This window comes from Microcystis protocystis FBCC-A270 (assembly GCF_050500235.1).
GTDB lineage: Bacteria > Cyanobacteriota > Cyanobacteriia > Cyanobacteriales > Microcystaceae > Microcystis > Microcystis ichthyoblabe_A.
On sequence record NZ_CP191407.1, the window covers coordinates 4,786,483 to 4,844,153 of the forward strand.

The window sequence follows — 57,671 nt, forward strand, 5'->3', positions numbered from 1 at the left end:
TTTTCGCTGTTGGGGTTCCAATTGGCAATTTGATCAAAAATGGCAAAGAGGTCACAGTAACGCCGGTTTTCAGGCAGATGTGGACGATTTCGGCCATCGTTTTAACCCCAATAAAGTCCTCTTCGATCCCTACGCGCGAGAACTTTCCCACGACCTTGAAACCCCGGCCATGATCGCGGCCGGAGAAAATGCTGGAATCTATGCCACGGGAGGGAGGAACTACAAAGGAGTGATCCGGCGGCAATACGATACGGGTAAATGGTCGCCCAAAGGCATTGTGATCGCGCCGGATGGGACTTCTACCGGTACTCGTCCCCGTCTGGGGTCCGAAAAAGCGATCATTTACGAGGCCCATGTGCGCGGTTTAAGTCATCACCCCTCCGCTAGTCGTTTGGAAGATATTCTCAAGGGAATTACGGGTTTTGAGGAAGTGGCCAACGTTCCCGACCAGTACAGAGGAACTTATGCGGGGGCCGGCTATATGGCCAAATATCTGAAAGCGCTGGGATTTACCACGATCGAACTCTTACCGGTCCAGGAAACCGCTAACGATAATAACCCCGACGATCGCCCCGGCGGTAACTATTGGGGTTACATGACCTTTGGTTATTTCGCTCCCGATCGCCGTTATGCTTATGATCGCTCCCCTGGGGGACCCACCAGAGAGTTTAAGGCCATGGTCAAAGCTTTCCACGACCAAGGTATGGAAGTTTATCTCGATGTGGTCTATAATCACACCGGAGAAGGGGGCAATTGGGGCAGCAACGATGTCACCGGATTTGTTAGTTTTGGTGGTTTTGATGTGGTGGAATACTATCAACTCACCGACGAACATTATCTAGTCGATGGGGCCACTGGCTGCGGAAATCAATTAAACTTTTCCCATATTGTCACCTGTAATCTGGTTCTTGATTCCCTCACCTATTGGTTAGAAACCATGGGAGTTGATGGTTTTCGTTTTGATCTGGCCCCCGTCCTCGGTCGAACTCCTTCTAGTCATGAACGAGAAGATTGGGGCAAGCAAAAACAATTCTTTCCTAAACATCCTTTGCTAGAAAAGATCGAGCAATTAGGCAAGAAATACGATGCCGAAATGATCGCCGAAGCTTGGGATATCTGGGGTTACGAAGTAGGTAATTTCCCAACGGGTTGGGGCGAGTGGAATGGCCGTTATCGCGATGCAATCCGGCGTTTTTGCAAGGGAGATGGTAATACTTTTAAATTCATCGAACAGGTGAACGGAGATTATCACAATTTTCATGACCAAGGCGGACCACACAAATCGATCAGTTTTATTGTTGCCCACGATGGTTTTACCCTGATGGATTTGGTCAGTTATAACAATAAAAATAACCTCAATCCCTGGCCTTTTGGTCCTTCCGATGGCGGCAATAATAATAACGATTCTTGGGATTCTGGGGGTGATCAGGCCTTACGTCGCCAAAGATTACGCAACTTTTGGACGATTCAATTTTTATCTCGCGGTGTTCCCATGACTGTCTGGGGTGATGAATTTGGCCGCACTCAAAATGGTAATAATAATCCCTACAATATTGATAGTCTGGCCACTTGGAATAATTATGATATGATTGCCACCCGTTCACCCCATCTACTGCCCACCGGTTATCGGGAAGCTTATCACAATAATTTTGGCAGGGGAACTAATCAAGAAGAACGCAATCCTTTATTTATTTTTGCCGCTTATATTGCTCACTTAAGAAACAATCATATAGCACTAAAACAGCGCCGCTATGGCGATATGGTTCTCGATGCGGGCAATAGTGTCACCTATTTATTTAAAAAACCCGATGGGGTTAGCGATTTAACTGCCCATGCTCGCTCTATTTGGTTTTTAATTGATGGTAGTGCCGTCGGTGATCACGATTTTTTGGTGTTAATTAATATGTATCATCTGCCGGTGGATTTTCGTCTTCCCTCCCCAGGCAATAATTATCGTTGGGTAAGACTTATTGACACGGCAGCTTGGGCAGAAACCAATTATAATTGTTGGTCTGTGGAGCAAGGAGCAGTAATTGCCGATCGCTATAAAGTCAATGGTTTTTCGATCGTGGTTCTCGAGGAGATTAACTGAATTTTTGGCAATAGGGAAATATAAACCCCTATTGCATCTTATGTTTTATAACCCGCACTTAGCCCAAAATTACCGTTAAATGTCTAAAACTAAAAGTAGTGTTATTATCCTAACCATAATTTGTATTATCGCCACAGCGATGGGAGTTTATCTAATCGGTGGTATCGACTCCCAACAATTACAGATCTGGTTAAAACAAATGGGAATTATGGCCCCCATTTTGTATATTATTGTCTATACGATCGGGACAATTTTAATCCTACCTTCTACCCCCTTAAACCTCAGTGGTGGCGCGATCTTTGGGGTAGTTATGGGAACAGTTTGGACAACGATCGCCGCTTTGGTGGCCGCTATAGTTGCCTTTGCTTTTACCCGTACTATTGGCCGGGAATATACCGCCAAAAAATTTCAGGGAAAATGGCAAGCGATCGATGCAGAAATGCAGCAAGGCGGCCTATTTTATATGTTTGCTATCCGTCTATTACCGATTATTCCCTACGGTATCGTTAACTTTGTTGCGGGATTAACTTCTATCCGTTTTCGCGATTATTTCATCGGTACTTTATTAGGCACTGTCCCCGGAATTTTACCCTTTGTCATGATGGGTGCGGGTTTAAAATCTTTGGGAAAAGGCGATATATTGCCCCTAATGGTGGCTTTTACCCTCATTGCTCTGTTAGTAGGTGTGGGAACTTGGTATCGTCGTCGTCGGCAATTTCCCTTTCAGTGATCAGTTATCAGTTATCAGTTATCAGTTATCAGATTGGAGTTTTAAGTAGATAGTGTTAAGTGAAAACTTTGGCACTTTATTTTCACTGATCACCGGTTACTGGTTACTGTTCACCGATCACTGATCACTGATTCAAGCCTGACAACGATAAAATTAAGTTAGATTAGGAATATTCCGACTGAATCCCCATTGCTAAGGAGATAGCGTATCGATGCCTGCCGCAGATTATAAAGATTATTATGCCGTTCTGGGAGTAGGTAAAACTGCCAGCGCTGAAGAAATTAAAAAAGCTTTTCGCAAATTAGCTGTCAAATATCACCCCGATCGCAATCCTAACAATAAAAGCGCCGAAGAACGTTTTAAAGAAATTAGCGAAGCTTACGAAGTCCTCTCCGATAGCGAAAAACGCCAAAAATACGATCAATTTGGACAATATTGGCAACAGGCCGAGCGATCGAATTGGCCGGGTGGTAATGGGGGGGTTGACTTTGGTTCCGACGGTTTTGACTTTAGCCAGTACAGCACCTTTGATGATTTTATCAATGAACTGCTCGGTCGCATGGGGCGCTCCGGCGGTACTCGCCCCAGTTCCCATTCCTACGGGACTCCGGGGAGAGGATTTGGCGATTTTAGCAATTTTAACGACTTTGCCGGCGCTCGTACTCCACCGCAATCCGTCACTTCTGGTGTCTCCACCGCTAAACTGCGTCTGAGTTTTGGGGAAGCTTTACGAGGAGTACAAAAACGGGTTAATTTAGCCGGAGAAATGATCGATATCAAAATCCCCCCAGGAACCAAAACCGGTAATCGTCTCCGGGTACGGGGTAAAGGACTAATCGATCCCTTGAGTAAACAACGGGGAGATCTATTTCTCGATGTGGAATTAGAACCCCATCCTTTCTTTACTTTTGAAGGCGATAATTTAACCTGTGAAGTCCCGATTACCCCCGATGAGGCGGTTTTAGGCACAGCGATCGAAGTTCCTACCCCCGATGGCATGGTGACGGTAAAAGTTCCCGCCGGTATTCGTTCCGGTCAATCCCTGCGCTTACGCGGCAAAGGTTGGATCGATAATAAAGGACAACGCGGCGATCAATTAGTCAAAATTGTCATCGATACTCCCAAAGAATTAACGGCGATCGAACGGGAATTATACGAGAAAATTAAATCTCAGCGTACCACCGATCCCCGTCGTCATCTCAGACAGGTGCAAATTTAAGTCCCTAGCTAGGGTTTGCCAAAACAGTTTTTCTTGGTGCTGATTACTGTCTCTGGGGTTTATAAGTGGTTAGGTGTTAAAAATGGGTGCATCTCAATATTTCTGATTTTCTCTCACCTATAGGTGAGCAGCAGAAGTTGTTCAAAGAGGGCGAATGCAATTCGCCCCTACAATAATATTATTGCGCCAATGGTAGGGGCGCACTGCGTGCGCCCAAAATGTCATCTAGATATTTCGACCAAATTGAGATGCACCTGTTAAAAATCGTCAGTTCCCCCCCTTATCAAGGGGGGATTAAGGGGGGATCGGCACCCCCCTTATCAAGGGGGGATTAAGGGGGGATCGGCACCCCCCTTATCAAGGGGGGATTAAGGGGGGATCGGCACCCCCCTTATCAAGGGGGGATTAAGGGGGGATCGATCTAGAATTTAACCTTACTAGCCAACCAATTAGTAATTAATTTGGGGCTATTTTTTTTCACCCAATAGAGAGCATAAATTCTGAATATAGGCTTAGAAAAACGAGCGATCGCTTTCATAATAAAATTTAAGTAACGACTATGAAACTTTTTATTAATTAAATTTAACGAACCCACATCGTAAAGACAGTCGATGATAATCCTAAAAGTCGTTTCCTCTCTTTGGAATAAACTATCTATTAACAATAGCACTTCCTGAATGCGTTGCTGTTTAAGCAGTTCCTCTTCGGAAACAGCCGAGAGAATCCGCTGCTGCTTAGATAATTTACTATCCGATGGGGTTAACATGATATGGTAAGGAAAAAATTAACTTGTTTTGATTTTATCCCTATTTGCCGATTTTGCAAGACCAAACCCCCCATCTATCCCCATTTTTACGATAACACGGATCTTTCCTCTCCCATGCCGTCTTGACTGTGATTGTTGTGATTGTGTCATGGACTGTGACTGATTAAGAAAAATAGGGCAGAATAAAATTATGAAAGCTAAAATGAGGACTAAATCATGAATGCTCCCTTAACCACAAGTTTACTTTAGCAGTACAGGAATTTACCACTGAAGCAATCTCTAAAATCCCTATATTGTGGCAAAAAATCAAAACCCAATAATATAATAAACTCAACCCTCATCACCCCGATTTTATCTATGGACCCTCTTACAGGAGCAGCGATCGCAGTTGGTTCGATTATTGCCACTAAAGCGTTAGAGAAAACCGGTGAAAAAGTGGGAGAGAAAGTTTGGCAACAAACAGAAAAATTTCTCACTTCCCTGAAACAAGTTTCTCCAGATACTGTCACCGCAATTGAAAAAGCACCCGAACAACCTTTAGATTATGGACAGGCAATTCTAGAGGTGGAATCTGTTGCTAAAACCAGTCCCGAATTAAGCCAAATTATGACCGAGTTGGTTGACATTGTAGAATCCGAACCTTTACCTAATTTAAAGGATATTCTTAACAATATTGCTAAGGGTTTGCAATCTCAATCCTCTGGACAAAAAACCTATATCAAAACCATTGAAAAAATTGTTAATTTTTCTCAAAGGGACATTAATATTAATGAACAAAATATCACCATGTAATGTCTTGGGTGCGTGCAATACACCCCGACGGAACCGAAAAAAATGCCATTGTAGGGGCGAATTGCGTTCGCCCTTCCCCTTTTGATGTGTTAATATTGTATAAGTAAATATTTTTTTATCACAGCATTATGTTACCAATATGGATCAAAAAATAGTCAATTATGCTCAAGGCAATATCAATATTGACAAGCAAAATATTTATAATTATCCGCCTAACCAAGAGCCTCCTCAACCCAATCCTCACAATTTATCTAATAGTAATATCCCTAAATTTGTTGGTAGGGATCAGGAATTAATTGACTTAAAAAAGCAATTACAACAATCCCAAAAGCTTGCTATATCTACCTTAACGGGAATGGGAGGCATAGGTAAAACCGAACTAGCCAGACAGTTTGGCTGGCAAGAATGGCGGGAAAAAACCTATCCGGGGGGTATATGTTGGTTAAATGTGGCAGAGAGTGACGGCGGTTTTATCGGTACTTCTATTTTAGATTTTGCGCGGGTACATCTCAAATTAACTTTACCGGATGAGGGAGAATTAGACGTAAAAATTCGTTATTGTTGGCAAAACTGGTTAGCGGGAAATGTCCTAATTATCTTTGATGATGTGCGGGATTATCAGCAAATTAAGGATTATTTACCACCGCAAGAAGACAAACGCTTTCAGGTTTTAATTACCACTCGCAAGGAATATTTATCAGCGACAATTGCAACTTTTCGGGTAGAAGTATTAAAAGAAAAAGATGCACTTGATTTATTGCGTTCCTACCTTGAAGACAACAGAATTGACACACAAATCGAGGCAGCTAAATTATTATGTCAGGATTTAGGTTATTTACCCTTGGCGTTAGAATTGGTGGCAAGGTTGCTGGTACGACGACAGGATTGGAAAATCAGCAAAATACGGCAGAAATTAGCCGAAAAAGGCTTAGATGAGCCAATTTTAGACAAAAATCCCAAGTTTCATGGGGAAATGACTGCGGAAAGAGGGTTAAAAGCTGCCTTTAATCTCAGTTGGGAGGAGTTGCATAGCGAACCAGAAGCGCAAATTTTGGCACTTTACCTCAGTTTATTCGCTCTTGCGCCCTTTCCCAAGGAGATGATTCTGGATTTATTTCCCGATGAGTATGGGGATACAGTGGAGGAATGGTTAACCGATAGTTTAGTTCACCTGAGTTTAGTTCAGGATAATCGTGATGGTTGGTATGAAATTCATCCCCTGTTGCGTCGCTACTTTCGGGATAAGTTAGAAGCATCACCCCACGCAGAACCAGCAAAACGCCGTTATTGTGGGATTATGGCCAAAAAATCGGCAGAAATGCCACAGAATCCCACTGTAGAAATCGTTAAAGAATTTAAACCTTTCCTTCTCCATCTACAAGCATCTGTCGGGGAATATCCCCAATATATCGCTGATGAGGATTTAGGTTGGTCCCATACGGGTTTAGCTTTGTATTATGAAGGACAAGGATTGTATGCTATTGCTGAACCTTACTGTCAAGATTGTTTAACCGCAACTCGAACCCACTTAGGAGACAATCATCCCCATGTGGCAGCTTCCCTCAACAATTTAGCACACTTGTACGATTCCCAAGGCAGGTACACAGAAGCAGAACCTCGCTATCTAGAAGCATTAGATTTGACAAAACGACTCTTAGGAGACAATCATCCCCATGTGGCAACTTCCCTCAACAATTTAGCAGAATTGTACCGTTCCCAAGGCAGGTACACAGAAGCGGAACCTCTCTATCTAGAAGCATTAGATTTGAGAAAACGACTCTTAGGAGACAATCATCCCGATGTGGCAACTTCCCTCAACAATTTAGCACTATTGTACTGTTCCCAAGGCAGGTACACAGAAGCGGAACCTCTCTATCTAGAAGCTTTAGATTTGACAAAACGACTCTTAGGAGACAATCATCCCGATGTGGCACTTTCCCTCAACAATTTAGCAGAATTGTACCGTTCCCAAGGCAGGTACACAGAAGCAGAACCTCTCTATCTAGAAGCATTAGATTTGAGAAAACGACTCTTAGGAGACAATCATCCCCATGTGGCAAATTCCCTCAACAATTTAGCAGAATTGTACCGTTCCCAAGGCAGGTACACAGAAGCAGAACCTCTCCTTGTAGAAGCATTAGATTTGAGAAAACGACTCTTAGGAGACAATCATCCCCATGTGGCACAATCCCTCAACAATTTAGCACTATTGTACTATTCCCAAGGCAGGTACACAGAAGCGGAACCTCTCCTTGTAGAAGCTTTAGATTTGACAAAACGACTCTTAGGAGACAATCATCCCCATGTGGCAACTTCCCTCAACAATTTAGCAGAATTGTACCGTTCCCAAGGCAGGTACACAGAAGCGGAACCTCTCTATCTAGAAGCATTAGATTTGTATAAACGACTCTTAGGAGACAATCATCCCGATGTGGCAAATTCCCTCAACAATTTAGCACACTTGTACCAATCCCAAGGCAGGTACACAGAAGCGGAACCTCTCCATCTAGAAGCATTAGATTTGTATAAACGACTCTTAGGAGACAATCATCCCGATGTGGCACTTTCCCTCAACAATTTAGCAGGATTGTACTATTCCCAAGGCAGGTACACAGAAGCAGAACCTCTTTATTCTGAAGCATTACAAATTTGTGAACAATCATTAGGAATAGCGCATCCAACAACAATGACGGTTCGAGGAAATTATGCTATCTGCCTTCGTCGTGGGAGATAGCGTCTTAACTGTGATTTATGGGATTATGGGATAGACTATAATTGATCATTGATAAAGACTTGCCAAATGCAACACAATCATAGTATTCACTCAATCATTCAAATCACAGCTTAGACTTATTATAGGAATCTTCCAGACTCTGTGCGATAAGCTTAACCTACAACATAATCGATCTTTGTGTCCTTTGTGCCTTTGTGGTTCCTTCCATTCCCTCGCCAGTAGGACTGTATCTTAGAATACATTTTACCCACCAAATCCAAGAGAGCCTTGAATGAACCAATCATAGTTAAGAGCGTTGGAAAAGAGGGTCTGTAGGCGCACGGATTTTCCATTATGAATATAGTATCCTGTCAAGTCGCCTTTGTCAAGAGAAAATTTAACAACATCCAGATTTATTCGTAACGCATCACCTATCATTGACTATGATTGAATTAATCACTGATAACTGATTAGCAAGGAATAAAACCATGAATACTAAAGAGAGACTATTGCAAGAGATTGAACAAGCACCAGATTCTTTAATAGAAGAAACTTTGAACTTCCTCCTTTCAGCACAAGCTAGTTATGCTAAATCTGAAAGTAATGTAGGGGAGGCAATATTAAAGCTTCTGGAAGAGATGCCATTAGACAATGACGACTTAGAAAAGTTGCCTATAGATCTTGCTAATCAACATGATCATTATCTTTATGGAGTTCCCAAATCCTAAGCAAAGCCGAAACTAAAGTTTATAGTATCATAGCAATGAAAACCATCTTTGCAGACACATTTTATTGGGTTGCTCTCATTAACAATCGTGATGATTGGCATGAGAAAGCTATAGAAATGACAAGGAAACTCCAGCAGGTAACAATAGTTACAACCGATGAAGTCTTTATTGAAGTTTTCAACAATCTATCTGCTTATGGAATGTCAGTTAGACGAAAAACCTTACAAGTTATTAGAGGCTTACAAAATAATCCCCAAATCTTAGTTATACCTCAAACTCATGAGACGTTCCAATCAGGATTAGATTTATATCAAAATCGTCCAGATAAAGATTACAGCTTAACAGATTGTATATCCATGCAAACAATGCGCCAAATGAATATAAATGAAATTCTTACCCACGATAAGCATTTTACACAAGAAGGATTTTTCATTTTATTTCAAAATATAGAGTTACATTAGAATTGAGACAACAACTACTAGGAGACAATCATCCCCATGTGGCAACTTCCCTCAACAATTTAGCACACTTGTACTACTCCCAAGACAGGTACACAGAAGCGGAACCTCTCTATCTAGAAACGATTAATATTTTCAGGGAAAGATTAGGGGAAAATCATCCCCATACTCAAACGATTATGGAGAATATAAAACTATGTTGTCCCAACTCTGGCAAGTAGAATTAAGATAGAGTTTGAATGCTTTGGAAAAGAGGGTCTGTAGGCGCAAGGATTTTCCATTATGAATATAATATCATGTCAAGTCGCCTTTGTCAAGAGAAATTTTAACAACATCCAGAAAAACGGGGACATGAAGCTTAAATCAAGATGGGAATTACAGCAGACGAATAAATTCTTCTTGTGTCAGTTCAGCATCGCGTAAAATTTTTAGGAGTAATCCTTTCCCGACAGTTTTCCCCCGATGAACCGGTACGGTGACAACTCTTCCATCTTCATGTTTTAAGCGCAGATGACTTCCTTTTTGTCGGATAGATTGAAACCCTATTCTCGTTAAAGCTTTGATAACTTCATCACCGGTTAATATCGGTAATTTTGGCATCAGATAGACACCTTTTCAATTCCAACAAACTTCGACACATCTTCCGGATTGTCATCTTCCAAGCAAAGTTCAATCACTTCCCTGATATTCTTCATCAATTCATCAATCGTTTCCCCTTGACTGTAACAACCCCGAAGTTGAGGAACTTCCCCAACATAATATCCATCCTCATCTCGTTCAATGACAACATAAAACTCTCTTTGATAGTTCATGGTTCTCAATCCTTAAAAAAATTATCGCTATCTAAGCTTTTATTGGCGATTATTGAGACTTGAAAATAGGGTCTGTAGGCGCAAGGATTTTCCATTATGAATATAATATCATGTCAAGAGGCTTTTGTCAAGAGAAATTTTGACAACATCCAGATTTAGTCGTAACCCATCACCTATCATTGACTATGATTGAATTAACCACTGCTCACTGATAACTGATAAAGCTATGACACTCAAAGAACAACTAATTAAAGAAATCGAGCAGACACCTGACACCCTTTTGACTCAATTACTTGACTTTTTGCTCTTTATCAAAGAACGACATACTGAAATAGAAATTACAGAAGAAGAGCAAGCTAACATAATCGCTTCTGAATCAGCTTATCAAGCAGGAGACTATCTAACCCTCGAAGAATATGAGGCAACCCAAGCGTGAACTACAGAGTTATTATTCCGAAACCAGTTCAAAAACAACTAAACAACTTACCCAAACAACAACGCGAACGCTTAATTACTGCCATTAGACTACTTACCGATACACCTCGTCCTAACGGAGTCAAGAAACTCAAAGGATATGATGACACCTACCGAATTAGAATAGGGGATTATCGCATCATTTATAGAATTCAAGATAAGGAAATGCTTATTATCATATTGAGTAGTATTCATCGAAAAGATGCTTATTGAACCTCTGTAACATCTTCCTTCAACAATATTAGCATTATTATATTATTTTTAAGAAAGGTACAAATCAGCTAAAAATCTTAAGAAAGCGGGGTAATTTTTCTCTATTACCCCGCCCAAGCAAGTGAATAATTAATCGGGCAATTTATACTGTTCCACAATCTTTTTAGCATATTCAGGAACATGAGCTGCTAATTTTTCAGGATAATTACGTTTAACATAAAGGTAATTACGGGTAAAGTGAGAATCGATAGAAAAGCGAGCATATTCTAACCCTTTAGGCCCGATTTTTTCAATTACTACTCCCATCATTTTTGCCGCCCACATCGGCAAGGTTACACCTTTATCATAGGCAGGAATGCTATTTTGTACCGCCTGTTTTCTATCACCACTAGACATAACATCTTGGGTATTTAATTGATCTTTAACTAACTCTAACATTTCCTTGCCCGTATCATTACGAACGACAATCCATTGCCAGCCAAAAGGTGCGCCCATATAGCCCACAACTAAATCAGCAAGGGAGTTAACATAATCAAAACAAGTCATACAGGAAGGGGCAAAAACATCTTTTAACTTATTAGTCTTTAAGCCAAAAAAGGGAACCATTTCTATCGAGCCGTCTTCGTGTTGAAAGTGTACCCGAAAATCCTGCATAAATTCGTAATGAACCACAGTTTCTGGGGAACGACTGGTAGTTTCTAAAAACTTTTGTAGTCCTGAGCGGGTGACATTATCGACGCAGGGAGTTCCTAAGACATATAACTTTTCTAAGCCTAATTTTTTTTCTACTGCTCTTAGGGCTTGAATTTGACAACCAACTCCGATAACTAATAACCGTTTCATGCCCGATTTTTCAATTTCTTCTAGCACTGATAAATTGGGAGAAAGAGTCGGTTTATTGACTTTAGCGGCGAGAATTTCTTCCGTGGTACGGGCGAGAATCGGCTGCGGTTGAAAGCGATCCTCGGCGGTATTCTGCACACAAACCACCCCTTCTACTAAACCACGATCGAGCATTTCACAGGCAATTGTGCTGACGATTCCTGTCCATTGCGCCCCTGGAATAGCTTGTTTTTTCTTGGCAGCCATCATCTCTTGATGAACACCAAAATAGAGATCATTTTCCTGATTTAAGTCGCGACTTTTGCCGTGTGCTGCTGCTTCTAAATCGGCGATTTGTTGATTAAGAAAAGCACAAGCTTCTTTAACATAGTGAATGTAATAAGTGTCACAAAGTCCGCACTCGCTACACAATTCTTTGGCAGGACGACGACTATTGGGTTTGAGGGCTTTGGCTTTTAGGTGGGGCGCAAGGGAGTTCATAATCTTAAAAGGCAACTAGGTCAAGGGTTTTTTTCTATCGATCGTTTACCTTACCGCATTCCATCACTTTGTTAGCAATCTTTTTAAAGAAATGTAACGATTACCCGGAATAGGATCAGAGCAAAGCTTCTAAGGTGGCGACGACGGAAGCCGCTAAAGTTTCTAAATCATAACCACCTTCTAAGCCGAAAAGTAGCGGTTTATTGAGAGTTAAGAGGTATTTGGTTAAAATTCCATAATCCTGTGGGTGTAAACAAATTCCCGCCAGAGGATCCGCTTGATTGGCATCATATCCAGCACTAACAATCACTAAATCCGGTTGAAAATTTTTCAGAAAAGGTATGACTTGCCCCTCAAAATGTTCTTGATAATCTTTAATCGTACTTCCTGACGGTAAGGGAATATTCAAAACATTATTAAACTCCCCTTTTTCTCTCGCTTCTCCCGTGCCGGGATAAAACGGGAATTGATGGAGGGAACAATAGGCAATCTGGGGATGATTTTCGACTATATCCTGGGTGCCATTGCCGTGATGCACGTCCCAATCAAGAATCGCTACTTTTTGCACTCTTTTGTTTTCCAAAGCATAATAAGCGGCAATAGCAGCATTAGAAAACAGACAGAAACCCATGCCATAATTAGAAGTGGCATGATGTCCGGGGGGACGGGCTAAAATAAAGGCAGGATCGCCAGTAGATAAGACTCGATCGACTCCATCTAACCAGCCACTAACCGCTAGTAACGCCACATCGTAACTACGCGCAGAAACGGGAGTATCGGCATCCAATCTTCCCCCACCCCGTTGACAAATTCGCCGCAATCTATCAACATAATCTTGATTATGAACTTGTTTAATCAAAGGGATTACTTCGTCGCGAATTTCGATCGGTGTGGGTAAATGCCATGTTAGTTTTGACTGCCATTCTGTTTGTTTTAAAGCCTCGACAATTGCCGTTAAACGCGCCGCTTTTTCGGGATGGTAAATACCTGTATCGTGATCGAGAAATTCATCGGAATAGATAATCGAGATCATAATCAAATTACTGCTTAAGTAGCTGGTTATAATTAAATTGAAGATAGATTTTAGGTTCGATCCCCCCTGCCGATAGGCGGGGGGATCTGACAGTTTTTAACACCTAACTGCTTAACTCGTTGATTTTTGAACAACCCAATGGTTTTAATCTACCAGAAAAGCAGCGGCTTGAGGAGCTATAGTGAAAAAACTTTACTGATTGGGTCACTTTTGCCAGATGATGCAATTATCTCCCCCTAAGGTGACAGGAAGCAAAAATGATGACAAATTTTCGGAAATTTCAGCTAGAAGTTAATGGCATTACTATCAATGGTGTCAAAGGTGGGTGTGGTTTTCCGCTGCTTTTGCTCCATGGTTATCCCCAAACCCATCAAATGTGGCATAAAATCGCCCCCCGATTAGCGGCTAATTTTACGGTGATCGCCACGGATCTGCGCGGCTACGGGGATAGCGATAAACCCTTGCCCCTAGAGGATTCTAGCAATTATTGCAAGCGGGTGATGGCCCTCGATCAGGTGTTGCTGATGGAAAAATTGGGTTATCAGGAGTTTTATCTAATCGGCCATGATCGAGGGGCGCGAGTTTCCCACCGTCTCGCCCTTGATTTTCCCGAAAAGGTCAAAAAACTCGTTTTACTCGATATAGCCCCAACGCTGGCGATGTACGAGGCTACTGATCAAACTTTTGCCACTGCCTACTATCATTGGTTTTTCTTGATTCAGCCTTCCCCTTTTCCCGAAACCCTGATCGCCGCTAATCCCGATTATTATCTACAACATTGCTTGCAAAGTTGGGGGCGAGATTTTAGCGCTTTTACAGAGGAAGCTTTGGGGGAATATCGGCGTTGTTTTCGAGATTTAAGCACGATAACCGCCACCTGTGCCGATTATCGGGCTGCCGCTACCATCGATTTAGAGCATGATCGTCAGGATTTAGACCGGAAAATTTCCTCTCCCCTCTTGGTTCTTTGGGGAAAAAAAGGTTTTATTGCACGTCAATACGATGCGATCGCTCTTTGGCATCAGCGAGCTAATCAAGTGACGGGACAGGCGATCGCCAGTGGTCATTTTTTACCGGAAGAGGCACCGGAAGAGACAGCACAGGCGATCGAGGATTTTCTCGGCTAAGTAATACTAAATCCTGTTATTAAAAACTGATTATTTATTCTCCGTTTTGCATGAGTGCCTGTCCTGATATGTAGTCCATACTCAACGGATTTAGTATCAAAAAAAAATCGGGCTAGAAATATCTTCCAACCCCATAGGATCCATAACCTAATTAGTGATTAAATTCTCGACTTAGTAAGCGTCCTGTAGTTCGTAGAATTCGGGAGAAACGTAGTCTTTGCGTAGAGGCCAACCGACCCAATCTTCCGGCATTAAAATCCGTTTCAGGTGGGGATGTCCTTCATAAATAATGCCGAACATATCATAACTTTCTCGTTCTTGCCAGTCAGCAGCTTTCCAAATCCAGTAAACCGAAGCAACCCGGGGATTATCTCTAGGAAGAAAAACTTTTAAGCGCACTTCCACGGGACTATCGACATTATCGGTTACTTTGACCAGATGATAGAAACTAACTAATTCTTTCCCCGGTCCCAAATCGTAAGCGCCCTGACATTGGAGATAATTAAAGCCATAAGCGAATAAAGCAGTGGCCAGAGGAATTAAAAAGTCTGGTTCTACTTTAATCAATTCCACACCACTATGGTCAGCTTCTAAAGCTTGATGATCAAAACCATTTTCGCTTAACCAAATCGAAGTGGGGCCAGCTTGCACAATAGCTGTGGTTTCTTCAGTCATTTAGATTTCTTCCTTTTGTTTCGTGGTCAAAAGAGCGGGGGGAACAGGCATACCAGTGGCTTCTAGTAACTCTTTCGGAGGTGCTTGACGGGTGGCCGATTGCAGATATTTACCGGTCAGAATCGGTTCCGTGGCCTGCATTTTGTGGGTGGTGCTGTAATAACGATTGGTTTGCTGGAGAACAGTCCCGCGTTCTTGAATAGATTCGTTAGCGACTTTTTTCCGCAGTTTAATAATCGCGTCGATAATCGCTTCCGGACGGGGGGGACAACCGGGTATATAGACATCCACGGGGATAAGTTTATCTACCCCTCTGACTGCGGTAGTGGAGTCACTGCTGAACATTCCTCCCGTAATCGTACAGGCACCCATGGCGATAACGTATTTAGGTTCTGGCATTTCTTCGTACAGACGCACCAAAGCGGGGGCCATTTTCATGGTAACTGTACCGGCAGTGATGATTAAATCGGCTTGCCGGGGACTAGAACGGGGAACTAAACCAAAGCGATCGAAATCAAAACGGGAACCAATCAAGGCCGCGAACTCGATAAAACAGCAAGCTGTACCGTATAGCATCGGCCAAAGACTTGACAAACGCGCCCAGTTATACAGGTCATCAACGGTGGTAAGGATGACATTTTCCGATAAATCCTGGGTAACTTTGGTGCGTTCGATGGGATTGAGGATTTTTTCGCTTTGTTGTTCGATAATTTGCTTAAATTCGCTGGTAGGGTTGGGACTCATCGGGTTATCCTCTCATCAAAAGTCAAAAATCAGGAAAATTATGGCCATTATGACCATTCTAAGGCTCCTTTCCGCCAAGCATAGACGAGAGCAACCACAAGGATAGCAATAAAGATCAATGCTTCTACAAAAGCTAATAGGCCCAATTGATTGAAAGCTACTGCCCAAGGGTAGAGAAAGACGGTTTCCACGTCAAAAACCACGAAAACGAGGGCAAACATATAATAACGAATGTTAAACTGAATCCAAGCACCGCCGATCGGTTCCATCCCCGATTCATAGGTGGTGCGTCTTTCCGGACCGCCACCACTAGGCCGCAGGACTTTGGAGGCCGTTAGGGATAGGATTGGTACTAAACTGCAAGCGAGCAGAAATCCTAGAAAATACTCGTAACCTTTGAGGACAAACACTGGGTTTTTTTTCTCCTTATTCGCTATCGACAGGGGAAGTTGTCGGCATCTCTATGGCTACTTATTATAGAGGCTTTAGCAACCCCTCTCCTTCTCAAAAGCAGCATTGAAGATGTTTATCGATACCATTAGCTAATCATCGGGTTGAGCTTCGCTTCTGTCTCTGTTTTGCTCTTAACTCTGACGGGGTGACGAAAAAGCCTAAAATCCCCATGAGAAGCAAAGTGTAGCTAAATATGGTAAAAAAGAATTGGCTGCGATCAGCTGTTGACTATCTCAATGAGTACCAGAGTGGTAAGTTCGAGCATTTGTACTAAAATTTCCCCTAGGCAGTGTAAATTATCAGAAATGCTGTCCACCGGATTATAGTTTGTTTGTTAATGCACTGGCTCAAAGCCGCGATCGCTTAAGACAATATATCATTATGCAGTTACTAAAACTGACCCCCGGAAATTTTGCTAAATCTCTTAATAGCTTGTTTATGTCTTAAAATAAGACTGATTAGATTATAACGATTACAGTTTAAGTAAGTAGTTATTGCCTCTGATCCCCCCTGCCCCCCTTGATAAGGGGGGTGCCGATAGGCGGGGGGATCCCCCCTGCCCCCCTTGATAAGGGGGGTGTCTGACAACTTTTAACGCCTACCTACTTAAATAGTGACGAGTACAATTTCCAATCCCCAGCCAGATTAACTTTGTTAGCTATAGCATCCCTAAATAAAATGTGAAAAGTTATCGTATTTTTTAAGGTTAGGAAAATTCAATAATTGAAATTTACAAAAAATTCGAACAGTCGTTTAACCACAAGAAAACTTTTCGCCATCCCCTAAAATCTGCTCAAAAGACTTGTTAACTGTAGCCAAATCATTTCTACTAGATTTTCTTCGGTTTGGTGCGTTCTCAGTTGTCTGCTGACGCTCTTGGCACTATTTCTCCGAATCAACCCTTTTTAAGGCATTAGGGAAGGATAGGCTATGCCGACTTTTATTTTATGAGACTAGGCTATTGTATCAACTTTTAATTAAACAGCTAATCGGCTAAAGTGATAAGTAAATATTATTTTAAGTTTATTTAAGGCTGTCATTACTAATGCTAAGTTAAGCTGGGTAAATTTTCGCGTAGTATCAAAAAGGAAACTCATTCGACCCGTTCAGTCTAAACGGGGAGAAAAGGCATTTTGAGACTGAGGAACAACCTATGGCAAAGAAAATACAGACAACCACTTATAAAGTCACCCTGAAAACACCCAAGGGCGAGCATAAAATTGATGTTCCCGATAATGAATATATTCTCGATATAGCGGAAGAAAAAGGATTAGATTTACCTTCTTCTTGCCGTGCTGGTGCTTGTTCTGCTTGCGCTGGTCAAATCGAATCCGGTAGCGTTGATCAATCCGAGCAATCCTTCTTAGATGACGATCAAATTGAAGCGCGTTATGTCCTCACCTGTGTGGCCTATCCTACTTCTGACTGTGTGATCGTCACCCACAAAGAAGAAGATTTGTACTAATTTAACTCAATATTCGGGGGTTAGATACTCCAACAATACAACAATAATAGAGCGGGAACTGCAAGGGCGACAGTTCTCGCTTTATTTGTATTTTTGCCTCTTGACTCGAGAGTGAGATAAAGCCCAAAAATTAATCCTGCAGCGGCAGGGTGTGAGGTGTAGGGTTAATGGGCGCTGATCACCGATTATCGGCCCACTTCAGCGAAAATCTCGGCTAAAATCTCCCCAGCACCAGCCTCGCGCACTTTATGGGCTAAATCTCGTCCTAAGACTTCCCCATGGCTAGGATCACCGCTAACCGAGTCCTTAATCAGGCGCTTACCGTCGAGACTGGCCACCATACCCGTTAAAGTTAGGATACCATCCTCGATCGCCGTATTCACTCCGATGGGAACTTGACAACCCCCCTCCAACTCGCGTAAAAAAGCGCGTTCAGCATAGCATCTATCGCGACTAGGGGCGTGTTCCAACACTTTTAGGACTTCCAAAACCTCCGGATCAGCATCGCGGCATTCTATCCCTAAAGCCCCCTGTCCCACCGCATGGAGAGAAATCTCCGCCGGAATAACCTGATGAACTCGATCGCCTAATCCTAACCTTTCTAGTCCCGCTACTGCCAGAATAATCGCGTCGTATTCTCCCGCGTCCAGTTTTGCCAGACGGGTGTTGACATTGCCGCGCACATCCTTAAAAGTCAGATGGGGATAATGGTAACGCAACTGCGCTAATCGCCGCAGGGAAGAAGTCCCCACCACCGCACCTTCCGGTAAAGTGTCTAATTGATAGTCTTGGTTTTGGTTATTGACCACCAAAGCATCGGCCGGATTCACTCTTTCGGTGACGCAACCCAAGATTAAGCCTTCGGGCAAATTAGTGGGCAGATCCTTGAGAGAATGGACGGCAAGATCGATCGATCTATCCAACATTCCCACTTCTAATTCTTTGGTAAATAAACCCTTATCACCGATTTTCGCCAGGGCCACATCGAGAATTTTATCGCCTTGGGTACTCATCGTCTCCACCTCAAACTGTCGATGGGGGTGGTGTTTACTCAATTCTGCCTGTACCCAATAGGTTTGTACTAGGGCTAACTGACTTTTACGCGAACCGATACGCAGGGAACGAGGAGGACTAGAAACGGACATATCTGAAGTAGGAATTTAACTAAACATCTATCGGACTGCTCGATCTAGACTATCCTGATCTCACCCCTGTTGAGTAATCACTTTCTAGGTTAGGCATAAATAGTTACATCTCTTAATATTTTTAGGCAAATAGGGTGAGCATTATTCCCCACTGACAGCAAAGCTGAAAGCCTAGATTAAAATAGAGGGACAAACGTTGCAACAGGGTCTAACTAATGACATTACAACACCCTTGCTATAACAAAGAAAAATTTGTCCGACGTGGACACGAAATCTATCAGTCTCAGGTGCGTCAGCAAGTTGAGAAGGACAATCATGGGAAGATTGTAGCTATTGATATCAAAACAGGTGCTTTTGAATTAGCAAAAGATATCCTCACAGTTTCCAACGATTGACCGATACTCAAATTTGGTTCGTTAGAATCGGACATCGAGCATTTGATCGAGTCTGTTTGATTGGGGCGAATTTGCTGCAATGATTAGAGGTAATGTTAAATCGTGGAGTTATTATTATGCTAGACCAAATGATGAAGATGTTAGAAGGGCAACAAATAGGTCCTTATCGTCTTAATAAGTTTCTCGGTGCGGGTAGTTTTGGGGGTGTATTTCATGCTAGTGAAAGGGGGGATCCGCGCCCCCCTTATCAAGGGGGGATCAAGGGGGGATCTGCGCCCCCCTTATCAAGGGGGGATCAAGGGGGGATCAAAGGCACAATCTATCTTCAATTTAATAATTATAACCACTCACTTAATAGGATAGTTACACAACGTAAAAATTGTCTAATTCAGGAGTTATTATTATGCTAGACCAAATGATGAAGATGTTAGAAGGGCAACAAATAGGTCCCTATCGTCTTAATAAGTTTCTCGGTGCGGGTGGTTTTGGTGGTGTATTTCATGCTAGTGAAATGGTCAGAAATACATCGGTTCAAGAAGTTGCTATTAAAGTTATCCCCGAAAGTAGCGATGATAAATTAATTGAGTTAACAAATGCCAGAAAGTTAGAACATTCTAATTTAATTAAGGCTTATTCGGTGGGGGAATTTACTTTTCTCAATACGGAGATGCTTTATTTAGTGATGGAATTGGCACAGGGTAGCCTAGAAAATCACATCGCCAAAGGCGGTTTGTCATCGGGTGAGATTAAAAATATTACTGCTCAAGTCGCCCAAGGTTTAAATTATCTTCATGGACAAAATAAAGTGCATCGAGATTTAAAACCGGGTAATATCCTCAAGGTTAATCAACAATACAAGTTAGCAGATTTTGGCTTAATTAGAACTTTAAATAACAAAAGCCACACTCAAACCGTCCACAATAGCGGTACAATTATTTATATGCCTCCCGAAGCCTTTAGGGGGGATATTTCATCAGCTTGGGATCTGTGGTCATTAGGTATTATGTTAATCGAAATGACGACTAATCAACTTCCCTATAAGTTTAATAATGATATTAACCAGTTAATGGCGAAGGTGATGAATTGTGAGCTACAAATCCCCAGTTTACCGAAAGAGTTTAAACCGATTATTGAAGGGTGTTTGCAAAAAGATAGAAAACAAAGATGGACAGCACAACAGGTTTTAAATGCCTTACAACCTGTGGGATGGAATTCTCCCCCTTCACCTCCACCAGCACCGGCAGCAGTCAAAAAGCCTGTTTCACCTACTCCATTTACCGAAAAAATATCCAACCGAGTAACACTGGAGATGGTGAGCTTACCAGCAGGTCAATTTCTCATGGGATCTCCTGACAGTGATCCCGATGCTGCAAGTAATGAAAAACCTCCACACCAAGTTAAAGTCAACAGTTTTGCGATTGGGAAATATCCAGTGACTCAGGCACAATATGAAGCAGTAATGGGAACCAATCCCTCTCATTTTAAAAATTGGTTTAAAAACAATCCCCAAAATCCAGTAGAACAGGTTAGTTGGGACGATGCCCAAGCTTTTTGTCAGAAATTGAGTCAAATAACTGGCAAAACCTATCGCCTCCCCACAGAAGCGGAATGGGAATATGCCTGTCGTGGGGGGACTACTACTCGCTATTATTTTGGTGATGATGCCAATCAGCTAGGAGATTACGCTTGGTATAGCGCAAATTCTCAGGATAAAACTCATCCTGTGGGCCAGAAAAAGCCTAATGCTTGGGGACTCTATGACATGAGTGGCAATGTTTGGGAGTGGTGCGAAGACAATCGGCACGATAACTATATCGGAGCGCCAAAGGATGGCAGTGCTTGGCTGACAAATGATAATTATTCTCAAATAATGCGGGGCGGTTCTTGGTGCTTCAATCCATATTACTGCCGTTCCGCTTGCCGCCGCGGCAGCCCTCGCCGAGGCAGCAGCGGTTTTCGGGTGGTGTGCGGTGCTGGGAGGACTCTATAACCCTTTTTCCCTTTTTTTCCCTTTTTACCCTCATTCCCTATTTTTCAATTTTTCTCTTTTTCCCGCCCCTAGGCGGGTCGATTTTTTTTTTGAGAAAATTGAGGTAGCATGAGTAGAAAAGGGGTTTCTCGGAGAAACCGGTTTTCTGTGGGTTACTCAACGGATTTAGGATAATATTGGTGGAAGTCCTCGATTTACCTGATCAAATCATTCAACAGTCCCAAGGAGCTATGGATATTCGTCACCTAGGTTCTTTGGAGTCCTCCTGTCCCCCGTCTCCTATTGTAAAGTTTTGTGAATTTTTCTGGGAATAGGGCGTTTTGTAAAAATAGATACAGAATTGTATGTTATATATATTAGTGGGTGATTAAAAAAGTTCTAAACACTATTTGCAGCTCGGAGGAAATGATTATGTCCACAGAACAACAAGCTCGTGCCTTAATGATGCGTCACCACCACGCCGTCAAAAATCGTCAACAATCGATGTTAGGCAGAAGTGCTTCTGAAATCGGTATTGACAATGACAATGGCCACGGGGAAACCGTTCAACGTCGCTTCTCGGCCGACTTCTCTTCCTAAACTTATGATCGCTCTGGTGCTACTCTGAGTTAGGCTCTGAGATTTCGCCAAAGTGTACGCTTTCAATCTTAGAATTAAGTGAACAATCAGCCCACACAAACCGAGATCGGAAGGTGTGGGCTTTCGGTTTTTAGAGATAGGGGTCAGTCTTGGGCCGATTACGGGATTTCATCGGGATTTATGCCTAATTGCCGTAATTGTGCCGCTAAACGTTCCGCGCGTTGACGTTCGCTTTCGGCCTGTTGAGAGGCATCCCTGGCCCGTTGACGTTCGCTTTCGGCCTGTTGAGAGGCAGCCCTGGCCCGTTGACGTTCGATTTCAGCATTCCGACGTTCGATTTCAGCATTCTGACGTTCAATTTCAGCATTCCGACGTTCAATTTCAGCATTCTGACGTTCAATTTCAGCATTCTGACGTTCGATTTCGGCTAATTCCGCAGGTAGGAGGATTAAATTGCCATCTAGGTCATAAAAACGCAGCCAAGGAGCTTCTTCTCGTTGGATGCTGCCCATCCAGACTCCTAACCATAATCCCAAACGTTGACACCATAACCAACCGCGATGGTCGGGAATAATTTTTTGATAGCATTGATTTTGGTCTAAAGCCCAACCTTGCAGGGAAGTGGCATCAAAGGGATTATAAACAAAGTATTGGGAACAGCGAAAAGTCCGCTCATAGAGGTCTTTTTTGATAGTTAAATCGATTTTTGCGGTGCTTTCTGACATTAATTCCACGATCACATCGGGATAACGTCCGTTTTCGTTCCAAACCACCCATCCTTGTCGTTTATAACTACCATCGATATCGAGGACAACGAAAAAATCGGGGCCGCGAAAATCTTTATTAAAAACCCGCTCACGGCTAAAGTAAATAAACATATTACCGCCAACAAAAAAGTCCTCTCGATCCTGATAGGCTTGTTCGATAGAATCGATTAAGACATTCATGGCCTTGCGGTGACGGTAGGTTTCCAAAGGTTCTCCATCATCAAAAATCAAGTCTTCTGGGGGAATGGGAGGTTCTTCCCAATCGATAACTGGAGGAGTGAGGGGTTGAGTCATCGGGGTTACGTCCGGGATAGAGATGGTTTTATTTTATTTGCAAGACGAGGCGATATTTAGGTTGTCCGGTTCGCAATTTTTCCATGGCTTCATTCACCCGGGAGATAGGATAGGTTTCTGTGACTGGTTCAATGCCATGGCGAGAGGCAAATTCAATCATTTTACTGACGGTACTGGGACTACCCAAAGGACTGCCGGAAATCGATTTTTGACCCATAATCAAGGGAAAAGCGTAGGTAGCCATGGGTTCAAGAACAGCGCCAACAATATGCAGACGACCTTTGGGACGTAAACAGGCGATATAAAGACCCCAATCGAGATTAACGTTAACGGTGGAGATGATGAAATCAAAGTAATTTTGTACCGATTGCAAAGCCTCTGGGTCTCTGGAATTGATAAAATGAGTCGCTCCTAGTTCTTTTGCTTCCGTTTCTTTGTCGGGACTACTGGAAAAAGCGGTTACTTCGCAGCCCCAAGCTTTGAGGAATTTTAAGGCTATATGGCCCAATCCACCAATACCAATGACACCAACTCGGGCCGTGGGTTTAATATTAAATTGGACAATGGGATTAAAGACGGTAATGCCACCACAGAAAAGCGGGCCAGCTTTGGCAGCATCTAACTGGTTCGGCAAGGGAACTAACCAACTATGATGGGCCCGGACTCTTTCGGCAAAACCGCCATGGCGACCGACGATAGTTCCTTCGGCAGTGGCACAAAGGTTTTGATCCCCTGACATACAGGTTTCACAGGTGGAACAGGAACGGGAAAACCAACCCAGACCGACTCTTTGCCCTAATTTTAACTCTTTGACTTTAGCACCAAGAGCGGCGATCGTGCCGACCACTTCATGGCCAGGGACAAAGGGATAGGTGGTCAGTCCCCAATCGTTATCGAGCATACTTAGGTCACTGTGGCAGATGCCGCAATATTCCACCGCGATTTCTACATCTTCATCCGCTAATATGCCCGGATCGTAGTCAAAAGGCTCTAGTTTTCCCCCTTTTTCTCGGGCAGCATAGGCTCTAATCATGATTAAGTCCTCTAGGATCGGTTTATTGGTTATCTTATCCTAAGTTTATCTGAGTATGGCTTGTCCTCAATCCTGTTTACAAGGTATGGAAAAGTGGGAAGTGGGGAGAAGGGAACGGATTTGATCTGGTCAGCGATCGCCAAATAGTCAAAAGCGTGATTTTTTGATTCTACAAAGAATAGGAAGCGGAAGCATCAGCAAAATTACTGGTTTTGGGTTACTCTTGATATATAGTCCACTACACCAATCTGGTCAGGCTTGCGGACTTTACCGACGAGTTTTGTTAGCCTCGCAGGAAAACTACCAGCTTTCAACCGGGGCAAGATTAGACGAGGTAAAAAGCCCGCTTCTAATTTGGGGATAATTTTTGTCAGCGATTGTATCCTATTAACTATCATTATTATTAGAGCGTCATGGGAAAAGTCATCGGCATCGACTTAGGGACAACCAACAGTTGCATTGCCGTACTCGAGGGAGGTCAGCCGATTATAGTTCCTAACTCGGAAGGGGGAAGGACAACTCCTAGTATCGTGGGATTCGGCAAGGGCCAGCGCCTAGTAGGACAACTGGCCAAACGTCAGGCGGTCACTAATGCCGAAAATACCGTCTATAGCATCAAACGCTTTATCGGTAGGCGTTGGCAAGATACCGAGACCGAAAGGGGACGAGTTGCCTATCATTGCCAACGCGGTCGCGATGATACCGTCAATATCAAAATTCGCGATCGGGAATTTACCCCCCAAGAAATTTCGGCCATGATCCTGCAAAAATTAAAGGCCGATGCCGAGGCCTATCTGGGAGAAGCGATTAACGAGGCCGTGATTACGGTTCCCGCCTATTTTACCGATGCCCAACGTCAAGCCACTAAAGACGCGGGGATGATTGCAGGACTAGAAGTATTAAGAATTATTAACGAACCCACCGCCGCCGCCCTAGCTTACGGTTTAGATAAACAAAACGAAGATCAACATATCCTCGTTTTTGACCTAGGGGGAGGAACCTTCGACGTTTCCATCCTGCGACTGGGGAAGGGGGTCTTTGAAGTGAAAGCCACGGCCGGCAATAACCATCTTGGGGGGGACGATTTTGATAATCTCTTAGTGCGGTGGTTGGTGGAGAACTTTCAAAGTCAAGAAAACATCGATCTGTCCAGCGATCGCATGGCGATCCAAAGACTGCGAGAAGCCGCCGAAAAAGCCAAAATCGAGCTTTCTAGCATGATTAGCACCTCGATCAATCTCCCCTTCATCGCCGCCGACGAAACTAGCCCTAAACACCTAGAATTGGAACTAACTCGCGCTAAATTCGAGGAATTAACCAGAGAATTAGTGGAAAAAACCCTCGGACCCGTACAACAGTCCCTCAAAGATAGCGAACTGCAGCCTAGCGATATCGATCGTGTTGTTCTCGTTGGTGGTTCCACCAGAATGCCCGCCGTACAGCAATTAATCTCCCGTTTCTTTTCTACTGGCCAGATCGATCGCTCTGTTAACCCCGATGAGGCCGTTGCTTTGGGGGCAGCCATTCAAGCCGGAGTTTTAGGTGGAGAAGTAGAAGATATCCTCCTACTTGATGTCACCCCCCTTTCCCTCGGCATTGAAACCCTCGGCGAAGTCTTTACCAAAATTATCGATCGCAATACCACTATCCCCACCAGTAAATCTCAGGTTTTCTCCACCGCTGCCGATGGTCAAACTTCCGTGGAAATTCATGTTCTGCAAGGGGAAAGAACCATGGCCCGGGATAATAAAACCCTGGGTAAATTTCTCCTGACAGGAATTCCTCCCGCTCCTAGGGGGGTGCCACAAATCGAGGTGGCCTTTGAGATCGATGTTAACGGCATCTTGAAAGTGGCCGCCAGCGACCAAGGCACCGGCAAAGAACAAAGCATTTTAATTAGCCATACTGGAGGGCTGAAACCGAACGAAATTGAAAAAATGCGCCTAGAAGCCGAAAAATACGCCGAATCCGATCGCCGTCGTCTGCAAATGATCGATATTCGCCAGCAGTGCGATAGTCTTTTCTATAGCTACGAAGTCACCCTCAGGGAAAACAGCCAGTTAGTCGCCCCCGATATCCGGCAACTGGCCGACCAGAAGCGGCAACAGTTGGAAATCGCTCTGCGCGACCCCTCCCTATCCCCAGAAAAGCTAAAAACCACCTTGGCAGAATTTCGTCAGCTTGTCCTCGAAATCGGTACCCGCATCTACACGGGGAGACAAGAGCAAAACCAACCCCTTAACGGTGCTGGGTTTGAATCGATCGATGTCACCGAAAAACTGACTCGACCCACCCGGGCTACTTCCTCGAATACCTTCACCAATAGGCCAACCCTCTCCCGCACTAGAACCAGAACCTATAGTAATCTGGAAACTAAATCCACCGAATTGGACAGTGATGATGATCCCTACGATGGCGAAGAAATGAGCACCAGTGACTATGAGGCCGTAGATTAAAAAGTGATCAGTAATCAGTAATCAGCTTTTTTCTCCCCTTCTCCCCACACCCCACTTACCCACTTCCCACTTCCCACTTCCCACTTCCCAACCCCTAACCCCCAGCAAAAAGAAATAGTAGGGATAACCCAACTAAACTACTATGTATAGTTTGTTAAAGTAACAACTAGACTTAAACTTTATTTATAAATTGCCAGCAGAACCATAGCCCCCTATGCCCACTGATTACTACGAAATTCTAGGTGTCTCGCGAGATGCCGGCAAAGAAGACATCAAACGCGCCTATCGTCGTCTCGCCCGAAAATACCACCCCGATGTTAACAAAGAACCGGGAGCCGAAGAACACTTCAAAGAAATTAACCGCGCCTACGAAATTCTCTCGGAACCAGAAACCCGCAATCGTTATGACCGCTTTGGTGAGGCCGGGGTTTCTGGGGGCGCTGCCGGTTTTGATCCCGACAATATGGGCGGTTTCGCCGATATATTTGAGACAATCTTTAGTGGTTTTGGGGGTATGGGCGGCCAAACAACGGCCCGCCGACGCACAGGCCCTACCCGGGGCGAGGATCTACGTCTCGATTTTAAACTAAAATTCCGCGAGGCGGTCTTTGGCGGCGAAAAGGAAATCCGCATCCGTCATCTGGAAACCTGTCAAACCTGTAAAGGCAGTGGGGCCAGACCGGGGACTGGTTCTCGTACTTGTACTGCTTGCAATGGTACTGGTCAGGTGCGTCGCGCCACCCGTACTCCCTTCGGTACTTTTGCTCAGGTTTCGGTCTGTCCCACCTGTGACGGTGCGGGAGAAGTGATCGAGGAAAAATGCGATGTTTGCGGCGGCTCCGGACGTAAACAGGAAACCAAAAAACTGAAAATTACCATCCCCGCAGGGGTTGACAACGGCATGAAGTTGCGCGTTGCCCGGGAAGGTGACGCAGGACTGAAAGGCGGGCCGCCGGGGGATTTATTCGTTTATCTAACCGTGGAAACAGATGCAGAATTTCAACGGGAAGGCAATGATATTAAATCGAATATCTCGATTAGTTATATCCAAGCGATTTTAGGATGTACTATTAAAGTTAATACGGTAGATGGCCAAGAAGACCTGATTATCCCAGCCGGTACTCAACCGAACACCGTACTGATTTTAGAAAGTAAAGGGGTTCCCAAATTAGGTAATCCCGTCAGTCGCGGTGATCATCGTATTACCGTTAAAATCTCGATTCCTACCCGTGTCACTGGAGAAGAACGGGATTTACTGGAAAAATTGGCAAAAGTTCGCGGGGAAACCGTGGGGAAAGGCGGCATCGAGGGATTTTTAGGCAATATCTTCCATAAATAACTATGACTTTAGACCTGCGCGGCACTCCCTGCCCAATTAATTTTGTCCGGACAAAATTGCAATTAGAGAAAATGACCGCCGGGGAACGGTTGGAAGTCTGGTTAGATGCCGGGGAACCGATCGAACAGGTTCCCACTAGCCTGACCGTGGAGGGTTATCAGATAGAATCGATCGAGGACCGAGATAGCTTTTTTGTGCTCAAAGTCTATCGCCCCGATTCCTAAATGGTAGATGCACAATTAACCGATTTATACGGCACAGTGGTGGCTGTACAGGCGAATTTCTATCAGGTACGCTTGGATTCTGCCGTTATGGGCGAGAATCTTCTCTGTACCCGTCGCGCTCGCTTGCAAAAAATCGGTCAGTCGGTGATGGTTGGTGATCGGGTGCGCGTGGAGGAGGCCAATTTTGATGATCGGCAGGGTGCGATCGCAGAAGTTCTCCCCCGCAGTACCGAGATCGATCGGCCGGCCGTTGCCAATATCGAGCAGATTTTGCTAGTTTTTGCCCTTGCTGAACCCGTTCTCGATCCTTGGCTGATCAGTCGTTTTTTGGTGAAAGCGGAGTCCACAGGCTTAGAAATTGCCGTCTGTGTCAATAAAATCGATCTGGGGGAACCGGAACAAATAGAGATTTGGAGCGATCGCCTAGCTAGTTGGGGATACCGGCCCTTTTTTGTCAGTGTGGAGAAAAATCGGGGATTTGAGGCTTTATTGGCACAATTAAACCATAAAATCACTCTCTTGGCCGGTCCGTCCGGGGTGGGAAAATCGAGTTTAATTAATTGTCTAATTCCTGAGATTAATCAACGGGTGGGGGATGTGTCGGGAAAACTGCAAAAAGGTCGTCACACCACCCGTCATGTGGAGTTATTTGCTTTACCAAATCGGGGTTTATTGGCCGATAGTCCGGGTTTTAACCAACCGGATATTAACTGTTCACCGGAACAATTAACTTTTTATTTTCCGGAAGTGAGAGAGCGTTTAGCTTTGGGAAATTGTCAATTTAATGATTGTACTCACCGTCGGGAACCTAACTGTGTGGTTAGGGGAGATTGGGAACGTTACCAACATTATTTAGAGTTTTTAGAAGAAGCGATCGCACGAGAACAGACATTACAGAAAACTAGCACAAAAGAGTCAAGTTTAAAGTTAAAAATTAAAGAAGCAGGTCAAGAAACCTACGAACCCAAATTAGCTAATAAAAAATATCGTCGTCCTTCCCGTCGCGGCAAAAATCAAGATCAGGAACGCTACGAAAATAAAACTCTCCGAGATATTTATAATGATGATTCTGAATAGAATCGGTTAGGATACTTTTATCTTCAGGGTTAATTTATAAATACTGTCTAAAGATGAAAATTTAACAGCAATGATTGTGTATATATGGGTTTTTATCTGAACTATTTTTCATTTTTTTGTTTCTACTTTGTGATTAATTCAACTTATCTACGAACTAAATTTTTAAGAGTTCTAGAGTTAGCTATTTTCCATTTTCCCTCGTCATTTTCAAGATTATAGCGAACTAATAAGGTACTTAAACCACTATTTTTTTGATCAATTTTACCCTGACTGTTATAGAGGGTTCTTTCTTCAGTAACCACCACATCCACTGTAGCTTGATCGCCAGAGGTTGTAAAATTATTAACTGAATCTATTCTCTGAACTCCATAGATATAATAAGCACCATTATTAGCTAACCATTCGGAAGAACTTTCTTGACCATCAGAGCGCTTTATTTTGTCATTATAAGCTTTACCTGTAAGTAATTCTTCTCCTAAATAGGTTTGATAGGAGGGACCATAAATATCTCTTTTTGCCTTTAACCAGCGCTCGATTAAATTCACCGCTTCTGAACGAGAAATAGAGTTAACTGTCTGTTGAGGAACAGGTGAATAGAGGGGTTCAGGACTGGGGGAATAGACAGCTTCAGGACTAGGTGAGGTATCGATGACACCTTGGGTGATTTTAACTTGATTAAAGTATTTAATTAGTTGCCTTTGTAGCTCTTGAGCGCGATTTAAGTCCCTAAAAGTTGCCACCTGAATATTCCCATCATTAACAACAGCATCGCGACAAAAGTTATTTTTCACTCTCTCTAAACTATCCTCATCAGTTACTACAACTTTATAGTAAGTATCGGTGATATTCTCATCTCCACAGACAGGTTTAGGAAACTCATTATTAATGGTAATATCTGAGTCTTGATTCTCTGGGGAAGGTGACGGAGAAATTGATTTATCTCCAGAAGAATTTGAGAGATAATGACTTAAGACAAAACCACCTAAAATGCCAGTACCGATCATACTCCCTATAATTATCGCTTTCACCCATTCAGGTAAAGTGCGGGGATTAGAAACAGGTTTTGAAGTTACAGGAGAAATTACTTGAGTAGGAGCGGGAGTAGGAGCAGGAACAACGATATTTGTTGCTACAATTGATGGGGTATTTTGTAGCGCTTCTAACATCTCTTTTGCGGTTAAATAACGTTCGTTAGAGCGCAGTGAAATAGTTTTATCTAACACAGCTGCTAAACTGATATTAGTATTTAAAGCGAACTGCCGCCAATAAATTTTTCCTGTCATCGGATCGCTCTCTAACATTTCAGGAGTTTTGCCGGTTAGTAGATAAATAGCCGTCAATCCTAAAGCGTAGAGATCACTACTATAAACCGGACGACCGATCGCCTGTTCTGATGGCATAAAACCCGGAGTACCGATAACAATAGAATTAAGAGAATGGCCCGAATTAGAAACCACCGTTCCCATAGTTTCTTTAACCGCACCAAAATCAATTAGGATCGGTAAATTATCATAAATCCGTAGAATGATATTATCGGGTTTTATATCTCGATGGATAATTTTTTGTCCGTGAACATAAATTAAAACCTGTAGAATACTAACTAAAATCTCTTTGACTTGATCATCGCTAAAAACTCCTTTACTCTGTATTCTTTGGCTGAGAGTTTCCCCCTCGATAAATTCCTCGACTAAATAAAATTGATTATTTTCCTCAAAATAAGCGTACAGTTTGGGAATTTGAGGACTATTTTCGCTCAATTTTTCTAGGATAGCCGCTTCTCGCTCAAATCTTTCTTTGACAAGATTGTGAACCTGGGGATTATCATTAATCGGTTTTAGCTGTTTAATCAGACAGAGACGTTTTGAAGGCATTTGGCTATCTTCTGCCAAAAAAGTCTCTCCGAAACCACCATCGGCAATTAATCGCAGGACTTTGTAACGATTTTGTAGAATTAAATCCGTCATGGGGAAACATTACCGTTTACTTAACAATCTTCACCGATAACTAATAACTGAGGTGATGGTAGGGCAAATCAGATAAAGAGGGTATTTAATTGGCCATTTATTTTGATAATCTAAATCCATCTAGACCACAAATGTTGCATCCTGTAATAAAATTTAACATTTAGCGGTAGAAACATCCCATTTCGACAACATTTGTTAACATTTTATGACTTTATCTATCTAGTGTAAAAAGCTGATTTCTTGACACACATAAGCTAGAAGATAGCGCAGTTTATCAATGAACTTTTTCCCTAATTTTTGGCAACTTTTGCTAATTTAAGACTAGATAAGAACTCTTGTAAAAATCGGGTTAAAAGTTGATCGAAAGCTGTGAGGATATCTTTTGTTAATTCAAAAACACCTGTTTTGATATCGATGGCTACAATAGAATGAATGAATGGTTTAGTTTTTGGAAGTCCTTTATACCTTAATCGAACTAGGTTCATCGACGGCTGCGATAATGCGATGACAACCGGAAAAGGGTTGCGCCCATTGATACTGGTGTTCTAAAGGATTACCCCAACAGAGGCCGAGATATAATTCTGTACGCGCCACATCTAACTCCGCCCATTCGGACTGGGCGACTAATTCAGCTAGAGAATCGGCAGAAATGGGAGGACGGGAGTTAAGCGCCCACCAAAAATTCATATTAGGGGTGATACTGTTCCAAAACTCTAAAACGGAAGCTTTGGCAGCCATGAGAATTTCCTTGTCACCCGCGACGGGAACTAATTGATTATGAATTTCGGGATAACGAAGAGTGCGATCGCCCCATTGACAAACACGCCAGATAATGCCCGAAACCTGATATTTTTGTTGATAATCGTGAATTTGGCGGCGAAAATCCTGATAGGCGAAGACTTTGCCCACCTTTTCTAGATTGATCGCCTTGGCAATCACCGGATTATCAATGCGCTCCGCCGGGGAGAGTAACAGACGTTCCCCTTTGCAAGTGGCGTGCATTTCTCGATCGAGGATTTCAATTAACTGCTGTGTCGAGTAAGCCATACTACCGCTCTTACCTGAGAGAGGATTTCTTTTTATAATAAACTCGAATTTCCGTAGTGGAAAGGCTCGATCGCTAGAAAATTGTCATTCATCGGACATATCGGCAGCATACCCCTTAATACTTATGGGCGAAAAAACCCCTCAAAACACCTGTCAGGGAGAGAAGACAGTCTAACTGCTCGGTTTTACATCGGTTACTTTTTTTCTGGTCCAGATGGTGAGAATTGTCAGGAAAAGTCAACCCATCACTCCCCCTCAAGGATTTTTATCAATTCCAGTTAATCGATCATAAACAGTACAAGTGTATTTAATTAACTGGCCGACGTTTAATTTATCCTACTATTCTCCTGTTTTATTGTTCGCAGTGTTTTTAAAATTTCTGATTGATCTGGGTGATATCTAATTTTATCGATCTCTTCAGGACTCATAATATCAAATAATAACCATATTAATCTTTCTATCTTATCCTCGTCACTAAAATTTCCCCCGATGATAGCGTTTAATCTTCCTTGATATTTCTCTTGCGTTTCTTTCAGTGTAAATCCACCGATTAACTTTTGGGTGCATTTCTGAATAGTAACTATTTGAAAACTATCAAATTTAGGCTTGATAGAAGAATTATATAGGCTGGTTTTCTCGTTTACCAATTTCTTGTCTAAAGGACTAATAATAGATATTTGAGAGTCTTTGTACCGCTCTAAAATCTTTTTGATCCCACTGGAGACAGGATTAATTGTCGATAAGCTAAATCCACCCATTACTTGGTCGATTTGTTCTAAATTAGGGTTTAAGGAACCCATAATAAGACCGAAGACCAGAGCAATGATTAAACCAAAAAAAACATTATCCTCGATCAAGCTTAATAGAGAAAATATAAGTTGAATGAGAAGGTATAAAAGTATTGATACAAAAATTTTGACAATTAATAAACAAAGGAAAGTATTTAAAAAATCCTTTTTTAAATCGGGAAATAAATGACGAATCCTAAAAGCTGAGAAATAGCTACTTCCAGTTTCAACTGCTACTCCAATAATTATCGCAGTCACGACAAAAGGCCACCGATCTTCTCCCAGAAGTTTCCGTATTTCGCTGAAAAGATCGGTGGCAGCAGTTGTCTGAGAATCTACCAAAAATAGGTAATGGGTGAATGAACTGAAAAAAGGAAACTTGTCTAATTCCGTTAGAAACTGACTACAAAATACCATTTACCCTCAGCCGACGAGTTTTCCAAGTGGGAGTAAAGATTTTGTAGCTTTCTTCTTCATTGACTTTGATATAGCCTTTGTCCGCTAGTTTTTCTAATTTATCTTGTAAGTCAGCTTCTCCAATTCTATCTGTTTCAATTTCAAAGCTCAAGGCAGTGGCAGCCCTAACTTTGAGTAAATCAGATAAAAGAGACTTCTCCGCGGAGGTTAAATAATTGGTATCAGTTGTTTTAGCCATAAAATTCCAATAAATTTAGGAATGTTGCTGAGGGGTATAAACCAAATTAGATAAAACGTCAATCAAGTCAGATGGACAGGAGCCTAGTTTATGACTGTACTGATTATAGTATAGGATTATGCCCACCAGTTACTTTTTGGTGAAAAATGTTCACAATCTTACATTATGGGCGCAAGCAGTTCGATCAACTCACTGACCACGTTGCGCCCCTACATTGCACCCAGTGTAGGGGCGTATAGCGTACTATTAGCTTATTCCTCGAGTATTTTTAGAGCCTGCACAACAAGCTCTAAAATATCGATCATATTAGTTGATTTTGCTCGTTCAATTTCGAGATTATCTCCCGCAAAAAGCAATAGGGCGACAATAAGCCCTAAAGATAGATATTTTTTTAAAGAACCCATTTTGAATCCTCCATAAACACATTTTATATTTAAATCCATTACTCTCTGAGTTAATGACTGACACTCTACTGATTTTATAAGTATGGAATGACTGAGATAAGTCCAAATAGTTAAATCCATCACTCTCTGAGTTCATGACTGACACTCTCTAAGTTCATGTCTGAGATATGTCTGAGTTTTTTGTGATACGTTTGAGTAAATGTCTGAGATACGTTTGATTTATTTGAGATAAGATTAGGTTGTCATTCATTTTTCAATAATCTTGACGGTTATGGGGCGATCGCTTAAAGTAAAATCAGAATATATCCCTAGAGTCAAACAAGCAGTTAAACTCAATGGTTACGCAACTCAACAGCTGCTTGCTGAGGAGTTAGGGTTCGCAAAATCGACTATTAGCCTTTTTCTTAACGGTAAACCGATTAGTAATCTCAATTTTTTTGAAATTTGTCAAAAATTAGGCCTTGATTATCGAGAAATCGCTGACTGGGATGAGTTGGAGGAAACAGCTGCTGCCATGTCTGAGGATGAGGGAGAAAACCGGGCTGCGGATTTTTCCAAGTATGTTGAACGTCCTCCAGTGGAACAGCTTTGTCTGGAGACGGTGAGTCAAGCAGGTTCATTATTGCGGATTAAATCAGCCAAGGGGATGGGTAAAACCCTATTAGTCGATAGAATTTTGAGTCAAGTTGACAAAAGAGAGTATAAAACCGTCAGTTTCAGTTTTTTACAAGCAAGTAAAGGAATTCTCGGCGATTTAGACCGATTGCTCTCTTGGTTTGCTTTGATTATTTCCAAGAAATTAGGGTTAGCAGCTCTCTTTCAGGAAAAATGGCAAGAAGGATTAGGACTTTATAGCTGTACTGCCTATTTTGAAGACCATTTGCTCAAAAAGCTGGATAAACCCCTAATTTTAGTTTTAGAGGAGATAGATAGTCTCTTTACCTATACCAGCGTTGCTGACGATTTCCTTAGTTTATTTCGTCTTTGGCACGAGGAGGCAAAAAATAATAATACTTGGCAAAAGTTACACTTAATTATCACCTATTCCACAGAAAATTATGTTCCTGCTGACCTGAATAAATCTCCTGTGAATGTAGGAACAGAAATCCTGTTACCTGATTTTACTCTAGAACAGGTCTTGATTCTAGCCAATAAATATCAGGCTAACTTGGGAAAAGATGAACTGCAAAAAATAATTAATCTTGTCGGGGGACATCCCTATTTAATCCAAAAGGCGATTTATGGGATTACCCAAAAACAACTGTCTTTAGCAGATTTTTTAGAGACAGCAGCCGAGGAAGCGGGGATTTATGGGGATCATTTGCGAGGACATTTGCTAAACTTACAAGAACATCCAAACCTAGCAGCAGGAATGAAAAAGGTTGTAGAGTCGTCTTCTCCCGTTGATTTAGGTGCAACAATTAATTGGCAACTTCATAGTTTAGGATTAGTAACCTTTGTGCAGAATGCTGTTCAACCCCGTTATCCACTATACAGCGACTATTTTAGGTATCGCCTATCCTCCTAAAATCCGATATATTGAGTTAAACTGTTGTACATCTAAATCTAATATTCGTTTTCACCTGTTCCCCGTTCCCCCATCGAACCCAGAACCTTAAATGCGGACTAGCTTAGGGACAGATAACCTTTGATTAAATTATTCATCGAACTTAACCAATCAGACAAATTGCTAATTTTAATGCTATGGCGACCAATTTTTATCATGTTGGAGGCAGCGTTCCCCTAGATGCACCTAGTTATATCAAGCGGGAAGCAGATGATATATTTTATGACTATCTAAAAAATGGACAGTATTGCTATGTGTTAAATTCCCGTCAGATGGGAAAATCAAGTTTGTGGGTACAGACACAAAAACGACTGCAAGAGGATAATATTGATTGTGCTACCATTCATTTGAGTGGTATAGGAAAAAACATCTCCGAAGATATTTGGTATCGAGTATTATTTGAGCAACTGGTTAAACGCTTCAATCTTTCTATTCGGGGAAAAGAGCAAACTTGGTGGGATGAACGAGCCTATAAATCAGCTATTAATCGTCTTGATGAATTTGTTGAGGACATTCTCTTAAAGGAAGTATCCCAACCTATTGTTATCTGTTTCGATGAAATTGATAGCGTTCTGAGTTTAAAATTTTCCACAGATGATTTCTTTGCTTGGCTGCGTAGCTGTCATGAAAAACGTCCTCATAATAGGGATTACCAACGTCTAACCTTTTGTATGTTGGGGGTAGCGGCAGTTTCTAACTTTATTCTAGATAATTATCGTAGTCCTTTTAATATTGGTCAAGATATTCGATTATCTGGATTTACTATAAAGGATGCCAAAAAACTTGCCGAGGGATTGCAGGACAAAGTTATCGCACCGCAACGGGTTTTAGAGGATGTTATAGACTGGACAGGTGGACAACCATTTTTAACTCAAAAAATTTGTCATTTAATCTCCACATCTCGCCCTGGATTTGGCAAGGAATCCCCAGCAACCCCGATTAATGTCGGCGATTTTATCCAGTCGCAAGTAATTAGTAACTGGGTATCTGAAGATAGTCCAGAACACCTAAAAACTATTCGGAATCGTTTATTAAATAAGCGTGTCACGGGTAGAAGAATGCTGAAGCTTTACCTAGAAATTTTAAGAAATGGTGAAATTACCGATGATGGTAGTCTTGATCAAATAGAATTACGCTTAACGGGATTGGTAGTTGAAGACCGACAAAAGTTAAAAGTTTATAATAAGATTTATAGAAATGTTTTTAATGAAACTTGGGTGACAACGGAATTAAATAAAATCCCTCCATACATTGAAAAGTACGAAGTTTGGTTAAATTCAGGAGAAGATGACACTAAACTTCTTTATGATCAAGATTTAGAAGAAGCTTTAACTTGGAGTAAAAATCAAGACCTTAATGAGTCAGAAAAGCGTTTTTTAGAGTTAAGTGAAATCGCAGCCAAACGAAAAGCACAGATAGCACGTCAAAGACAAGCACGTCAACTGGCTGAAAAACAATTAACGCCCAAATTTGAGGAGAATCAAAGAGCAGCTTTAATTGAGGAAATTCTAGCTTGGACGGGTGGTAACTTGGAGTTAACGAAAATAGTTATCGGTTTGCTAATCGACAATAAAAATGAGTTGCGGGAAGGAGAAGAAAAACCAAAAATTGAACAATTGATTCAGAAAAATATTGTAGAAAATTGGTTAAAAAATAAAGCGGCAGCCCATCTCTGGAAAATACAAAACAGTCTCTTAACTCCTGATAAAAATGTTAGGTCAACATTAGAAATCTATCAAGAAATTTTGCAGCAGGGGGGAGTCTTTGCTGATAACAAAACGGAAAAATTGGCACTTCAGCAAGCAGAATTAGTGATTAAAAATGATGAGTATCTAGAAGTTACCAATCGAATTTATAAAGAAGTATTTAATGTTCAATGGGTTAGACAGGAATTAGAAAAATTGGTTAATGTGGAGAATTCTCCTGCTGGTTTAACTAAAATATTATCTCTCTTGGCACTATTAGGCTTTCTTGGATTTACTTTTTGGTCATTCAAGACTCCTAATGGCGTGGAGACACCCTCACCATCACCTAGTATTCCAGAAATTTGTGCTAAACGAGATTTTAATATTAGCTTAAACAGGACTATTCAACAACTGCAAGACTTGAAAAGGAAACAAGGTGATCAGTTTCCTGAAAAGTGTGGGACTCAATTAACTGAATTAAAGTTAATTCAGCAAGCAGTAGGACTAGCTAAAAATAATTTTGTGGCTAATGTGCCGGGTAGAGAAGGTGGTTTTGAAATTTTGTGCAAAATCCCCCCAACTTCTGATAACTTTAAAGAAGCTCAATATTGGGCAAAAAGTTGGCATAATGACAGATATTGGAAATCGCGCATCGATCGAGCTTTGCAAGATAATCTAGATTGCCAAAAACTTATTGAATAAACATTAATTTTTCAATCACTAAATACCCCATCGCTACCCGTTAATTCCTCGGATAATGATACTCGGATTCCTTCCCTTCCCCGTGACCAAAATAAAAAGAATAGGTCAGAAACATTGAAGGATTGACTCCTTCTAACATGAGAGTAATTAACCTGTGGGTTCTTTTGACGTAAAACAATTATTTGCATATAGTAGAGGAGATTGCCAATAATTAGCCAGAGAATTAAACTAAAAATAAAGGTAAATGCCATGACTACAATCCATCCAAAAAATTGAAAAGCGACTTGAGATATAGGACTATCCTGTGTTAATCCATTGGCAAATTCTCTCGCATCTTTATTACTAAATAACCCCACCGCTATTGTTCCCCAAAAACCACAAAAAAGATGTACTGGAATTGCTCCCACTGGATCATCAATTACTTTAGTTTTAATTAAAAATTCTTCTCCTAATAAGACAATAATGCCACTAATGCCACCAATGATAATAGCTGATCTGATATTAACATAACCTGATGATGCCGTGATCCCCACTAATCCCCCTAAAATGCCATTAATAATTGTGGATAAACTGGCTTTGCGACCGATTAAAGGATTAAGAATTAATGCCAAAACTCCCCCAGCAGCAGCGGCAATCATCGTGGTAGTAATTGCCATGGGGACATCATCCAAATTTACCGCCGAACCACCATTAAAACCAAACCATCCTAACCAAAGAATTAAGCAACCAAGGGTTGCAAATCCTAACTGATGGGGAGCAAAATTTCCTCTTTCTTTTTCTTCATAACAGTCAGTTTTGCGATTATAACCAAAACGTCCATCTCTCGGTTTTAGCAACCAAGCACCCACTAATCCGGCCATTCCTCCCACCGAATGCACCACCGTTGAACCAGCAAAATCTCGAAACTTAAATAAGTTATATAACCATCCTTCAGATGACCAAATCCAATGTCCTGTCAGAGAATAAGAAAAAGCAACTAAAAAGAAACTAAATAGCAAAAATGCCCAAAATTTAACCCTTTCTGCCACTGCTCCCGATACAATGGTCGCCGCAGTTCCCGCAAAAGTTAATTGAAAGAAAAATAAAGTGGCAATTGAACGACCTGGCCACAGTTCTTGGAATTGACTGTATTGATTATTAGGGGTTAAAATTTCCAAGAAAAATCCTGTATCACCAGAGAAACTATTTCCTAGTGCTGATGTATTACCAAACATGAAACCGAAACCAAACATCCAATAAGCCAAGGCAGAAACACAGAAGACAATTAGGTTTTTAGCCAAGACATTAGTGGCGTTATTAGTACGACAAAAACCCGTTTCCAGCATGGCAAAACCCGCATTCATAAAGAATACTAACGAGCCGGCTATTAACATCCAGAGATTAGCAACTAAATCCAGAGTAGAATTATTTAAATCTTGTGCTGTGACTTTGCCTACACCGATCAACAGCATGACGATAAGAGAGAAACAAAAAGATAGGATATTACGCAAACGCGGGCGATATTCTAGAAAAGATAATAATCGATTCATCGGCTATAACTCTCATGGGCAATTTCCCCTTTATCGTAATTGATTTAATCCCCTATCGTTCACTCAAAACTGCTTTTTTTCTGATCCAGATAGCGAGAATTGTCAGGAAAAGTAAACCCATCACTCCCGCTAAAGGATTTTTATCGATTCCAGTTAACCAATCGGGAACAGTACCAGTGTATTTAATTAACTGACCCACATTTAATATATAGTATGCCCAGACTAAACCCGCGTGCAGACCGATACTTTTACCCAAATTACCACCACAGGCGCGTTTGGCCCAACCGAGAATTAATCCTAGCAAGACTAAGGCAGGAAATTGGGGAAAAGTGCGGATAATTTCGGCTAAAGGTTTAATAAAGTGAGCAAGAGCGAAAATTAAGGCACTAATCACTAGAGCGATAGCGGGACGATAATCCTTTTCTAATTCTCCCAGTAACCAGCCCCGAAATAGTAATTCTTCCGCAAAACCCACCGCTAAAGCGACTAAAAACCCCTCCAGGATGATTTTGCTGATCTGGGGATTTGCGGGTAAGAAATTTAACCAACCTAGGAACCCTTGGGACAGAAAAAGCGAGAAAGTGAAAAATAGACCGATCGCTAACCCGTTAATTAACTTGATCAGCGTTTTTCTTCGCCAAATCAACCCATAATCGGCTAATCCCTCATCACCATAAATTGTCCGTCCCCACCAATGGGATAACCCCAAAAATTCCAGATAGAGAACAGAAAGGGTCAAAATTGAGACAAGATTGGCATTAGTGGCAAAAAAGTGATAGAGGGGAAGTGCGATCGGCAACCAGAGAAAAAGTAAGAGCAAAATAAAAATTCCCAGTCGCAGGGGGACTGGGTAAGTGGCAATTACCCGTAATCTTTTATTCATCGGGTTCGATGCTGCTGGTTAAACCTTTATTTTTCAAGGTTTCACAGTAAAACTCCGCGTGTTCTTGGATGCAGGTAATCACCAAGGCTGTACCATTCGTGTGCGCTTCCATCATGATATCAACTGCTTGGGGTTGCGTCATACCGGCGATCGTTTGCATTAAACTCTGAACCACATACTCCATCGAGTTAAAGTCGTCATTGTGGAGTAAAACGCGATAACGCGGTGCTGGTTTACGGATTGTCGCTGTGGAACGCTTTTCGATGACTTCTGTGGACACCGTTTCTCTCCTTTGAATCTATATCACGAATACAAGTCAATTACTTAATGATCATAATCAAAATTTCCAGATTGAGCTAGGCTTTTTCTGTGATCCGTGAGGGGGTTGGGTGTTGGGGAGTGGGGGACAGCCAAAGGAATGACATTTCTAGATGGATAGATCATAATTGAATTAATTGGCTAATTTAAGCTTATTTTCCCATGGCTACTGACGAATTACAAAATCTCGATAAAAATATTCAACGCTTAAAAGAACAATTAGCGGGAATCCGCGATGCGTGGACAGTTGCGCGTTCAGAAGATAAAGTTCTTTTGGAGCAACGCATAAACGATAAGCGCATAGAAATTAAAGAATTGGAACGAGAAAAATGGGATTTAATCGCCAGCGAGAGTCAAGAAGCATCTTTTCCTGATGCCGAGGTAATGGTAGCAGAAATTGTCACAGAATTGACGGCAATTACCAAAGAACCACCCCCTGAACTTGCTTCTGTACAAATCTTAGAATTATTAAATCAAATTCTGGCTAAACTCAATCAACCAGAGCGATCGGCAGCAGCCAAATTAAAAGCGGCCATATCTACTATACCCCCTTTTGTTTCCCTGACCTACGAAGCGGAATTAGATACTGAGTCAACTTTTAAGCGTTATTTTCCCACATTTAATCGTGTGATCGCAGGAGTGAAAAATCGTCTAAAAAAGTAAGTATTCCCTCTATACCTAGTAATGTGGGCAAAAGTACGGTTAATTTTGTCGGGAGGGAAGATGAGTTAACCTTAATTCATCAGAAATTGCAAACAGAACAAGGGGTGATTGTTTGCGCGGTGGAAGGGTTAGGGGGAATAGGAAAAACCGCTTTAGCTTTGGAATATGCGAAACGATACCAACAGGAATACGCGGCACAATATTGGTTATCCTTGCGACTATCGGGTTTAGCAGAAGAAATAGTTAAATTAGCCGGTCCCTATCTATCTTTACCAGAAATATTGAAAAAAGAATCTTTAGAAAAACAAGTGGACTGGTATTGGCAAAATTGGCTACCTCAGCAGGGAAAATTATTATTAATTCTCGATGATGTCCCCAATATCGACAGAATTCCCGATCGAATGTTACCAAAAGATTCTAGGATTAAGATATTAGTCACCACTAGAGAAAGGTGTCTTAGTACGGAATTTAAGTCTATAGCTTTAGATGTTTTACCCTTGGATAAATGTGTAGAATTATTAACCAAAATTGTTGGTACTGCTAAAGTTGAGCAAGAAAAAGCTTTAGTAGAACAGATTTGTCACGAAATTTTAGGACGCTTAACTTTAGCAGTGGAGTTAGTGGGGGAATATTTAGCAAAAAATCGTCATTTAAAGTTTAGCCATTTACGCGATAAATTAAATTTAGCTCATACTGCTTTAACTAAGGAAAGAAACCACAGAGATTATGGATATTTAGGGGTAGCAGCCGCAATTAAAATCAGTTGGGATGATTTAAGTTCTGCTGGTCAAAAAGTGGCAATGCTGTTGAGTTTATTCGCACCGGTGGCTATTGCTTGGACGTTGCTAGAAGATACGGCAAAATCCACGGAAATTACCGAAAGTGAACTAGAAGAAGCGCGGGGACAATTGGATAATTCTCATCTGATGCAACCCGTGGATGAGGACTATTCTTTTTATCGGATTCATCCCCTCGTGAGAGAATTTTTTCAACAGCAATTACAGGCAATTCCTCAGATAAATTCTCTTTATCGATGCGCTTTTGTGGAAACTTTGTTAACCATTGCCGAAAATATCCCGCAAACCCCCACAAGGGAGATTATTGCAGCAGTAACTCCCGCAATTCCCCATCTGCAACTTGTCAGTCAAACCATGTTAGATGATATTCCCAACCCGGAAGATAATTTAATTCAGGTGTTTCTTGGGGTAGCTTTGTTTTATAAGGGACAGGGAGAATATGATTTAGCAGCAGTTACCTTCACAAAATGTTGTGAAGAAATCCAATCTCGCTTAGGAGAAAACCATCCAATTGTTGCTGCCAGTCTCAATAATTTAGCAGGATTATACCGCTCCCAAGGCAGATACGCAGAAGCGGAACCCTTGTATAAGCGCTCCGTTTCTCTGATAAAACAGCTATTAGGAGAAAACCATCCCATTGTTGCTATCAGTGTCAATAATTTAGCACTATTATATCAATGCCAAGGCAGATACCCAGAAGCAGAATCGTTGTATAAGCACTCCCTTTCTCTAAGAGAACAACTATTAGGAGAAAACCATCCCGATGTTGCACAAAGTCTCAATAATTTAGTAGTGCTATACGAATACCAAGGCAGATACGCAGAAGCGGAACCCTTGTGTAAGAGATGCCTTTCTCTGATAGAACAGCTATTAGGAGAAAACCATCCCCATGTTGCTACCAGTCTCAATAATTTAGCAGGATTATACCACTCCCAAGGCAGATACGCAGAAGCGGAACCCTTGTATAAGCGCTCCCTTTCTCTGATAGAACAGCTATTAGGAGAAAACCATCCCAATGTTGCTACCAGGCTCAATAATTTAGCAGAATTATACCAATGCCAAGGCAGATACGAAGAAGCGGAACCGTTGCATAAGCGCTCCCTTTCTCTGCGGGAACAGCGATTAGGAGAAAATCATCCTAGTGTTGCTAAAAGTCTCAATAATTTAGCGGTATTATACGAATCCCAAGGCAGATACGCAGAAGCGGAACCGTTGTATGTGAGAGCTATTGCTATTTATCAAGAAAGATTAGGAGAAAATCATCCCGATACCCAAAAAGTAAGGCAAAATTTTATGATTCTGTTGTCGCGATTATCCGATAAATAATTACAGCAAAGATTCCCCGATGAGATAGTTAATCTCTTAAAAAGTATCAGGTAATTAAAAGATATATCCGTTAAATAGTGCTGGCTTAATATTAGTAAATTCTTGCTAGAAAGGAGTTTTAAACTGCCATTGAGGTTGATAGACTATCCCGCTTAACGCAATTTTTATTCAATCAGTTCACGCGATTGGTTTTCTGGGGTTTGATTGCCAGAAGGCATCTTTAGCAGAGGCGGTAAGCTGACTAATTTAACAGCAAATTTCAATATCTATCTTTATCTAAGCAAATTTTAGAAAGTTTTTTTGTCGATGTTAATGTTAATTATCAGTAGTCGGAGATAAAATCTTGAGAAATGTCAATTATCACTATTCTTAACGACCCTCAATAAATTAGAATCAGATCATAAATGCGATCGCTTGCTCAATTCTCGATGATTAATCTGGAGGCTAAAATCAGCAACTGAGGCAATTAACCTTTTTCAAGCTACCGAGTTTAGGTGGTAGTCACTGATAACTGATAACTGGTAACTGGTAACTGAAATGACTCGCTTTATTTGGGATAAATTTAGCAAAGACTTCTTAGAAACCCTTCTTTCTCCCTACGGTACAGTAGTTGTCAGCAAAGAAGTCACCTCAGAAATTAAAGAAATTGATGTGTATTTTAATCCTAATATCTCTGAAATTCCCTCTCAGTTAGGACTATTAGGCAAATTATGCCAAAATCCCTGTTTATTGGAACCCTATCGCAATGGGATTACCCTTGATGGTATCAATGATTGTCTGTCCAAGCGCTTTGCTATCCGTGAAATCTTCCAGAGAGAAGCAAAGAGAAATAAACAGAGAATATCAGAGGGGGAGATACCTAAGTTATGGATTCTCACTCCCACAGCTAGTGAGCGCATTTTATCCCTGTTTACGGCTCAATTACAACCCAATTGGGGAGAAGGGGTTTATTTTCTCCCGGAGGGTTTCGGTACAGCGATTGTCGTCATTCATCAGTTACCCGCAATCCCAGAGACATTATGGTTAAGATTATTGGGTAGAGGAGGAACAAGAGAGAGAGCTATCGATGAATTAACCAGATTATCACCGAATAATCCCATAAAATCGGCTTCCTTAAACTTATTGTATAATTTGAGTAGAAATTTAGAAGCGTTATCGAAAAAAACACAGGAGGATAGGGAGTTTATTATGCGTTTAGCTCCACTTTACCAACAGGATAGGGAACGAGCGGTTCAAGAAGGGGTACAGCAGGAAGCATTAAAGTTGGTTATTAGACTTCTTCAGCGACGTTTCGGTGAAATACCCCAGAATCTAGAAGAAATCATCCGTAAACTTCCTGTGGAGCGGTTAGAAGACTTAGGACTCGCTTTATTAGACTTTAACACTTTGACGGATTTAGATAACTGGTTGCACCCGTGACTCGCTTTATTTGGGATAAATTTAGCAAAGACTTCCTAGAAACCCTTCTTTCTCCCTACGGTACAGTAGTTGTCAGCAAAGAAGTCACCTCAGAAATTAAAGAAATTGATGTGTATTTTAGTCCTAATATCTCTGAAATTCCCTCTCAGCTAGGATTATTAGGCAAATTATGCCAAAATCCCTGTTTATTGGAACCCTATCGCAATGGGATTACCCTTGATGGTATCAATGATTGTCTGTCCAAGCGCTTTGCTATCCGTGAAATCTTCCACAGAGAAGCAAAGAGAAATAAACAGAGAATATCAGAGGAGGAGATACCTAGGTTATGGATTCTCACTCCCACAGCTAGTGAGCGCATTTTATCCCTGTTTACGGCTCAATTACAACCCAATTGGGGAGAAGGGGTTTATTTTCTCCCGGAGGGTTTCGGTACAGCGATTGTCGTCATTCATCAGTTACCCGCAATCCCAGAGACATTATGGTTAAGATTATTGGGTAGAGGAGGAACAAGAGAGAGAGCTATCGATGAATTAACCAGATTATCACCGAATAATCCCCTAAAATCGGCTTCCTTAAACTTATTGTATAATTTGAGTAGAAATTTAGAAGCGTTATCGAAAAAAACACAGGAGGATAGGGAGTTTATTATGCGTTTAGCTCCACTTTACCAACAGGATAGGGAACGAGCGGTTCAGCAAGGTATTCAACAAGGTGTACAGCAGGGTCTTGAACAGGGTAGAATTCAAGAGGCCAATCTTGTTATTAGACTTCTTCAGCGACGTTTCGGTGAAATACCGCAAAATCTTGAGGAAACCATCCGTAACCTTCCTGTGGAGCAATTAGAAGACTTAGGACTCGCCTTATTAGACTTTAACACTTTGACGGATTTAGATAACTGGTTGCACCCGTGAACAATAGCGATCTCGCGTAGCGAGCGCGTTGCGAGCGCATTATCCATCCCTGATTATTCTATCGTCAAGGGGTCCACATCGATCGCCATACTTACCTTGGGTAAAACTAAGCTTTTTAGGGGAAGAAAAAGACGACCGATATCAGCCTTTTCTCCCGATAATTTTAACAGAATTTGCCAGCGATAACGGTTAGCCACGCGCATAATTGTTGCGGGTGCAGGTCCCAAAATATCCCAATCGGAACCGAAATTATTAACACATTCCTCTGCGACATTTTCAGCACTTTTCTGCACTGCTTCCCCATCTAAACCACTAAAGCGAATTAAGACTAAACTGCCGTAGGGAGGATAATTTAAACCCTCTCTCTGCATTAATTCCGTCTCGACAAAACCCTCATAATCGTGGGTTTGCACTGCTCTAATCACGGGATGTTCGGGGGTATAGGTTTGGATAATTACCTTTCCTTCTGTTTCTCCCCTTCCTGCTCTCCCTGCTACTTGGGTGAGGGTTTGAAAAGCGCGTTCGGAGGAGCGATAATCGGAGTGATAAAGTAAACCATCGGCTGCCATTACTCCTACTAGGGTAACTCGCTCTATATCTAATCCTTTGGTGAGCATTTGGGTTCCGACTAAGACATCGAATTCACCATCAGTAAATAGTTTTAATAGTTCCCGGGGAGCATTTTTGTTGCGGGTGGTATCACTATCAAAACGCAAGCAGCGCAAATCAGGAAATTCTTTGCTTAATTCTTGGGTGACTCGCTGAGTGCCAGTACCGAAAAATTTTAGATAGGGAGAACCGCATTCAGGACATTGTTTCGGATGGATGCGACCATAGTTGCAGTAGTGACAGCGGAGTAATTCTTGCGCTCCCGGTTCGGTGTGATGGTAGGAGAGAGAGACATCACAGTGGGGACACTCCAGCACATAACCGCAACTTCGACAAGATACAAAGGTACTATGTCCCCGGCGGCTGACGAATAAAATTGCCTGTTCTCCCTTGTCGCGCAGGGTTTCCAGAGATGAACGCAGGGATTGACTAAAGAGGGAACGATTGCCTCGCTGCAATTCCCGTCGCATATCGACGATTTCCACCCGCGGTAAGGGGCGATTTTGGATGCGATCGGGCAAAGATAGGTAAAGACGGGGATTAGCTTGGGATTCTAGCCATGTTTCTAGGGATGGCGTGGCCGAGCCTAAAATTACGCGACAATGGTTTAATTGAGATCGCCATTTAGCCACGGTACGCGCGTGATAGGTGGGAAGTAATTGACTTTGTTTAAAGCTGCTATCGTGTTCTTCATCGAGGATAATCATGCCTAGATGGGGTAAAGGAGCAAAAATCGCCGATCTCGTCCCGATAATAACTTGCGGGGTTCCTGTCAACATCTGTCGCCAGGTATCGTATCTTTCTCCTTCCGAGAGGGCGCTATGATAAACATAGACTCGATCGCCAAAACGGGCCACAAAGCGATCGGTTAGTTGCGGTGTTAATCCAATTTCGGGGACTAAAACCAAGGCAGATTTACCCGCTGCTAGGACAGGTGCGATCGCCTGTAGATAGACTTCTGTTTTACCCGATCCCGTCACTCCATGTAAGAGAGCGCTTTCACCACCTTTTAGGGTTTGAATGGCTTCTAAAGCTTGTTTTTGACTAGAAGTGAGTGTTTTTGGTTGATCCCTGCTCATAATCGCCGAGGATAAGCGCAGAAATTCTCGATCCTCAATCACCACATAACCCTTGTCAATGAGCGGTTTAAAATGTTTTGTCCCCGCAAGTTTTACCAATTCTGGCAGCCACATTTCTCCTCCCTGGTGGCGTAAAATTTCGAGAATTTTGCGCTGATTTTCGGTTAAATCCCTAGGAAAGTCGGTTATTAGCAGGGTAATGGCTTTTTTTTGTTTAATATTGGTACTTTTGGGTGCTTCTAGATAACTTTCTACCCAACCGCGCTTAACTAAGTCTCGGATACCGTAATTGGCATTTTTTACTTTTTCTTGCAGGTATTTCGCCGAATAATCGCCTTCTTTTTGATTTTTGAGCAGGGATAAAATCTGACGGGAGAGGGGAGTACAAAAAACTTCGGCACCGGGGGGAATCGCTGCTGGTTTTAATCTGATGCGACGTTGGGAACTTCGCAGTAAACCCGTAGGTAAAGCGACGCGAACAACGGTGATTAAATCTGTTGCGTAGTATTGGGCGATTTTCGTCAATAACTGCCAATAATTATCGGGAAAAAACCCCTTAGCTATCACATCTTCCACGGGACGAATTTGATTTTCTTCCAGTCCTGCGGGCAAATTTTCGAGAAATCTAAGAGCAATTCCCCCAATTACCTGAGAACCGAAGGGAACGCTTAAAATATCGCCAATTTCTACCGTTAAATCCGGGGGAATACTATAGGTTAATATTTGCTGATCCTCTTGACTATCTCTAGGATAAGGCCGATCGACCAAAACTTCTAACCACGGTTGTCTAGTTGTGGTTAATTGGTAAGGTGTGCGAGGTTCCGCTACAGCTAGAGTAGCATGGCGATCGAGCATGGTTATCAGTTATCAGTTATCAGTTATCAGTTATCAGTGGCAAGTGGCAAGTGGGGAGAATGAGGTATTTAAATTATAGTTTAAAGCTTGAGGGCTCTCCCAGGTTTGGTGGGTAAAATGTATTCTAAGATACATTCCTCCTAGTGAGGGGGTGGAACGAACCACAAAGACACAAAGGACACAAAGATCGATCGATCCTATGTAAGTTAAACTTATCACACAGAACCTAGAAGAGCCGCTTGAGGGGAATAAAAATAGCTAATTTTCTCTAAAAACAGTTTAAATATTGCTTTTTTGTCCACAAATTCAGTTATCAGTGGCAAGTGGCAAGTGGGGCGAATGGGGTATTTAAATTATAGTTTAAAGCTTGAGGGGAATAAAAATAGCTAATTTTCTCTAAAAACAGTTTAAATATTGCTTTTTTGTCCACAAATTTTGATTTTTAGCTAGTGAAGTCTCCCCAAAATAATTTTTGGCCACCCTTAAGCATTGATAAAGTTAATGATAATCATTGACTATTAGCTATTGAATTAAAGCATAGTTAGTCAAAACTTGAGAATAGTTCTCAATAAAAAAAGCAAAGAATAGTCATAAAAAGCTGACTGCTATCTTGATTGTTAAGAAGCGTGATCTTTACCTAGTCAAATACTAAAAACCTTAGTTAGAGTGTATAAGTGGAAACCCTGAAAGTCTCCCCTATTCACCAGAAAATCTGATTATCTGGTTGAGCGATTTGTAACAATCCACACAGAAGCGCCTAATTATATCCCAGAAATGGCCGCCATTAATTAAGAAAACGTTTAAAAAATCTGCTCCCCGAAAATTCAATGTAACAATCAGCCCATTGGGAGAAACTAAGTTTTTCCCCCCTATTATAACCCCACTCCATCCATAACTGCTTATGAAAATCTCTAAACTAGCCGCTGATGATAATTTTAATCAAATCATTGCCCTGGAGACAAATCCTTTAGAACTGGACAGCGTGGATTTTAATGAAAGAACTGACGAGGATATGACTGAATCTTTACCGGAAACCCTAAAAAACACTCGTGGGAGTAGTGGAACGGGATACGATAAAGGCAGCAATGAAGATACTGTTGGCGCATTTTTTAAAGAAATGGCTCGTTATCCCCTGCTTAGTGCGGAAGAAGAAATTGAATTAGCCTACTCGGTTAAGTTTCTCATGGAAGCGGAAGAAGTACGCCAAAAACTGCAAGAAAATTTACATCGTCCCCCGACGAAAACAGAATGGGCGATCGCTTTAGAATTAGATAATGAACGTCAACTGGAAAACCGTCTTTATCGCGGACGAACAGCTAAACGGAAGATGATTCGTTCTAATTTGCGCTTGGTGGTTTCTATCGCTAAACGCTATTTAAATCGCGGGGTTCCTTTCTTAGATTTAATTCAAGAAGGTGCGATCGGACTCAACCGTGCGGCCGAAAAATTCGATCCTAATAAAGGTTATAAATTCTCTACCTATGCTTATTGGTGGATTCGACAAGCAATCACCCGCACCATTGCTAACGATGCGCGAACAATTCGTTTACCGATTCACATTGTCGAAAAACTCAATAAACTCAAAAAAGCGCAGCGCATTCTCAAGCAAGATTTACAGCGCAATCCCAATGAACGGGAACTCGCGGAAGCGTTAGAAATAACTCCCGAACAATTGCGGCAATTATTACAATTGCGTCGTCAATCTCTCTCTTTAAATCATCGTGTAGGGAAGGGAGAAGATACGGAATTAGTGGATCTTTTGGAAGATGATGATCTACAACTTCCCGAAGATAAAATGAATGAGATGATGATGCGTCAAGAAATTTTCGCAGTTTTAAGTGATGTTCTCACCGAACGGGAAAAAGATGTTATCTCCCTCCGTTATGGTTTAGCTACCAGTCAACCCTATACCCTAGAGGAAGTGGGGGGAATGTTCAATTTATCTCGCGAACGAGTACGTCAAATTCAAACTAAAGCGATGCGAAAATTACGTCGTCCTCAAGTCGCACGTCGTCTGAAAGGATGGTTACATTAATAACTTTTTCTAACTCGTTCTCTTCTCTCTCCTTTTTCTTGGAGAGCTTTTTTTGTCGATATTTAGCTTAAAATTAAGATCAAGCTGATTTTCTCAGTAGATAGTCATAATACCTATGAACCGACATCTCCAACAGAAAGTGAAAACGGGAAAATATCAATCTCCAGAAAATCATCCTCTCATGGATGGAGAAACTTTTGTCACTGAAATTGTCGATCATAAATATACTAGCTAGTTAAAAGCTGAATATAATAGGCAATTTTTCAGCTATTTTTTCTAGTTCTCAATAAAATCAAACTAATTCAATATGTCTAAAAACTCTTGGTTAATTCCCGATAATATTTATTTTCTCAACCATGGTTCCTATGGTGCAACCCCTAGAATAGTCTTGGATTATCAGCAACAATTGCGGGAACGAATGGAAAGGCAACCCTTAGCATTTTTGGGGAGAGAATTAGAGGGTTTATTAGATATTTCTAGGCAAAAATTAGCGGATTTAGTGGGAGTAAATAGCGATGATTTAGTCTTTGTTCCCAATGCAACCACAGCAGTGAATGCGGTGTTAAATTCCTTAACTTTTCAGGAAAATGAGGAAATTCTGATCACCGATCAGACCTATAATGCTTGTGCTAATGCAGTTAAACATATAGCTAAAAGATGGGGTTTAAAGGTAATTATCGCTAAAATTCCCTTTCCTGTACAGTCTCCTTTAGAAATTAGTCAAGCAATTTTAGCATCTGTTTCTCCTCGGACAAAATTAGTAGTTTTAGATCATGTCACCAGTCCCACGGCCTTAATTTGGCCAATCGCAGAAATTGTGCAAGAATTAAATAATCGGGGTATTGATACTCTCATCGATGGCGCTCATGCTTTAGGTTTTTTACCCCTTAATATCGGGGCAATTAATCCCACCTATTATACTGCTAATTGTCATAAGTGGTTATGTAGTCCCAAGGGGGCTGCTTTTCTCTATGTGCGCGGGGATAAACAGGCAATAATTCGACCTTTAACTATTAGCCATGGGGCTAATTCTCCTCGACAAGATCGTTCCCGTTTTCAGTTAGAATTTGCTTGGATGGGAACCGATGATCCCAGCGCTTATTTATCAGTGCCAAAAGCGATCGAGTTTTTAAATTCTCTCTCTATTGATGGTTTACTGGGTCTGATGGCGAGGAATCATAATTTGGTTTTAAAAGCCAGAAATTTGCTTTGTCATGCCTTGCAGGTCAATTATCCCTGTCCAGAATCAATGATCGGATCGATGTCCTCAATTCTAATTCCTAGTTATGCTTGGATAGCAGAAGATTTATCCAGACAACTGTGGGAAAAATATCAGATTGAAGTGCCGATAATTCCCTGGGGAGAAGCATCATTAATTGTGAGGATTTCTGCTCACTACTATAATTCGATCGAGCAGTATGAATATTTAGCCGGGGTTTTAAATTACTTGCTATTGGAGTCAAGATAAGCTGGGAGAGAGGAGCATCGGAGCAGGGGAAAAAAATCCATAACTGAGTTTTTAAAGTTGAATTGGGAGTTAATAACGGACTTGCTATGAGAACCGATAATTGGGCTAAAATGCCTCTTGGAGCATGGTTTCCTTGAGCATTTCTAAACCTTTTTTCACCCGACGGGAGACGGTAACAATACTAATGCCTAATTGTTCGGCGGTTTCCCGTTGAGTAAGATCTTTAAGGAAGACAAATTCGAGAATATAACGGGTTTTCTCTTCTAATTGAGCCAGTGCCTGTTGTAAACGAATGCGATCCTCTTGACAAAGTTGAAAGCTGCGATAACCGGGATCGGGAACGATGTCTTTTAAACAGGTGTTATTATCTTCATCGTTATTAACCGTCGCATCGAGACTAAGAGGTTCACGGTTTTGGAAAGCCAGTTTTACCTCTTGCCATTCTTCGATCGAAATATTTAAAGCGAGGGAGATTTCCGTATCATTGGGTTGACGATTGTGGATAGTTTGGAAATCGCGACGCATATTTGTCGCTTGTCTGCCTAAATCTAACCAACGACGAGGAATGCGAACTGTGTAACCTTTATCGCGCAGATAGTGTTGAATCTCGCCACGAATATAGGGAATAGCGAAGGAACTAAAAGCATGACCTTTGCTGCTGTCAAAACGTTTGATCGCCCGAATTAGTCCCATACAGCCAACCTGCACTAAATCTTCGTAATTTTCATGGCATTGATTGACCCAATGATGAGCTTCCCTTCTGACTAATCCTAGGTTTAACCGGATAATTTGATCCCGAAACTTATTATCCCCTGTTTTTTGGTATTTTTGAAACAGGGTAAGAGTTTCTAGTTTAAGATTTTCTTTATTTAGGCCAGACATAGGACGTTAACAGACTTAAAAAATCATTGACTATAAAAGCTCACTATTGCATAGCTCTGACAAATCCCAATACAGTCTAGATTGGAAGCGGCAAGCAATGGCAACAATGTAACTTACTACAATCTTGATCGTACGGTCTTTACATAAAGGCTTGTGTGATTTCAAGCAGTCAAGGCAGTATTTAAAGACACAAGTGAGCTAAAACGCTGGTAATTAGGGTTGGCTGAAAAAGTTGTTCCTAGAGGCAGGGTGTGGGGTGTGGGGAAGTGGGGAAGTGGGGAAGTGGGGTGTGAATTTGGCTCTACCGAACCTGTTATGTAAAACTATCAACAACTTATGATTGTAAAGCTTGTACACTAAGGCTTTGAGTTTTTGTTAAATTGATATTTATCAACTTTAGAGCATTGCTGTGCAGAGAGTGAGCTTGAGGAATTTTCTACAGTGTAAGTTCGGAAGAACCGTGAATTTTACCCCCGAAAAGTCTTAATCCAACAAGGTTTTTAGATTTATTCAGCCAACCCTATCTAGAAAACTAGAACTCGAACAAAGGTAAACTCCGATCCTTATTTTTCGGCAATTTCGCCAGTAAACCTAAATGTTCGTAGGCAGCCGCTGTCACTACGCGGCCCCGGGGAGTCCGATGAAGATAACCTATTTGTAATAAATAAGGCTCATACACCTCCTCAATCGTCTTGGCATCTTCTCCCGTGGCTGCCGCTACCGCTTCCAATCCCACGGGTTTGCCTTGAAACTGTTCGATCATCGTCTTTAATACTAATCGATCGGTCCAATCTAAACCCATAGAATCCACATTTAATTGATTTAATCCCTCAGCGGCTAACTGGGGGGTGATAATAGTTTCTCCCTTCACCTGCACATAGTCGCGCACCCGTTTTAATAAACGATTGGCAATGCGTGGAGTTCCCCGACTGCGACGGGAAATTTCGATCGCACCTGCTTCAGTCATGGGAATATTAAAAATAGTGGCACTTCTGAGCATAATTGCTGTCAATTCCTCGACCGTATAGAAACGCAGACGTTGAATCATGCCAAAACGATCGCGTAAAGGCGCAGTTAAAGAGCCAACTTTGGTAGTAGCACCGATTAAAGTAAAGGGAGGCAGGGAAATACTGCGAATTTTCGCTGCTTGACCCTTACCAATCGTCACATCTAGGCGATAATCCTCCATAGCTGGGTATAATAACTCCTCCGTCACCCGATTCAGTCGATGAATTTCGTCGATAAAAAGAATATCCCGGGGTTGAAGATTGATCAGGATGCCGGTAATGTCCCGGGGACGCTCTAAAGCGGGGGCGGCAGTAATGCGGCAATTTACTCCCATCTCAGCCGCTAAAATTAAAGCCATGGTGGTTTTGCCTAACCCCGGCGGTCCGTAGAAGAGCAAATGATCGATCGCTTCTTGTCTAGCTTTGGCCGCGGCGATGGTGACTTTTAGATTAGCCTTTAAGTCCTGTTGACCGATATAATCCTCTAGGGATTGTGGACGAATCTGCGCTTCTGCTTTTTCCGTTTCTTCTATAGTGGGATTGGGAGTGAGCAGATTTTCCTCGGCTGCCGGGGGGGAATTGTGCGATCGTTTGATGGCCATTGTTACAATCAAGAGTCTAGGATATGTTAGCGAAGCGGATTTTGCCTTGTTTGGATGTCAATAAAGGTCGGGTAGTTAAAGGGGTTAATTTTGTCAATCTTCAGGATGCTGGCGACCCCGTGGAGTTAGCTCGCTTGTATAATCAGGCAGGGGCTGATGAGTTGGTTTTTCTTGATATTACTGCTACCCATGAAGATCGCGACACGATTATTGATGTAGTCTATCGCACAGCGGAACAGGTTTTTATTCCTCTGACCGTGGGGGGTGGCATCCAATCCTTAGAAAATATTAAAAATTTGTTAAGAGCCGGGGCCGATAAAGTCAGCATTAACTCGGCTGCCGTGCGCGAGCCGGAATTGCTCGATCGAGCCAGCGATCGCTTTGGTAAACAGTGTATTGTGGTGGCGATCGATGCTAGACGACGCAAGGATGTGCATAACCCCGGTTGGGAGGTTTATGTTCGGGGTGGACGGGAAAATACGGGTATTGATGCTTTATTATGGGCCAAAGAAGTGGAAAAACGCGGGGCGGGTGAGTTGTTAGTTACCAGTATGGATGCTGACGGCACGCAAGCGGGTTACGATCTGTCCTTGACAAAAGCGATCGCAGAAAGGGTGGAGATTCCTGTGATTGCCTCTGGAGGAGCGGGTAATTGTCAGCATATCTACGAAGCATTGACGGAAGGCCGAGCAGAAGCGGCTTTATTGGCTTCTTTGCTCCATTATGGTCAATTAACTATCGCTGAGGTCAAAAATTATCTGCAAAATCACCAAGTCCCCGTGCGTTAGCTAGGGAAAATGAGAGCAAGATTTACAGAACTTAATCTGGTGATTGAGTCGCTTTTTCGGGAAAAGGATTTTTTCAGGCTGCAAACCAAGAAGAGCAAAATTTAGACCTATTACTGAAAGCTAATGGCTGACGGCTGACAGCCGCGATCGAGCAACCAGCAAAAAATCCCTATTTTTAACTTCCCTCCGATCATCCCTCCAGAAAATTATGTATTAGAATAGAGGAAAGTTAACAAAATTTAAAATATGTTAGTTCCGATTCTCATCTTTGACCTCGGTCTTGTGGCTTGGTCATTGCATCTGATGCAGCAAGCGTTCGACAGGCAAGAGTTTTCCTTGATCCTGGCGGGAACCTTGGTGGCAGCAGCGGCAGCGGCTATGTTAGTAGTTTATTTCCTCATGGGCCACTGTTTAACCTATTTAACCCAAATTTCGGCTCCTGTCTAAATGGGGGCGATTGTTTTACCATTGTCGATGAGCGATCGCATTGTGAGGGACAAATTTTTTTCTCGTCACCCCTTGACAAAGTAATTCTATTTAAGCTATATTCAAAAATGGTCTTCGCGGGGTTATAGCTCAGTTGGTAGAGCACCTCAATGGCATTGAGGGGGTCAGCGGTTCGAATCCGCTTAGCTCCATACAGTTAAGATAAGAGTTTCAGGGTTACTGGAGCTAGAAAAGTGGCGAGGAGATGGTAGATTGAAAGAGGATTTCTGGTTGGAAAAGTCTCTTTTTACCTCGATACTCTCTCAGGACAAAATTAATGATAGAGCTTTTTAAGCAACTACCTCGTTGGTTGCGGCTAAGTCTGGTTTTTCCGCTTTTATTTCTCAATGGTTGGTTATTATTCCAATTATTTAGCTATCTAGAACCCTTAGTCAGTATTTTTGTCACTGCTAGTTTACTAGCTTTTGTCTTAGATGTTCCCATCAAACTACTGCAAAGACGCGGGGTTAATCGCAGTGGTTCGATCGCTATTGTCTTTTTAATTGCCCTATTAATTTTGAGCGTTTTAGGTTTAATTTTAATTCCCCAGATTGTCGAACAATTAAGCAGTTTAATCAATAGTTTGCCCCAGTGGATCGAGTCGGGAACCGAACAGATACAAAATTTAGAAAAGTGGGATAAAACTCAGAAATATGCGATTTATATCGAGCAATCAATCACCCAGTTATCGGAACGACTAACCAATGTTTTACAAACTCTTAGCACTCAATTACTAAGCTTTGTGCTGGGAACTATCAACAGTATCCTAAACATTCTCTTTGTTCTGGTTCTAACTGTCTTTCTGGTTCTCTATGGCGAACAAATTTGGGAGGGAATTTTAAGCTGGATTCCTGCTCCCTGGAATCTCAAATTAAGAACTATTATTCGTCAAACTTTTGAAACCTATTTTGCTGGTCAAACCATTTTAGCGGGAATTCTCAGCCTGGCTCAAATTTTTGTTTTTGTCATTCTCAAGGTCGATTATGCCCTATTATTCGGGGTGGCGATCGGTCTAACTACATTAATTCCTTTTGCCAGTGCCTTTACCATTATTGGCATTAGTACCCTACTAATGTTTCAAGATTTTTGGTTAGGGTTAAAAGTTTTGACCCTGACTATTATTGTCGGTCAAATTAATGATAATGTCATCGCCCCTCGGCTAATGGGAGGTATGATAGGACTTAATCCCGTCTGGATTATTCTATCTCTTTTTATCGGTGGCAAAGTGGCAGGAATTCTCGGTTTATTGATAGCAGTTCCCATCGCTAGTGTGCTGAAAAGTACCATCGATATCATCCGCTCACAGCAGCGGGAAAAAGAACCGGTAGTTATCCTAGAAGAAACGGTGAAAAATTCCTCGGAGGAGAGCAAATAATAATAAATCCTGTTTTTTCACTGAACAGTAAACAGTAATCAGTAATCATACTAAATCCGTTGAGTATAGGCTAGTTATGAGGAGAGGCACTCATGCAAAGGGGAGAATAAATAATCAGTTTTTAATAACCAGATTTAGTATCAGTGAATTGAAAACTCACATCTGGGCTCTCTTAGGTTTGGTGGGTAAAATGTATTCTAAGATACAGTCTTGCCGGCGAGGGAGTGGAAGGAACCACTCCAGACACAGAGGACACAAAAATTGATCGCTTCTATAGTAAGTTAAACTGGTCGCAACGCGCTCGCTACGCGAGATCACACAAAGAATAAGAGAGCCACACCTGATAACTGATAACTGATAACTGATAACCGTTATGAGCGGCTAATTTCTTCGAGAATAGCCATCGCTTCTGTCACCCTATCCCTAGGGATAAATAAATGATCGTGATAATAACCAGAAATGACATTGACGCTAATTGCCGCTTCGGACAGTTTCTCACTAATCACCGCTAAAAATCCCACCGCCGCTAAACTAGAATGCACAGAAAGAGTAATTTGTCTATAAATATATTTGTACTGTAATCTCATGCAATCGGCTTGCTGACGGGGAATAATCACCGTTATTCCTTCCTCTTCCCGAAATTGGCAGATAGGGGTTAATTGTAGCTGTTCCAGTCCGGTTGCTGTGAGGGAAGAGAAAACGAATTCTTCA

General features: G+C 41.9%; 53 protein-coding genes, 1 tRNA gene and 2 pseudogenes (2 of these 56 only partly in view). 32 read left to right on the plus strand and 24 right to left on the minus strand.

The window, feature by feature from the left end; genetic code table 11:
- The 3 genes from ACQY1X_RS23370 to ACQY1X_RS23380 form a co-directional block, all read left to right on the plus strand.
- A protein-coding gene (locus ACQY1X_RS23370; protein ID WP_430015198.1) for a glycogen debranching protein crosses the window boundary here: on the plus strand, positions 1–2,092 show its 3' portion. It extends 284 nt beyond the left edge of the window; the window shows 2,092 of its 2,376 coding nt (coding positions 285–2,376); its start codon lies beyond the left edge, outside the window; its stop codon occupies positions 2,090–2,092.
- Between the two features lie 79 nt (positions 2,093–2,171).
- A complete protein-coding gene (locus tag ACQY1X_RS23375; RefSeq protein ID WP_002747821.1) occupies positions 2,172–2,822 on the plus strand; it encodes a TVP38/TMEM64 family protein in 651 nt (216 codons plus the stop codon).
- Between the two features lie 211 nt (positions 2,823–3,033).
- Entirely contained in the window at positions 3,034–4,041 is a 1,008-nt protein-coding gene (locus ACQY1X_RS23380) for a DnaJ C-terminal domain-containing protein (protein ID WP_002756082.1), read from the plus strand.
- A gap of 421 nt (positions 4,042–4,462) precedes the next feature.
- On the opposite strand, the gene ACQY1X_RS23385 is transcribed toward ACQY1X_RS23380, so the two are convergent.
- Complete coding sequence (locus tag ACQY1X_RS23385) at positions 4,463–4,807, minus strand: hypothetical protein (protein ID WP_123231265.1); 345 nt, start codon at positions 4,805–4,807, stop codon at positions 4,463–4,465.
- A 357-nt stretch (positions 4,808–5,164) separates the two neighbouring features.
- Here ACQY1X_RS23385 and ACQY1X_RS23390 point away from each other — a divergent pair, with 357 nt between their 5' ends.
- The 5 genes from ACQY1X_RS23390 to ACQY1X_RS23410 all read left to right on the plus strand — a co-directional run bounded on the left by ACQY1X_RS23390 (position 5,165) and on the right by ACQY1X_RS23410 (position 9,719).
- Entirely contained in the window at positions 5,165–5,599 is a 435-nt protein-coding gene (locus tag ACQY1X_RS23390) for a hypothetical protein (RefSeq protein WP_002738022.1), read from the plus strand.
- 139 nt (positions 5,600–5,738) lie between these two features.
- Entirely contained in the window at positions 5,739–8,333 is a 2,595-nt protein-coding gene (locus tag ACQY1X_RS23395; protein WP_430015199.1) for a tetratricopeptide repeat protein, read from the plus strand.
- 467 nt (positions 8,334–8,800) lie between these two features.
- On the plus strand, positions 8,801–9,040 hold the full coding sequence (locus ACQY1X_RS23400; protein WP_002735146.1) for a hypothetical protein: 240 nt from the start codon (positions 8,801–8,803) through the stop codon (positions 9,038–9,040).
- A gap of 35 nt (positions 9,041–9,075) precedes the next feature.
- A complete protein-coding gene (locus ACQY1X_RS23405) occupies positions 9,076–9,501 on the plus strand; it encodes a type II toxin-antitoxin system VapC family toxin (RefSeq protein WP_430015200.1) in 426 nt (141 codons plus the stop codon).
- Between the two features lie 2 nt (positions 9,502–9,503).
- Positions 9,504–9,719: a tetratricopeptide repeat protein gene (locus ACQY1X_RS23410; protein WP_430015201.1), complete on the plus strand. Its 216-nt coding sequence runs from the start codon at positions 9,504–9,506 to the stop codon at positions 9,717–9,719.
- 154 nt (positions 9,720–9,873) lie between these two features.
- Here the strand turns inward: ACQY1X_RS23410 and ACQY1X_RS23415 are convergent, their stop codons facing one another.
- Both ACQY1X_RS23415 and ACQY1X_RS23420 read right to left on the minus strand, forming a co-directional pair.
- Positions 9,874–10,098 carry a type II toxin-antitoxin system HicA family toxin gene (locus ACQY1X_RS23415; RefSeq protein ID WP_002739026.1) on the minus strand — a complete coding sequence of 75 codons (225 nt, stop codon included), beginning with the start codon at positions 10,096–10,098 and terminating at the stop codon, positions 9,874–9,876.
- Positions 10,098–10,310 (minus strand): type II toxin-antitoxin system HicB family antitoxin, encoded by a 213-nt coding sequence (locus ACQY1X_RS23420; protein ID WP_002738920.1) that lies wholly within the window; start codon positions 10,308–10,310, stop codon positions 10,098–10,100. Before ACQY1X_RS23420 ends, ACQY1X_RS23415 begins: the two co-directional genes overlap by 1 nt.
- Positions 10,311–10,536: 226 nt before the next feature.
- On the opposite strand from ACQY1X_RS23420, the gene ACQY1X_RS23425 reads away from it, so the two are divergent.
- The gene (locus ACQY1X_RS23425; RefSeq protein ID WP_002738788.1) at positions 10,537–10,746 is read left to right on the plus strand and encodes a hypothetical protein; all 210 of its coding nucleotides are present in this window, start codon (positions 10,537–10,539) and stop codon (positions 10,744–10,746) included.
- Positions 10,743–10,997 (plus strand): type II toxin-antitoxin system RelE family toxin, encoded by a 255-nt coding sequence (locus ACQY1X_RS23430; protein ID WP_002738377.1) that lies wholly within the window; start codon positions 10,743–10,745, stop codon positions 10,995–10,997. Before ACQY1X_RS23425 ends, ACQY1X_RS23430 begins: the two co-directional genes overlap by 4 nt.
- A 129-nt stretch (positions 10,998–11,126) precedes the next feature.
- Here ACQY1X_RS23430 and ACQY1X_RS23435 read toward each other — a convergent pair whose 3' ends face one another.
- Positions 11,127–12,320, minus strand: coding sequence for a Coenzyme F420 hydrogenase/dehydrogenase, beta subunit C-terminal domain (locus tag ACQY1X_RS23435; RefSeq protein ID WP_002789598.1), 1,194 nt, complete (start codon positions 12,318–12,320; stop codon positions 11,127–11,129).
- A gap of 115 nt (positions 12,321–12,435) precedes the next feature.
- On the minus strand, positions 12,436–13,353 hold the full coding sequence (locus tag ACQY1X_RS23440) for a histone deacetylase family protein (RefSeq protein WP_002738945.1): 918 nt from the start codon (positions 13,351–13,353) through the stop codon (positions 12,436–12,438).
- Between the two features lie 257 nt (positions 13,354–13,610).
- On the opposite strand from ACQY1X_RS23440, the gene ACQY1X_RS23445 reads away from it, so the two are divergent.
- A complete protein-coding gene (locus ACQY1X_RS23445) occupies positions 13,611–14,480 on the plus strand; it encodes an alpha/beta fold hydrolase (RefSeq protein ID WP_430015202.1) in 870 nt (289 codons plus the stop codon).
- A 171-nt stretch (positions 14,481–14,651) separates the two neighbouring features.
- Here ACQY1X_RS23445 and ACQY1X_RS23450 read toward each other — a convergent pair whose 3' ends face one another.
- From ACQY1X_RS23450 to ndhC, 3 genes are read right to left on the minus strand one after another with little or no spacing between them, the layout of a single operon-like run.
- Positions 14,652–15,155: an NAD(P)H-quinone oxidoreductase subunit J gene (locus ACQY1X_RS23450; protein WP_002778330.1), complete on the minus strand. Its 504-nt coding sequence runs from the start codon at positions 15,153–15,155 to the stop codon at positions 14,652–14,654.
- The gene (ndhK, locus tag ACQY1X_RS23455; RefSeq protein WP_002738790.1) at positions 15,156–15,899 is read right to left on the minus strand and encodes a photosynthetic/respiratory NAD(P)H-quinone oxidoreductase subunit K; all 744 of its coding nucleotides are present in this window, start codon (positions 15,897–15,899) and stop codon (positions 15,156–15,158) included.
- Between the two features lie 47 nt (positions 15,900–15,946).
- Entirely contained in the window at positions 15,947–16,309 is a 363-nt protein-coding gene (gene ndhC, locus ACQY1X_RS23460) for a photosynthetic/respiratory NAD(P)H-quinone oxidoreductase subunit C (RefSeq protein ID WP_002739390.1), read from the minus strand.
- A gap of 1,196 nt (positions 16,310–17,505) precedes the next feature.
- Here ndhC and ACQY1X_RS23465 point away from each other — a divergent pair.
- Positions 17,506–17,817 (plus strand): ferredoxin, encoded by a 312-nt coding sequence (locus tag ACQY1X_RS23465; protein WP_002738423.1) that lies wholly within the window; start codon positions 17,506–17,508, stop codon positions 17,815–17,817.
- A gap of 185 nt (positions 17,818–18,002) precedes the next feature.
- Here ACQY1X_RS23465 and hemC read toward each other — a convergent pair whose 3' ends face one another.
- Complete coding sequence (gene hemC / locus ACQY1X_RS23470) at positions 18,003–18,962, minus strand: hydroxymethylbilane synthase (RefSeq protein ID WP_016516933.1); 960 nt, start codon at positions 18,960–18,962, stop codon at positions 18,003–18,005.
- Between the two features lie 215 nt (positions 18,963–19,177).
- On the opposite strand from hemC, the pseudogene ACQY1X_RS23475 reads away from it, so the two are divergent.
- From ACQY1X_RS23475 to ACQY1X_RS23490, 4 genes and pseudogenes are all read left to right on the plus strand, one after another.
- Positions 19,178–19,440: pseudogene (locus ACQY1X_RS23475) on the plus strand (hypothetical protein).
- A gap of 33 nt (positions 19,441–19,473) precedes the next feature.
- Positions 19,474–19,581: pseudogene (locus ACQY1X_RS23480) on the plus strand (serine/threonine-protein kinase); the annotation flags it as partial.
- A 179-nt stretch (positions 19,582–19,760) separates the two neighbouring features.
- The gene (locus ACQY1X_RS23485) at positions 19,761–21,347 is read left to right on the plus strand and encodes an SUMF1/EgtB/PvdO family nonheme iron enzyme (protein ID WP_430015203.1); all 1,587 of its coding nucleotides are present in this window, start codon (positions 19,761–19,763) and stop codon (positions 21,345–21,347) included.
- Positions 21,348–21,758: 411 nt separating this feature from the next.
- Positions 21,759–21,926 (plus strand): hypothetical protein, encoded by a 168-nt coding sequence (locus tag ACQY1X_RS23490; RefSeq protein WP_002739262.1) that lies wholly within the window; start codon positions 21,759–21,761, stop codon positions 21,924–21,926.
- Between the two features lie 158 nt (positions 21,927–22,084).
- On the opposite strand, the gene ACQY1X_RS23495 is transcribed toward ACQY1X_RS23490, so the two are convergent.
- Positions 22,085–22,987 carry a Uma2 family endonuclease gene (locus tag ACQY1X_RS23495; RefSeq protein ID WP_430015204.1) on the minus strand — a complete coding sequence of 301 codons (903 nt, stop codon included), beginning with the start codon at positions 22,985–22,987 and terminating at the stop codon, positions 22,085–22,087.
- 28 nt (positions 22,988–23,015) lie between these two features.
- Positions 23,016–24,020: an NADPH-dependent aldehyde reductase Ahr gene (gene ahr, locus ACQY1X_RS23500; protein ID WP_430013659.1), complete on the minus strand. Its 1,005-nt coding sequence runs from the start codon at positions 24,018–24,020 to the stop codon at positions 23,016–23,018.
- A gap of 413 nt (positions 24,021–24,433) precedes the next feature.
- Between ahr and dnaK the strand changes: the two genes are divergently transcribed.
- From dnaK to rsgA, 4 genes are all read left to right on the plus strand, one after another.
- Positions 24,434–26,476: a molecular chaperone DnaK gene (gene dnaK, locus ACQY1X_RS23505; RefSeq protein ID WP_430015205.1), complete on the plus strand. Its 2,043-nt coding sequence runs from the start codon at positions 24,434–24,436 to the stop codon at positions 26,474–26,476.
- Positions 26,477–26,690: 214 nt separating this feature from the next.
- The gene (gene dnaJ, locus ACQY1X_RS23510) at positions 26,691–27,815 is read left to right on the plus strand and encodes a molecular chaperone DnaJ (RefSeq protein ID WP_430015206.1); all 1,125 of its coding nucleotides are present in this window, start codon (positions 26,691–26,693) and stop codon (positions 27,813–27,815) included.
- Positions 27,816–27,817: 2 nt separating this feature from the next.
- Positions 27,818–28,039, plus strand: a complete 222-nt coding sequence (locus tag ACQY1X_RS23515; protein ID WP_002738399.1) for a sulfurtransferase TusA family protein — start codon at positions 27,818–27,820, stop codon at positions 28,037–28,039.
- On the plus strand, positions 28,040–29,116 hold the full coding sequence (rsgA, locus tag ACQY1X_RS23520) for a small ribosomal subunit biogenesis GTPase RsgA (RefSeq protein ID WP_430015207.1): 1,077 nt from the start codon (positions 28,040–28,042) through the stop codon (positions 29,114–29,116). It abuts the gene before it with no gap.
- 143 nt (positions 29,117–29,259) lie between these two features.
- On the opposite strand, the gene ACQY1X_RS23525 is transcribed toward rsgA, so the two are convergent.
- The 5 genes from ACQY1X_RS23525 to ACQY1X_RS23545 all read right to left on the minus strand — a co-directional run bounded on the left by ACQY1X_RS23525 (position 29,260) and on the right by ACQY1X_RS23545 (position 34,013).
- A complete protein-coding gene (locus tag ACQY1X_RS23525) occupies positions 29,260–31,080 on the minus strand; it encodes a protein kinase domain-containing protein (RefSeq protein WP_430015208.1) in 1,821 nt (606 codons plus the stop codon).
- A 459-nt stretch (positions 31,081–31,539) separates the two neighbouring features.
- On the minus strand, positions 31,540–32,127 hold the full coding sequence (locus ACQY1X_RS23530; RefSeq protein ID WP_430015209.1) for a hypothetical protein: 588 nt from the start codon (positions 32,125–32,127) through the stop codon (positions 31,540–31,542).
- Between the two features lie 326 nt (positions 32,128–32,453).
- Positions 32,454–33,332 carry a hypothetical protein gene (locus ACQY1X_RS23535; protein ID WP_430015210.1) on the minus strand — a complete coding sequence of 293 codons (879 nt, stop codon included), beginning with the start codon at positions 33,330–33,332 and terminating at the stop codon, positions 32,454–32,456.
- Complete coding sequence (locus ACQY1X_RS23540; protein WP_430015211.1) at positions 33,319–33,570, minus strand: hypothetical protein; 252 nt, start codon at positions 33,568–33,570, stop codon at positions 33,319–33,321. The genes ACQY1X_RS23535 and ACQY1X_RS23540 overlap by 14 nt, the downstream gene beginning before the upstream one ends.
- 251 nt (positions 33,571–33,821) lie before the next feature.
- Positions 33,822–34,013: a hypothetical protein gene (locus ACQY1X_RS23545; RefSeq protein ID WP_430015212.1), complete on the minus strand. Its 192-nt coding sequence runs from the start codon at positions 34,011–34,013 to the stop codon at positions 33,822–33,824.
- A gap of 232 nt (positions 34,014–34,245) precedes the next feature.
- On the opposite strand from ACQY1X_RS23545, the gene ACQY1X_RS23550 reads away from it, so the two are divergent.
- Positions 34,246–35,502, plus strand: a complete 1,257-nt coding sequence (locus tag ACQY1X_RS23550) for an AAA-like domain-containing protein (RefSeq protein WP_430015753.1) — start codon at positions 34,246–34,248, stop codon at positions 35,500–35,502.
- 176 nt (positions 35,503–35,678) lie between these two features.
- Entirely contained in the window at positions 35,679–37,928 is a 2,250-nt protein-coding gene (locus ACQY1X_RS23555) for an AAA-like domain-containing protein (protein ID WP_430015213.1), read from the plus strand.
- An 11-nt stretch (positions 37,929–37,939) separates the two neighbouring features.
- Here ACQY1X_RS23555 and ACQY1X_RS23560 read toward each other — a convergent pair whose 3' ends face one another.
- Genes ACQY1X_RS23560 through clpS form a run of 3 tightly spaced genes read right to left on the minus strand, consistent with a single transcriptional unit; the run spans position 37,940 to position 40,620 of the window.
- Positions 37,940–39,457, minus strand: coding sequence for an ammonium transporter (locus ACQY1X_RS23560; RefSeq protein ID WP_430015214.1), 1,518 nt, complete (start codon positions 39,455–39,457; stop codon positions 37,940–37,942).
- 52 nt (positions 39,458–39,509) lie between these two features.
- Complete coding sequence (locus tag ACQY1X_RS23565) at positions 39,510–40,340, minus strand: CPBP family intramembrane glutamic endopeptidase (protein WP_430015215.1); 831 nt, start codon at positions 40,338–40,340, stop codon at positions 39,510–39,512.
- Positions 40,333–40,620, minus strand: coding sequence for an ATP-dependent Clp protease adapter ClpS (gene clpS / locus ACQY1X_RS23570; RefSeq protein ID WP_002738526.1), 288 nt, complete (start codon positions 40,618–40,620; stop codon positions 40,333–40,335). The genes ACQY1X_RS23565 and clpS overlap by 8 nt, the downstream gene beginning before the upstream one ends.
- Positions 40,621–40,820: 200 nt before the next feature.
- On the opposite strand from clpS, the gene ACQY1X_RS23575 reads away from it, so the two are divergent.
- From ACQY1X_RS23575 to ACQY1X_RS23590, 4 genes are all read left to right on the plus strand, one after another.
- Entirely contained in the window at positions 40,821–41,321 is a 501-nt protein-coding gene (locus ACQY1X_RS23575; protein WP_430015216.1) for a hypothetical protein, read from the plus strand.
- A gap of 23 nt (positions 41,322–41,344) precedes the next feature.
- Positions 41,345–43,444: a tetratricopeptide repeat protein gene (locus ACQY1X_RS23580; protein ID WP_430015217.1), complete on the plus strand. Its 2,100-nt coding sequence runs from the start codon at positions 41,345–41,347 to the stop codon at positions 43,442–43,444.
- A 537-nt stretch (positions 43,445–43,981) separates the two neighbouring features.
- Complete coding sequence (locus ACQY1X_RS23585) at positions 43,982–44,863, plus strand: DUF4351 domain-containing protein (RefSeq protein WP_430015218.1); 882 nt, start codon at positions 43,982–43,984, stop codon at positions 44,861–44,863.
- Positions 44,860–45,774 carry a DUF4351 domain-containing protein gene (locus tag ACQY1X_RS23590; RefSeq protein ID WP_430013674.1) on the plus strand — a complete coding sequence of 305 codons (915 nt, stop codon included), beginning with the start codon at positions 44,860–44,862 and terminating at the stop codon, positions 45,772–45,774. Before ACQY1X_RS23585 ends, ACQY1X_RS23590 begins: the two co-directional genes overlap by 4 nt.
- Positions 45,775–45,827: 53 nt before the next feature.
- Here the strand turns inward: ACQY1X_RS23590 and priA are convergent, their stop codons facing one another.
- Both priA and ACQY1X_RS23600 read right to left on the minus strand, forming a co-directional pair.
- On the minus strand, positions 45,828–48,317 hold the full coding sequence (gene priA, locus ACQY1X_RS23595) for a primosomal protein N' (RefSeq protein ID WP_430013675.1): 2,490 nt from the start codon (positions 48,315–48,317) through the stop codon (positions 45,828–45,830).
- 33 nt (positions 48,318–48,350) lie between these two features.
- Positions 48,351–48,536, minus strand: coding sequence for a hypothetical protein (locus ACQY1X_RS23600; protein WP_288124497.1), 186 nt, complete (start codon positions 48,534–48,536; stop codon positions 48,351–48,353).
- 682 nt (positions 48,537–49,218) lie between these two features.
- Here ACQY1X_RS23600 and ACQY1X_RS23605 point away from each other — a divergent pair.
- A complete protein-coding gene (locus ACQY1X_RS23605; protein ID WP_002739077.1) occupies positions 49,219–50,352 on the plus strand; it encodes an RNA polymerase sigma factor, RpoD/SigA family in 1,134 nt (377 codons plus the stop codon).
- Positions 50,353–50,659: 307 nt separating this feature from the next.
- A complete protein-coding gene (locus ACQY1X_RS23610) occupies positions 50,660–51,820 on the plus strand; it encodes an aminotransferase class V-fold PLP-dependent enzyme (protein ID WP_430015219.1) in 1,161 nt (386 codons plus the stop codon).
- 105 nt (positions 51,821–51,925) lie between these two features.
- Here ACQY1X_RS23610 and ACQY1X_RS23615 read toward each other — a convergent pair whose 3' ends face one another.
- Together ACQY1X_RS23615 and ruvB are read right to left on the minus strand one after the other, a co-directional pair.
- A complete protein-coding gene (locus ACQY1X_RS23615) occupies positions 51,926–52,702 on the minus strand; it encodes an RNA polymerase sigma factor SigF (protein ID WP_002755365.1) in 777 nt (258 codons plus the stop codon).
- Positions 52,703–53,234: 532 nt separating this feature from the next.
- Entirely contained in the window at positions 53,235–54,311 is a 1,077-nt protein-coding gene (ruvB, locus tag ACQY1X_RS23620; RefSeq protein ID WP_002755367.1) for a Holliday junction branch migration DNA helicase RuvB, read from the minus strand.
- 23 nt (positions 54,312–54,334) lie between these two features.
- Between ruvB and hisF the strand changes: the two genes are divergently transcribed.
- From hisF to ACQY1X_RS23640, 4 genes are all read left to right on the plus strand, one after another.
- Entirely contained in the window at positions 54,335–55,099 is a 765-nt protein-coding gene (gene hisF / locus ACQY1X_RS23625) for an imidazole glycerol phosphate synthase subunit HisF (RefSeq protein ID WP_002738370.1), read from the plus strand.
- A gap of 246 nt (positions 55,100–55,345) precedes the next feature.
- Positions 55,346–55,546 carry a hypothetical protein gene (locus tag ACQY1X_RS23630; RefSeq protein ID WP_002739008.1) on the plus strand — a complete coding sequence of 67 codons (201 nt, stop codon included), beginning with the start codon at positions 55,346–55,348 and terminating at the stop codon, positions 55,544–55,546.
- Positions 55,547–55,664: 118 nt separating this feature from the next.
- Positions 55,665–55,737: transfer RNA gene (locus ACQY1X_RS23635), tRNA-Ala, on the plus strand.
- A 125-nt stretch (positions 55,738–55,862) separates the two neighbouring features.
- Positions 55,863–56,960, plus strand: a complete 1,098-nt coding sequence (locus tag ACQY1X_RS23640; protein ID WP_002778288.1) for an AI-2E family transporter — start codon at positions 55,863–55,865, stop codon at positions 56,958–56,960.
- A gap of 371 nt (positions 56,961–57,331) precedes the next feature.
- Here the strand turns inward: ACQY1X_RS23640 and ACQY1X_RS23645 are convergent, their stop codons facing one another.
- Positions 57,332–57,671, minus strand: the end of a protein-coding gene (locus ACQY1X_RS23645) for an ACT domain-containing protein (protein ID WP_430015220.1). Its footprint extends 500 nt past the window's final position; the window shows 340 of its 840 coding nt (coding positions 501–840); the start codon falls outside the window, past its right edge — the gene reads right to left on this strand; it ends in the stop codon at positions 57,332–57,334.

Coding starts and splice junctions, on each gene's coding strand:
- ACQY1X_RS23375 (WP_002747821.1), top strand. CDS start 2,172: ATGTCTAAAACTAAAAGTAGTGTTATTATCCTAACCATAATTTGTATT.
- ACQY1X_RS23380 (WP_002756082.1), top strand. CDS start 3,034: ATGCCTGCCGCAGATTATAAAGATTATTATGCCGTTCTGGGAGTAGGT.
- ACQY1X_RS23385 (WP_123231265.1), bottom strand. CDS start 4,807: ATGTTAACCCCATCGGATAGTAAATTATCTAAGCAGCAGCGGATTCTC.
- ACQY1X_RS23390 (WP_002738022.1), top strand. CDS start 5,165: ATGGACCCTCTTACAGGAGCAGCGATCGCAGTTGGTTCGATTATTGCC.
- ACQY1X_RS23395 (WP_430015199.1), top strand. CDS start 5,739: ATGGATCAAAAAATAGTCAATTATGCTCAAGGCAATATCAATATTGAC.
- ACQY1X_RS23400 (WP_002735146.1), top strand. CDS start 8,801: ATGAATACTAAAGAGAGACTATTGCAAGAGATTGAACAAGCACCAGAT.
- ACQY1X_RS23405 (WP_430015200.1), top strand. CDS start 9,076: ATGAAAACCATCTTTGCAGACACATTTTATTGGGTTGCTCTCATTAAC.
- ACQY1X_RS23415 (WP_002739026.1), bottom strand. CDS start 10,098: ATGCCAAAATTACCGATATTAACCGGTGATGAAGTTATCAAAGCTTTA.
- ACQY1X_RS23420 (WP_002738920.1), bottom strand. CDS start 10,310: ATGAACTATCAAAGAGAGTTTTATGTTGTCATTGAACGAGATGAGGAT.
- ACQY1X_RS23425 (WP_002738788.1), top strand. CDS start 10,537: ATGACACTCAAAGAACAACTAATTAAAGAAATCGAGCAGACACCTGAC.
- ACQY1X_RS23435 (WP_002789598.1), bottom strand. CDS start 12,320: ATGAACTCCCTTGCGCCCCACCTAAAAGCCAAAGCCCTCAAACCCAAT.
- ACQY1X_RS23440 (WP_002738945.1), bottom strand. CDS start 13,353: ATGATCTCGATTATCTATTCCGATGAATTTCTCGATCACGATACAGGT.
- ACQY1X_RS23445 (WP_430015202.1), top strand. CDS start 13,611: ATGATGACAAATTTTCGGAAATTTCAGCTAGAAGTTAATGGCATTACT.
- ACQY1X_RS23450 (WP_002778330.1), bottom strand. CDS start 15,155: ATGACTGAAGAAACCACAGCTATTGTGCAAGCTGGCCCCACTTCGATT.
- ndhK (WP_002738790.1), bottom strand. CDS start 15,899: ATGAGTCCCAACCCTACCAGCGAATTTAAGCAAATTATCGAACAACAA.
- ACQY1X_RS23465 (WP_002738423.1), top strand. CDS start 17,506: ATGGCAAAGAAAATACAGACAACCACTTATAAAGTCACCCTGAAAACA.
- hemC (WP_016516933.1), bottom strand. CDS start 18,962: ATGTCCGTTTCTAGTCCTCCTCGTTCCCTGCGTATCGGTTCGCGTAAA.
- ACQY1X_RS23485 (WP_430015203.1), top strand. CDS start 19,761: ATGCTAGACCAAATGATGAAGATGTTAGAAGGGCAACAAATAGGTCCC.
- ACQY1X_RS23490 (WP_002739262.1), top strand. CDS start 21,759: ATGTCCACAGAACAACAAGCTCGTGCCTTAATGATGCGTCACCACCAC.
- ACQY1X_RS23495 (WP_430015204.1), bottom strand. CDS start 22,987: ATGACTCAACCCCTCACTCCTCCAGTTATCGATTGGGAAGAACCTCCC.
- ahr (WP_430013659.1), bottom strand. CDS start 24,020: ATGATTAGAGCCTATGCTGCCCGAGAAAAAGGGGGAAAACTAGAGCCT.
- dnaK (WP_430015205.1), top strand. CDS start 24,434: ATGGGAAAAGTCATCGGCATCGACTTAGGGACAACCAACAGTTGCATT.
- dnaJ (WP_430015206.1), top strand. CDS start 26,691: ATGCCCACTGATTACTACGAAATTCTAGGTGTCTCGCGAGATGCCGGC.
- ACQY1X_RS23515 (WP_002738399.1), top strand. CDS start 27,818: ATGACTTTAGACCTGCGCGGCACTCCCTGCCCAATTAATTTTGTCCGG.
- rsgA (WP_430015207.1), top strand. CDS start 28,040: ATGGTAGATGCACAATTAACCGATTTATACGGCACAGTGGTGGCTGTA.
- ACQY1X_RS23525 (WP_430015208.1), bottom strand. CDS start 31,080: ATGACGGATTTAATTCTACAAAATCGTTACAAAGTCCTGCGATTAATT.
- ACQY1X_RS23530 (WP_430015209.1), bottom strand. CDS start 32,127: ATGGCTTACTCGACACAGCAGTTAATTGAAATCCTCGATCGAGAAATG.
- ACQY1X_RS23535 (WP_430015210.1), bottom strand. CDS start 33,332: ATGGTATTTTGTAGTCAGTTTCTAACGGAATTAGACAAGTTTCCTTTT.
- ACQY1X_RS23540 (WP_430015211.1), bottom strand. CDS start 33,570: ATGGCTAAAACAACTGATACCAATTATTTAACCTCCGCGGAGAAGTCT.
- ACQY1X_RS23545 (WP_430015212.1), bottom strand. CDS start 34,013: ATGGATTTAAATATAAAATGTGTTTATGGAGGATTCAAAATGGGTTCT.
- ACQY1X_RS23550 (WP_430015753.1), top strand. CDS start 34,246: ATGGGGCGATCGCTTAAAGTAAAATCAGAATATATCCCTAGAGTCAAA.
- ACQY1X_RS23555 (WP_430015213.1), top strand. CDS start 35,679: ATGGCGACCAATTTTTATCATGTTGGAGGCAGCGTTCCCCTAGATGCA.
- ACQY1X_RS23560 (WP_430015214.1), bottom strand. CDS start 39,457: ATGAATCGATTATTATCTTTTCTAGAATATCGCCCGCGTTTGCGTAAT.
- ACQY1X_RS23565 (WP_430015215.1), bottom strand. CDS start 40,340: ATGAATAAAAGATTACGGGTAATTGCCACTTACCCAGTCCCCCTGCGA.
- ACQY1X_RS23575 (WP_430015216.1), top strand. CDS start 40,821: ATGGCTACTGACGAATTACAAAATCTCGATAAAAATATTCAACGCTTA.
- ACQY1X_RS23585 (WP_430015218.1), top strand. CDS start 43,982: ATGACTCGCTTTATTTGGGATAAATTTAGCAAAGACTTCTTAGAAACC.
- priA (WP_430013675.1), bottom strand. CDS start 48,317: ATGCTCGATCGCCATGCTACTCTAGCTGTAGCGGAACCTCGCACACCT.
- ACQY1X_RS23605 (WP_002739077.1), top strand. CDS start 49,219: ATGAAAATCTCTAAACTAGCCGCTGATGATAATTTTAATCAAATCATT.
- ACQY1X_RS23610 (WP_430015219.1), top strand. CDS start 50,660: ATGTCTAAAAACTCTTGGTTAATTCCCGATAATATTTATTTTCTCAAC.
- ACQY1X_RS23615 (WP_002755365.1), bottom strand. CDS start 52,702: ATGTCTGGCCTAAATAAAGAAAATCTTAAACTAGAAACTCTTACCCTG.
- ruvB (WP_002755367.1), bottom strand. CDS start 54,311: ATGGCCATCAAACGATCGCACAATTCCCCCCCGGCAGCCGAGGAAAAT.
- hisF (WP_002738370.1), top strand. CDS start 54,335: ATGTTAGCGAAGCGGATTTTGCCTTGTTTGGATGTCAATAAAGGTCGG.
- ACQY1X_RS23630 (WP_002739008.1), top strand. CDS start 55,346: ATGTTAGTTCCGATTCTCATCTTTGACCTCGGTCTTGTGGCTTGGTCA.
- ACQY1X_RS23640 (WP_002778288.1), top strand. CDS start 55,863: ATGATAGAGCTTTTTAAGCAACTACCTCGTTGGTTGCGGCTAAGTCTG.